The organism is Psychrobacillus vulpis, from assembly GCF_006861825.1.
Classification (GTDB): Bacteria; Bacillota; Bacilli; order Bacillales_A; family Planococcaceae; genus Psychrobacillus; species Psychrobacillus vulpis.
Map to the genome: position 1 here is coordinate 1 of NZ_VDGI01000006.1, position 57671 is coordinate 57671.

Consider the following 57671-nt stretch of genomic DNA (forward strand, 5'->3'; position numbering starts at 1 on the left):
AAAAAGGCAATTTTTCGTTCAAAATCGAACGAAAAATTGTCTTTTTTGATGGCGAGTATATAAAAAAATTAAAAGCTAAGGTTTTTCAGTGCCCTCCGGAAAGGGAGCCGTTTCAACGATTTTCTTATTAATTGGACTATTGGACAACCCTTCTGGCAACGTAGAATTATAGGAACTTTTTCAGTGCCCTTGAGCGAAGCGAAGGAGGAGGCTCGTCGCTCGCACGCGGAAAGCGAATGCCAAAGCGCTAAATTCTCGTAGCGGCTATTTGTAGAAAATTTATTGGAATGACACTCTTTCAGCGCCTTTACAAGTCTTTTCTAATCCTAGTAAAACACTATAAACACTGGGTTAATAGTACATCAATTTTATATACTTTCTTATCTTTCAAAAAAAGAATTGCTCTATAGTCTTATGACTTAGTAGCAACTTGCGCATTTCTTGTTAGGAAGACTATCAATTAGGTATAACTATCAATTCCTCTTTTAATATTTGTCAAGTAAAATGGGTGATAATAACAAATGGTATTTGACAATTTTGTGAACTCGGTGAATAATATATAGAAGAGAGGATGAGTGAAATGGAATCATACGTAAAGATGCTCACTGCTACACGATATGTAGGAGGCACAGTACTTACTATTGGAATTATTATTTTCATATATGGAGTTTTTGTAAGTGAGATGAACACTGTTACAGGTATTGGGATTGGAACAGTAATGGGGGCTGTTTTTATCTTTTTAATTGGTCTGTTTTTAGTAGTTTCTGAAGAAATGATAGTGAATTCTAGGAAGTGCAAAAAAGAGTGCGCCTAAATAGACGCACTCTTTATATTTGTATATTTACATATCCCAAATCAAAGTTAATAATGTACCGAAAATGGTGATTAACGCGATGAGTAATCCATAATATATGTTTGTATAGATAGATTTTTTGTCATTCGTTTCACCAGCATGCATGAATACAACTAACTGAAGACCAGCTTGTATAAATGCTGTAAGGAGAAGAACTGTCATACCTACAGAAAATGACATATCAGTAAAGTATACTAAAAGTGCCACCGCTGTAAGAATGAGTGAAAATACAAAGCCCATTACTTGTTTAAGAGGGAATAATTCTTTCATATTACATCATTCCTTTCAAGTAGATGAAGCTAAAGATAAAGATCCAAACAACATCTAAGAAATGCCAATAAAGAGAGAATATAAATGATTTATTAGCTGTTTCACGAGTCAGTCCACGCTTTTTAATTTGTAGGAGAATGAATAATCCCCAAAAGAATCCAAAGGTTACGTGCAAACCATGTGTTCCTAGTGTAGTCAACAAAATAGCTGTAAAAGCACTAGTTTGTAGTGTTGCCCCTACATGCACATAGTGAACGAATTCGAAAATTTCAAAACCTAAAAATCCTGCACCAAGAAGTAGCGTGATGAAAAAGAATGCCATCGTTGCTTTTTTGTTGCCGATTCGCATGGCATGAATTCCGAGACCAATAGTAAAACTACTTGTTAATAGTAAGATAGTTTCTATCAATACAGGTGTTATTTCAAAAATTTCTGCTCCGGTAGGACCATTGCCAGTACGATTAACTAACGTGAAATAGGATGCGAAAAGTGTTGCAAAAAGCATGATTTCTGCACCTAGGAAAATCCAAAAACCTAAAATTTTCAAGCTATTTTCTTCTGTACTGTATTCTAGTGGAAGCGAGTTATCTACCTTCATTGTTTAGCACCTCGCAATTTTGTTTCAGTCTCTTCAATTTCCTCAACAGAGATGTATCGTCCATGATCTTTCTCAAATGATCGGTAAGCAAGACAAGCTAAAATACCGATTAATCCAATAATGACTAGTGGCCACATGCTGAATACCATTGCAAATCCAAAGACGAAGAAGAAACAGCCCATAATAAACGGTAGACCGCTATTGTTTGGCATATGAATCTTTTCAATTTTTCCTTTGAATAATTGATGACCGTTCTTCTTAGAGTCCCAGAATGGTTGCGTTGTATTAACTTGTGGCGTAATCGCAAAATTATATTCTGGTACTGGAGTGTGAGTAGCCCATTCAAGAGAACGCGCATCCCATGGATCATTACTAATATCTCTTGAAGCATAACGAGTACTATAGTAAATATTGTATACGAGTAAAACAAAACCAACTGCCATAATAGCTGCACCGACAAATGAAACCATATTCAATAGCCCGAATCCAGTAGATTCTGAGTAAGTGTACATACGACGTGCTTGACCATCTAAACCAGTAATATACATAGGTATGAAGGCTAAGACAAAGCCGATTGAGAGTACCCACGCTGTCCATTTACCGAGTTTCTCATTCAACATAAAGCCGAATAATTTTGGCCAATAGTAAGTGAGTCCAGCAAGCATAGCGTAAACTACTCCAGGTATGATTACGTTGTGGAAGTGAGCAACTAAGAACATCGTATTATGATATTGATAGTCAGCCGCAGACATCGCAAGCATTACTCCTGTAACTCCACCTAATGTAAATAGTGGAATGAAAAGCATTGAATATAACATTGGCGTAGTAAATTCAATTTTTCCTTTCCACAGCGTGAACAGCCAGTTAAATATTTTAACCCCTGTCGGAACGGCAATAGCCATCGTTGTAATAGAGAAAATACTGTTCGTTAATGCACCTTGACCCATCGTAAAGAAGTGATGCGCCCATACAAAGAATGATAGTAAAGAAATTAATACCATTGATGCAACCATTGATTTATAACCATATAGGTTACGTTTTGCAAAGGTAGAAATTATCTCACTATAAAGACCGAACGCTGGTAATATTAGAATATATACTTCAGGATGTCCCCAAACCCAGAACAAGTTAGCCCAAAGCATATCCATACCGCCATTGACGGTTGTAAAAAAGTTTGTTCCAAATAATCGATCCATTGTCCCCATAGCCAGAGCTACTGTTAATACAGGGAAAGCAAAAACAATAATGACGTTGGCGATAAATGCAGACCATGTGAACATAGGCATTTTCATTAAAGTCATACCAGGTGCTCTCATTTTAAGGATCGTCGTCATAAAGTTTATTCCCGTCAATAATGTACCGATCCCGGCTATTTGAATAGCAATCATATAATAGTTCGTACCTACAGATGAACTAAATTCATTGCCTGCTAGTGGGAAATAAGAAGTCCATCCTGCATCAGGAGAACCACCTATTATGAATGAGAGGTTGAATAATCCCATACCCATGAAAAATAACCAGAAGCTGATTGCATTTAAGCGTGGAAATGCTACGTCGCGAGCTCCTATTTGTAATGGCACTATGAAGTTAAAGAAGAACATAATGAACGGCATTGCCATAAATAGAATCATGACAACTCCATGAGTCGTGAAAATTTCATTATAATGCTGAGAATCTAGTAAAGTGTTGTCAGGTAGTGCTAGCTGAGAACGCATCATAATAGCGTCTACACCACCGCGGAATAGCATTAGCAGAGCTGATAGCAAATACATAATACCGATTCGTTTATGGTCAACAGTTGTTAACCATTCGCTCCATAGGTACCCCCATTTTTTAAAATAGGTTATGCCTATGACTATTGCAATCATAGTTAGACCAATGCCGACCATTGATGCGTATATTAAAAAGCTTGGATGTGGTACCGCAAATCTTTCAAAGAAATCCATACTTTTGTAACTCCTTTCAGGAAATGTATTGCTTCACATAGAAAAAATTGTAAGTAAACTACGAATTAATGATTAGAATGATGATTCGATTCCTCATCAGTATGATTCGAATCATGATGTTGATGTTCTGATTCTTCCGTATTAGAATCTTGTGAACCATGGTTATGCTCTGGCGCCGGTGAAAATTCTAAATGGGTCCCAGTGTAAGTAGAACGCCCAAGATGTCCAGGTTCTAATAGCTTATCGAATGTCTCTTCTGTAATAGGTTTTGCTGTTTCATGTACTTCTTTTACCCAATCATCGAAATCAGCTTGGGACATTGACGTAACTTGAAACGTATTTTTGGCAAATCCTTCACCACTGAAATTTGCATTTCGTCCATCGAATTCACCTTCAACGTCAGCTGCTAAATGTAACGTAGTAACCATGTCAGACATTGCATATTTTTGTCCTCCAAGTTGTGGAATCCAGAAACTAGTGATTGGTCCAAATGAATATAGTTTAAATTCAATTGGACGATTTGCAGGAATATATAAGTAGTTAACCGTTTCGATATTTTCTTCTGGATAACTAAAATGCCACTTCCAATTGGAAGAAGAAGCGTAAATAACTAATGGTTCTTGATCCTCATATCCTGCTGGAGTTGCCTCTACTTCATAGTTACTTTTAACAGAAAGAATAGAAAGGAAAATTACGATTATAACTGGAATTCCGACACAAATTGCTTCCACAATTGCATTCCCCTCAATATGAGGAGGCTCGTAATCTTTACTTTGTTTTGATGCTCTGTATTTCATTAACATAAATATTAAAATCGCGAAAACAGCAATGACAATGGCAGACATGATCCAAATGGATAACATGATGTCATCAGCTTGAGTTTTTGCTTGTGGTCCTTTCGGATCTAAGACTAACAATGGTTCACAACCAGATAGCACAGATCCTAAAGCTAAAAGCATTGTGAATAAAGCCCATTTCATTTTCATAGCTGTACCCCTTTCAAATTTTTTCTTGAAGTTGTGAAAACTAGATAATCAAATAATTGATAGGACATTTACATCCGTCGTTTCTATGTTATTCCCGTATGTAAAAAAAACAATGGTAAGAAGTTACCTTCACAAAATGTTCAATTACATTTCTCTAAAAGTTCAATGTTTGTTAACGTAATTGTAAATAATGTTTGTATATCGACAATAAATTGGATAAACATATACCTCGTGGTAATATTTTCTTTCTAGTTTTTGAGTAGTATTTTTCTTCGATATGAAGATGAAAAGAGAGATAAACGCTATAAGTTTAAATACCTACTCTTTAGGAAATACTTAGCATAAGTATTTTATTGGAAGGTGACGATCTATGTGGAGAAAGCCGTGGATAATGACACAGGAATGGCATGATGTATTGTTTCTTCATTGGCCAGTTTCGCCGGAAGACTTGCGCAATTATATTCCTTCTGAGCTAGAGCTGGACCTCTATAGCAATTGTGCATGGATCGGGTTAGTAAGTTTCCGAATAAAAGGAAATCGACCAAGGTTTATTCCTCCAATCCCTGGAGTCAGCTCTTTTTTGCAACTAAACGTACGTACATATGTCACTTATAAAGGTATGTCCGGTGTCCATTTTTTCAGTTTAGATGTGAACAATCCCTTCGTTGTAAAAATGACGACTGTAGGAAATTTCTTACCATTCCGTCAAGGAGAAATAAGTTTGAAACGAAGTAACAATACATGGAGGTTTAATAGCTGTTTCCAACAACCAGGTATGTTTTCTGAAACGCTTTTATGTACATTTGAACCAATGTCTAATTCTATTAAGAGCAACCCATTTGAACGTTGGTTGACGGAACGTTATCATTTATGGACAATAACGAAAGAACATTTAGTTCGTGTAGATATTAGTCATTCACCTTGGGTCTTGCATGGTGTTGACGTTACGATTGATGAAAATACCATGGCCCCATTCATCAAATGCAATAATCCAATGAATCCCCCAACCGCTCACTTTTCCAAAATGAAAAAAGCAGTTTTTTTTCCACCAGTTCTGGAGAAGACGAAATAATAGGCTCCAGAACAATTAAGTGTTGTTCTGGAACCTATTTGTACCGCCTATTAGAACATATAAGGAAATTGCATAATAATTGCTCCTGATATCATATCTGCCATTTCTAAGGCCTGCTCCTCGATTTGATCGAATAATTGAACACTCTCTTTGTACTTTTTCTGGATCATACTAACCGCTTCATTTTTTGTTAAAGCCAAATGCGTATAAAACATTTTTTGCACTTCTTCTTTGCTTAAATACGGATTAATACTACTTAAAAACACTGCTATGTCATCTGCATTTCGATACCATTCTTTCTCTTTTTCCTTCGCTTTTTTCGCATCTCCTTTTACTGCCGCCGTTACCAATTCTGCTGCCAGTACGAGATGCTCCATAAGAAGTTCAGTATATCGATCTGCAGTTTGATCACCGTAAAAAGGACGGATACTATTGCCCATATCGGTTGCGTTCCTTAATAGGCGTTCTTGAACGACCTGTAAATCTGGCAAGTTAAATACGATGCTTGTAATCGTCATCCTTGTCCAATAGACATGCTATTCCCAAAGAAGCCTATTCATATTTTCAAAATCAACCTCGGACTTACTTATGCAACGATTATCGTAAAAGTCAGGCATTTGGTTCTGGAAGTGTCTAAATGGTAGAGAATATTGTGGGTACGGTGACCCGTAAACGGGCCATTGTGAATAAGAGGGAAATCCATAAGAATACAATTGATATTCACTCCTTTTATTTCTTACATTATACTGACATTTCCTGAAAAAAAGTCTGTAAACTAGGATACTCTTAATCATTCAATTGTGTTATTAATCTTCCTATTGGAAGTTGAACAATTAAGTTTTCCGGTTTATAATAAAGAGGGAAATTTTAGAATAATTAGAATTTTTTATTTGTAGTTAGAGAATGAAAAGATATGTGAAGAGGTATAGAATGATAGACTTTGAAATACTGGAAAAAGAATTGAAAAGGGAAAAGATTAATAGCTTCCTAATTAATCAAAATGGAAAAAGCATTTTCGAATGGAATAATATAAGACTACTTATATCATCATATTTGATAAAGAGGGGGAGATTAGGTATGGAAAGAAGGTACGAGGCCAGGCATATTTTTATGGCAATTGGAGCGTGTATAGCTTTGTTTTCACCAATTCTTTTGCTGATTGTTCCTCTATTGGTCGTAAATACTCTTTATTACAAGAGGGGAATATGGATAACATATGCGCCGGGGGAGAATTATATGGTGTTTGGTATAAGTGTATTTTTCTTAGTACTAGCGTGTGCAATGCTTTGGTATTTTGATGTTCAAAAATGGGCGATTGGTATCAGTTTAGGGTGTGTCATAGTTAGCTGTATAGTGTTTTATATTGCTTCGTTATCGTATGTAACTTTATCAGACGAAGAAATTTCTTATCGGACACTTTTATCAAATGAGAAGCGAACATACGCATGGGAAGAGCTTGAGCAACTAGTCTATTATGTGAAATTGCCTGAGGACGATGAAATGTCTCATTATGAATTTTATTTTAAAGATGGGGAAATGCTAACGATACGTCAAAATAGTTTAGTAACGGAAATACAAGGGAGTTTGAATTCGAAAGTGAGGGGAATGGGAATTCCTCTTAAATATGTAGAGCCAGTTTCTTGAGCAAAGATGAATGAAAAATTAGCCCAATAATTTCAAAGGATTATTGGGCTAATCAATCGTAGGGCAAATAACTTTTATTAATACCCGTTTATTCGTGATTTAGCTTCTGCGCGTATTTCATTTCGCAAATCTTCAATGCTTTCTTCCCGTCTTGCATTTTTCTCCTTAATCGCAACCAGTTCTTTCCCTTCAGCGAATTCCATTGCAAATTCTGCTGCTTCCATATTTTTAATTGTTTTCTTTAGTCTCTCTTTATTATCAGCTGAATCATTTGGTCCTGGTTTGTGTATGGACATTATTTTTCCTCCTTTATTTTAAAAGTCTTTCATGAGATATTATTCCCGAGATCATCAAAACTATTGGAGGATTATATTTCTAACTGTTAGATAATAAGGTAATCATAATTCTAGAAATGAATAAAAAAAGCGTTGGTTTGCCATAGTAAGGACGTATTAATATAAAAATCTAAGGGAGGACTTTACTGTGGAAGATCATACACAAATGAGTTGGAAAGAAGACAATGTTATTGGTCAATTACACAATTCGGTAGATAATGTAACATTAGCTGTGGGACAAGCTCTAACAAATCCAACGGAGCAGTCTATTCAAAATGCACAAAACATGATTGAACGTGCAGATCGGTCGGTCTTAATGGCTCTTAAAAGTAGAGGGAACTTGGAGCCGGTTAGTACACTTCAGGCGCAGTTAAATCAAGACAAAGAGAAACTAAACAGACTACATTAGATGAACACATATAATTCTTGTAATTACCTTCTTAAGAGCCTGGTTTTAGTGGAATCAGGCTCATTTATGCATTGGAAGTTTATCCCCATTAGACTACTTCCATGTCTTTTAGAGTAGTACATAAATCTGTTTCTTGTATTTTTTCTGTTGCCTCGTCTATTAAGTGTTGAAAAAACTCTTCTTCATCAAAATCTTCAGGATCAATCTCAAATCTTTCAAGCTCAATGAAAACATTTGCATTAACATCCGATTCTATCTCTACTAACTCTGAAAAAAAAAACCATGATATATTTTCTTCAAATAGTTTTCCGCTAATACGGAAAATTGCAGATGAAACCATAGAAGAAGGAACTGAATAATTACTTATTATACTAATAAATGTTTCCTCGTTATTTGCTGTGAAGGTAATCTCTTGATATCCAATATCGAAAAACTGTTTAAACTCTACTTTGTTCAGATTCATCCCTCCAAACTACTAAACTTATAATTAGTATATAAAGTGAGATGAGAGATTATTACCTATTAATAAAATGGGCTGTTGAAGACTCCTATTCTTTCAAAGAGGGCACTGAAAAACCAACGTTTTTATCATTTCAATCTTTATAAATGAAAAAATAAGGCACTTTTTGCTCGTTATTGAACAAAAAGTGCCTTATTATTTTACTTATTCTTGCTAGTTAATCGCCATGAATGGGCTTAAATTAAGGGTTTCTTGGTTAGAAATCATTTTGCACACCACCATTAGTTAGTCACTCTATTATAAACGAAGAAGGACTTAGAAGAATAGGTGGATGCTAGTTGATTGGAGAGGAAGGCGGCGACTCCAGCCGGAATAGCAATGTTTTCTGCACCGAAAGCGAAGCGGCAGGTGCATGAGCTGAAGACCCTGGACTGAGCGTAGCGAAATTAATTTTTGCGACGAGCTTGCGCAGGAGCAAGGGAAGTGGCTGAAGCCATGCCGGCGGAAAGCGTCCGCCTGGAACGGAAATCAACGATTTTCCAATAAAAAGAGAGTATGTGAACAACAACTTGTCATTCACCATACTCTCTATGAAATCTCTTGGAGGACTTTTTCAGTGCCCTCCTTTCAAATGCATGGAATCTTTTAGAAAGTATAAGTTACTAGAAGATGGTGGCGAAATAGCTGATTTCATAGTTAGCTACGTCTTATAAAAAATAAAAAGACCATATAAGGTAGACTTTTTTATTGTGTCTACGTTATACGGTACCTTTTATCTAACTGAATGTACTTTCGTATGTTTATATCGCTTTCTTAGTTGAAAACTGACTATTGTATAAATCAGCGTAGAAGCCATTTTCTTCTAAAAGTTCGATATGTGTTCCTTGTTCAATTACTTTTCCTTTATGCATAACTAAGATTAAATCTGCATCCCTAATTGTAGAAAGACGATGGGCAATTACAAAACTAGTTCGCCCTTCCATTAATCGGTTCATCGCTTGTTGAATAAGCAATTCTGTTCGTGTATCTACACTAGAAGTTGCTTCATCTAAAATCATAATAGGTGGATTGGCAAGAACTGCTCGAGCAATTGTTAAAAGTTGTTTTTGCCCTTGAGAGATATTGGACGCTTCTTCGTTTAAAATCGTATCATAGCCATCCGGCAATGTTCGGATAAAGTGGTCGGCACGCGCCGTTTTAGCAGCTGCGAAAATTTCCTCGTCTGTTGCTCCTGTTTTTCCAAAAGCAATATTATCTTTAATCGTCCCATTGAAGAGCCAAGTGTCTTGAAGTACCATTCCAAATGTTGTGCGTAAATCAGTACGTGATATTTTTCTAGTGTCATGTCCGTCTATTGAGATTTTTCCGCTATTTAGTTCATAAAATCTCATTAATAAATTTATCAATGTCGTTTTTCCAGCGCCAGTTGGCCCAACAATAGCAACCGTTTGACCTGGTAATACATCTATATTCATATTTTCTATTAATAGATCTTCTCCATAGCCAAAATCGACATTTTGAAATGACACTGCACCCTTAGCATTTTGAAGGCTTTCAAATGTAACTTCTTTTTCTTCCTCTTCTTCATCGAGCAATTCAAAGACACGTTCAGCTGCAGCAACAGTCGATTGTATAATATTGGCGATGTTTGCTGTTTGCATTACAGGCTGTGTAAACTGGCGTGTATACGTAATAAAGGCTTGAATATCACCGATTTTAATGGCTTGCTGTGCTACTAATATTCCTCCGACTACACTTATCAGGACATAGCTAATATTTCCGATAAAAGACATCATAGGCATAATAATACCAGAGATAAATTGTGCTTTACGTCCAGCGTCATACAGTTTCTCGTTTACCTCATCAAATTCAGCAATTGCCTTTTTCTCATAACCAAATACTTTAACGACTTGGTGCCCAGTATACATTTCTTCGATGTGACTATTCAATTGACCTAATGTGCGTTGTTGATCCGCAAAATGTTTTTGTGATCTTTTCAAAATAGGTTGGATTACAAACATAGAGAGCGGCAAACTAACGATAGAAATCAAAGTTAGTATTGGACTTATTGTGAGCATCATTATTATGATACCTACAATAGTAACAATAGAAGTAATAAACTGCGTCAAACTTTGCTGAAGCGTACTTCCTATTGTATCGATATCATTCGTCACACGACTCAATGTTTCACCGTTTGGTCGACCATCATAATATTTAAGTGGAAGATTCTCAAGTTTGTTGTTTACATCTTCTCGTAAGTCATATACCGTTTTTTGAGCAACACTCGACATAATATATTGTTGAATATAGCTAAATAAACTACTTATTACATACAATGCTACTAGTAGTAGAAGAAGTTTACCAATGGCATCAAAATCAATCTCAGCTCCAGGTACTCCTGTATACTTTCCATATGCACCTTCAAATAATTCTGTAATGGCATTACCCATAATTTTAGGTCCAACGATCATAAATACAGTACTTAGAATAGCTGCGAACAATACAGCTAATAAATGATTTCGACGAGGTTTTAAGTATGTTAAAAGGCGACGTAACGTCCCTTTGAAATTTTTCGCTTTCTGTCCACCCATCATCATCATGTTTCCGCCGCCAGGTCCCATTGGACTTCCGCCTTGAGGATGTGTCTTATTTTGCTTACTCATGCGATTTCCTCCTCTGAGAGCTGTGATTCAACGATTTCCCTGTAAACACTATTACTTTCTAGAAGTTCTTTATGTGAACCAATTCCTGCGATTGCACCTTTATCTAGCACGATAATTTGATCCGCATCGACTACTGTGCTAACACGTTGTGCGACAATGATTAATGTAGCATTTTTCGTTTCATCTTTAAGTGCTTCCCGTAAGTTAGCATCCGTTTTAAAATCTAACGCGGAAAAACTATCATCGAAAATGTAAATATCGGGTTTACGAACGAGAGCCCTTGCGATTGATATCCTTTGTTTTTGTCCACCAGAAACATTCGAGCCGCCTTGAGTAATAACAGAGTCGTATCCTTCATCCATTTCACTAATAAAGTCTTCTGCCTGTGCAATCCGAGCTGCATGTTCGATTTCTTCTTGTGTTGCATCTTTCTTCCCAAAACGAATATTTTCGTTAATCGTTCCAGAAAAGAGCAGTGCTTTTTGTGGAACAAAGCCAATTTTTGAACGCACTTCCTCTTGCGATGTATCACGAATATCGACTCCGTTTACGCGAATTGCCCCACTAGTCACATCGTAAAAACGTGGGATTAAGTTTACAAGTGTTGACTTACCAGCACCTGTTCCTCCAATGATCGCGGTAACTTCTCCTGACTTTGCTTGAAAATGAATATTCGATAATACTGGTTCCTCGGCACCCGGATAGCTGAAAGATACGTGATCAAACTCTAAAGTTCCACGTTCTCTATCTGCAGTTTTCTCTCCTTCATTTAAAGATGTTGGTTTTTTAGAAAGTACTTCGTTAATACGATTTGCAGATACTGCTGCACGAGGCACCATAACGAACATCATTGAAGCCATGACAAGGGCGAACATAATTTGCATAATGTATTGAATAAACGCCATTAAATCACCGATTTGCATGTTACCACCGTCAATTCGAATTCCACCAAACCAAATGACTAAAACAACTGTTATATTCATAACTAACATCATAACCGGCATTAAAAATGCCATTACTTTATTTACTTTAATCGAAACTTCTGTCAGTTCCCTATTTGCTTTTTGAAGTCTTAATTTTTCTTGTTTCTCACGATTAAAAGCTCGAATTACTCGAATACCGGTTAAGTTTTCACGTAATACAAGATTTAACTTATCTAACCGTTTCTGTACAGTTTTGAATAGGGGTACACCTTTATAGAGTATTAATAAAACAGATCCTATTAACACTGGCATAGTAAGAACAATTACAAGTGATAATTTTGCATCCTTGTATACGGCCATTATGATTCCACCAACAAACATAATCGGTGCACTAATTACCATACGAAGCATCATAATAACTACTTGCTGTACCTGTGTTATATCATTCGTTGTTCTTGTAATAAGAGACGCCGTTCCAAATTCATCAAAATCTTGAAGGGAAAATTGCTCCACATGTTTAAACACTTTACGACGGATATCTCTACCTAAACCCATTGCTGCTTTGGAAGAGTAGAAACTCGCTACTACTGATGCGATAGCTCCAAATGCCGCAACTAAAAGCATTAACCCACCAATTTTCCAAATATAAGCTGTATCACCGATAACTACACCTTTATCGATAATATCCGACATAAGGGTTGGTAAATAAAGGTCTGCCATCGATTGTATAAAAACTAATCCTAAGACTGCTAAAACAATCCATTTGTATACTGAAAGGTTTTTCATTAGTTTAATCATTCTGGCTGTTCTCCTTTATTATAGTTTCGTTTTCTAAAAACTCAGCAATATGGTGAAGTGTAGAAAGAAGATCTTCAAATTGTTTTTCACTAAGTGTATCTATAGCTGAATCTATTGTTTGATGAAAACTACCTTTTTGTAATTTTACTTTCTTAAACAAAACAGCTCCTTTTTCAGTAAGCATTAATTGCATTTCTCGTCGATTATCTTGAACTGGCTGTCTATGAAGCCAATCGGCCTGAACAAGACCGTCAATGGCTTGACTTAACGTGCTTTTTGGCATCTGTAATATCTCGCCTAGCTCCTTTTGAGTCATTTCTTTATGTGGTGCAATTGTCATTAGGGCAGAGTACTGTGGTATAGATAAATCATTTTCGGAAGCAGTTTTATGTACATACCGCATCAAACTCCTATTTACTTGCCAAAACGAATGCAAAAACTTGGATGATTTCATGTCAGATGGTGGAGTAGAGCTCATTTTCCTTTCCTCTCCGTTCCTTATTGGATAGTTCATTTACGAACAGTCCTTGATTAGTACAGTTTAATTTACGCCTACATGCACATAGAGTCAAGTAAAAAGATAGGGGGTTATTCACTTATTTTTACGATAGAAAAGAGTCAGCTATATCATTAAATAGCCGACTCTTTTTTCTTCTTATAACATTTTTAAGAGTGCTTCTTTGCCGATCATCCCATTTGTTATTCCAAGTTCCTCTGCTTCATACGTTATTGATTCCAATGGAGCATTAAGTAACTGATCGATTGTCTTTACACCTACAGCTCTACCTGCAATCACTTTGCGGTCTTTCAATTTTTCATTCAACAGTGCAACATCAAGCGCTCCGCACATAATGTAACCTTTATCGTTCGTTACAACAAGCAAATTTGTTTTTGGTAACTCTACAGAAATAGATAAAAATGTATGCCCGTCAATATTAATTGGCTGCAAATTAATCATTACTATACATCGCTCCTTTTCTTTTCCTTACACTTTATGTGATTGACAGAAAAAGAGTGTTTGTTTGAACTTAAAAGAAATCATTTCGATAAAAGTTTGGTAAGAGGGTTTCTTATTTTCGAAAAAGGGAAAGATAGGGAGGAATTCATTTATATAAGAGGTGATTCTGTTGAATAAATTCCTTGCCATTCTTGTTTACGTTGGTGTACCACTAGTTGTAGCTGGTGCATTTCTTCATTGGTCGGATATGATTATGTTCCTGCTTTGCTGTGCAAGTATTATTGGGCTATCGGGATATATAGGTAGGGCAACAGAAAGTCTTGCTATCGTCAGTGGACCAAGGATTGGTGGATTGCTAAACGCTACATTTGGAAACGCGGTCGAGCTAATTATTTCTATATTCACATTAAAAGCTGGAATGGTTGGGATTGTACTCGCTTCGCTTACTGGGTCAGTCCTCGGTAACTTACTGCTTGTACTTGGACTTTCCTTTTTTGCAGGAGGCATAAAATTTAAACGACAAAGATTCAGTGTACACGACTCTAGATATAATTCTGGATTGCTTATTTTTGCAATCATTGTAGCATTTGTAATCCCAGAAGTATTTTCGATGACGATGAATCCCCAAAAGACATTGAGCTTAAGCATTGGTATTTCAGCCGTGCTCATTGCTCTTTATCTCGCCGGTCTATTTTTTAAACTCGTTACGCATCGTGGTGTATTTGCGTCACCTGACGAACAAGAAACAGAAATAGAGGAACCGGAGTGGACGAAGAGAAAATCGATTTTGATTCTACTTTTGGCTACGGGTGTAGTCGCTTATGTGTCGGAGCAACTAGTTCATACGTTTGAAATGCTTGGTGAGAAGTTTGGTTGGACTGAATTGTTCATTGGAGTCATTATTGTGGCAATTGTTGGGAATGCGGCAGAGCATTCATCCGCAATTACGATGGCGGTTAAAAACAAAATGGATGTCTCCGTCGAAATTGCTGTCGGTTCTACTCTACAAGTTGCTATGTTTGTAACTCCTGTTCTAGTCATCATTTCTCTTTTCATGTCAGAGCCGATGACGCTTGTTTTTACGCTGCCTGAATTGGTAACTATGATTACTGCTGCACTCCTTGTTATTAACCTTTCTAATGATGGTGAATCCAATTGGTTTGAAGGACTGACACTTTTCGCTGCGTACTTAATTATGGGAATCGGATTTTATCTTCTTTAACTAATAAAGGGGCTGTCCATTAAGTAAGAAAATCGTTGAAACGGCTCCCTTTCCGCGGGCGTTGCCTCAGCCTCCTCGCTTTCGCTGTGGGGTCTTCGGCCAACGCTACTCTCGCAGGAGTGTCGCCTTTTTCAACGATTTTCTAGAAATGAAAAAGTATTTGTATTAAAAAATAGACTGTATTTCATAGATAATGAACGAACAATAAATCGTTGAATCCAATTTGAATATCAAATGAATCATCATATCCATCTCCTCGGTGTTATTAGTGATGATTGGAGCGGAGGGCGACGACTCCTGCGGGAATAGCGTGAGTCTTGAGACCCTGCAGGAAGCATAGCGACCGAAGAGGCTCAAGCTACGCAAGCGGAAAGCGTTCCCCCGCAGTGGAAATCAACAGTTTTCAATCAATATTTCATTTTAAATAAAAAAAGACTATAGGCAAATTCGATTTTATCGAATTTGTCTATAGTCTGCGTTATTATCAACGGTGATACCGTTTTTTTTTTTGCTATCTTTCACTATCGGATCCAAATAAATTAAATATTTTTTAATTTTTCTAGCTTGAAATGGTAAGATAGTAACTATATAAATATATTAGCAGAATATTCAGTACTATAACGACCGCTGCTAGGGAGGAATACAATTATGCATCAATCGAAACCAATCCAATTAAATGAGAGAATCTATTTGATCGACTGCTATGATTTAGGAGTGGCTGAACGAACTGGAACGTATGTTATCCAGGAAGAAGAATTGACGATAGTGGAAACTGGTCCAAGTCCATCTGTGAAGCATGTGAAAAAAGGATTGGAGTTACTAGGAATTTCGTTAGAACAAGTGAAGTACATAATTGTAACACATATTCACTTAGACCACGCTGGTGGTGCGGGATTGCTCTTGAAAGAATGTCCGAATGCTAAAGTTGTTGTTCATCCGAGAGGAGCTAGACATTTAGTAGAGCCTGAAAAATTAGTTGCTGGGGCTAAAGCTGTTTATAGAGAAAAATTTTCGCAGTTATTTGAACCGGTTATCCCTGTTTCCGAAGAAAGACTGATTATTAAAAATGAAGGAGACACATTGAATATTGGTCCTACATGTCAATTAAAGTTTTTAGATACACCGGGACATGCAAAGCATCATTTTAGCATTTATGATCCGGTTAGCAATGGTATATTTACTGGAGATACAGTCGGAGTTCGTTATGAGCAGCTGATTCCTGACGGTGTTCATTTATTTCTACCATCCACATCTCCTAATCAGTTCGATTCGGATGCGATGCACAGAGCTATTAATCGTATGCAAGAAATGAACCTTGATTTCATTTACTATGGGCATTATGGAATGACAAACATCCCAAATGAAGCACTACAGCAAGTTTCTGAATGGTTAGATATTTTTGTGAGGGAAGCAAAAGCAGTTCATGCCGAACAAAAAGGATATAATGAGCTTGCACAACGATTAGTAGGTATAGTAAAGAAGTACCTTCGAGAGCAAGGGATTTCTGACAATCATGAAGTATACCGTATTATTGAGTTAGATATGGAAGTGAGTGCAATGGGTATGATCGATTTTTTAACAAAATAATTATTTAGGAACGAATATAAAAGACCTGTTCTTCTAATAAACACAATGAAAGATCAATCGTGTTTATGGAGAATCAGGTCTTTTTTATGAAAACTCTGTTATACACATTGAAAAGATACGATACTATTTAAGTCCGTTCCCCATGCTATCCATGTATAACCATTCCACATAAATCCTTGAGTTTTTAAATAATCGAAGTAAGTTGGATGGAACCAAAAAGAAGAATGGTTTACGAGCTCAATATAGGTATCGCGATTTAAGCAACCTTTGAATAAACCTGATTCCATATTAACAAGTCCTTCTCCGTGACGTGGAATAGAAGATGGTGGGGTGGTTGGTTACACAAAAAACAAATTCCTAAACCTACACTAAGATATATTAGTATAACAACCATTTCAGGTGTGCGAGGAGCAGTTACACTAGCTGGTGCCTTTACCATTCCATATTTTTTTAGCAAATGGTGGACCATTTCCTGAACGTTCATTAATTATTTTCATTGCGGCAGGAGTGATATTAGTTACATTGATATTAGCAAGTATCTTCTTGCCTTTACTTGCAAAATCGGAAAAAGGAAACACGGAAGAACTGAAAGAGGAAATGGAAAGGTCTGCAATGATCCGTTCGGTTGATGCTGCTATTAGTACTATTCGTGAATTAATGAATGACGAAAACCATGCAGTTGCAGTATCAGTCATCACATCTTATAGTCAAATTTGAAACCGGCTGAAACATGCAAATGATGATGATACCGAACTTCTAAAACGAGCAGAAACCGAAATTCGTATGAAGGCTCTTGAAGAAGAAGCCAATTATTTAGAAAAAGTGAAAGAAGAAGGACAAATAAATCGAGAAATTATTTATTTGATGGATGAACACATTCATCGGATGAGAATAGCTGTTACAAACCGAATGCAATATAGAGGATTATTCATTTTGACGTTAGTAAAAAGAAGTGTATATAGTTTGAAAAAACTTGTTACATCTAAAAGCAAGCATAATCTAAAAAAACGAATGACAAAAAACAAAAACATAATTCAACTAAAAGTAGACATGTCTAAAGCTGCAATCGAGTATTTGAAAGCGCATATGACTCCTGAAAAAGAAGAAACTTACTTGCTAATTATTGGAGAATACAATGAAATGATCTTGAAATTTAAGCTTGCTAAAACAGGGGTAGATTCTGTTCATTACATGCAAGTAAAAAGGGAAATACAAGACAAAGCTTTCCAAGCAGAGCGGGATGAGATTCAGAACTTATTTGAAAATGGAGAAATAACCCTTGAAGTCACAAGGAAGATGCGCAAACAGATTAATATTAGAGAAGCGTATTGGATGGAAGAAAATAGTGTTCACTCACATTAAATGAATAATATATTTAAAGTCGTCTCTTCAAACAAAATGAAGGGGCGATTTTTATATTGGAATAATTTTTTAACATTATTATAATTATCAAAATTAATCATTTTTTAAAAAATAGGTATTGTCGGTGATAGAATAAGTCTGCTTAAAACATAGGAGGAATAATAAATGAAAAAGTCTTTATACATACTAGGAATCACAACTACTATGTTACTGGCAGGTTGTGGTGATACTGCAGAAGAGAATAATCGGGAAGTTACTACTCAACAAGATACTGCTAAAGAAGATAACAATAGTAGTAACGCAGAAAAAGCGGAACAGAAGCAGAAAGTAGAAGAAAAAGCAGTAGGTACTCGTTCAAATCCTTTACCATTCGGAGATACAATTACAGTAACTGATTATATTTATGATGACAATTCTAATTCATACAAATCATTACTCGAAATTACAGCTCTTGAAATGATTCGCGGGGAAGAAGCGTGGACAATCATTCATAAAGAAAATGAGTTTAATGAAGCTGCACCAGAAGGATATGAATATGCGTTAGTTAAAGTAAAAGGTTTACTAAAGGAATCTGAAACTGAAGACGATAGCTTGTATTTTTCAAGTATGAATTTTGATTTTGTTTCGAACGAAGGGGAAGTATACGACATGGTTTCTGTTGTAATTCCGAATGAATTAGATAAGGAATTGTACAGCGGTGGTTCTGGAGAGGGCTATATTACTGGTCTAGTAAGAGTTGGAGATGATTTTAAAATTTCTTATGAATCTAGTGAAGGATCTCCAGTGTTCTTTTTTGTTCAGTAAGTAATACAACTAATGAGTGGAGGAATTATTATGAAAAAGTTTTTAGTTTTGATAACAGCAATAATGTTATTTTTAGCTGCTTGTTCATCTGAAAAAGAGGAGAACAAAGTTGAAGGAAAGAAAGATACAGAAAAAGTTGAAGATAAGGCTGTAGAAGTTGATAAAGGTCTTTTTAATGTAGAGATTACATTACCGGCTTCTTTCTTTGAAGGACAAAATATAGAAGAAGTAATAGCTGATGCAAAAAAAGATGGTGTCTCTGAAGTAACAAAAAATGAAGATGGATCCCTTACTTATAAAATGTCTAAATCAAAACATAAAGAAATGATGGAAGAATTAGAAACAGGTTTAAAAGAATCTATGGACGAAATGAAAAATAGTGAAGATTTCGTTTCTGTTAAAGATGTACAATCTAATAAATCGTACTCGGAATTTACAATGGTCGTGGATAAAGAAGCTTATGAAAATAGTTTTGACGGATTTGCTAGTATTGGACTAGGAATGACAGGTATGTATTACCAATTGTTTAATGGAATAACTGCTGATAAAACCAAAGTTACAATTGATGTGAAGGATGAATCTACAGGAGAAGTATTCGATACTATTGTGTACCCAGATGATTTAGAAGACACTGAAGAATAGTAACTTAAAGTGTTTAATAAGTAGCATGTAACTAAAGCCTATAGCATAGATAATTTATATCTATGCTATAGGCTTTTTAAATTGAAATAAGAGTAGACTTATTTTTAATACAAATAATCCACTAAGTAAGACAAACACACATAGTCCAACCCGTACATAAAGTATATAAAGTGGAAGGGGGTTGTTCGATGGAGAAAAAGCAAGGGTCTGTCTTGAATAGTAAGGCATCACGATCTAAATGGCATCCTTTTGAAGTATTAGGGATAGGTTTAGTAATTGCTTCATTGATAATTCTTTTATTCAATCCTAATTCATTATCTAAATTTTTTCATACGGTTATTTCAGAAGTAAAACCGATTGTAGTGGATGTTTTTTTAACAAGTGAAATAGGAATTGCAATTATTATTAGTGTTATTTTCGGTCGCTTGATTGAGCGTTTAGGATTTACGGATGGTTTAATTCGTCTATTTATTCCAATGATGAAGTGGCTTAAGATTAATCCATCGGTTATCATTCCAAGTGTTTATAATATTCTCGGAGATATTAATGCGGCTGGAAAGATATCTGGACCAGTGTTAGTCAAAGCAAAAGCAACAAAAGCTGAACAAAAAATAGCGGTAGCAACAATGATTCAGTCTCCACAATCGTTTGCAACACTAGTGTTAGGTCTCATTGCACTCTCTGTATTCCATATTAATGCTTTTCCTCTCATTATTTTTTCTATTTTTCTACCGATCATCATTGTCCCATGGGTCTTATCGAGAACCATTTATCGGGATACTAAAAAGGTTGATTTAGAAGAATTACCAAGGTTTACCCCGAAAACAAAATTTCTCGAAACTATCTTTTCATCTGCTAAAGAAGGTGCCGAACTCCTCTTTTTAATTATTATTCCCGCAGTTGCTGCTGTTTTTTTCTTTATCGGAGCATTAAAATTTTTTGGAGTATGGAATGTAATAGAATCAAGTCTATCCACCGTTTTAACATTTTTAAGTATTGAACCCGCAACTGGAATTGTTTCCATTCTTGCTGCTCCTACGCTTGCAGTTGCACAACTTGCTGAACTCGCTGGAAGTGTAGATCCAAGGCTAATAGTTGGATCTTTTGTGTTGGCAAATTCAGGTTTACCTTTATCTGTTATTCTAGGCCAAATACCTGCCACTTGGGCAGAATCCTCAGGATTGAATGAGCGCGAGGCACTAGTAGCTGCAATAATCGGAATGGTTATTCGAGTTGCAACTGCTTGCATACTTGCGTATTTCTTAACTCCATTTTTGGTGGCTAAAGGATGACTGGTTATTTAGTTCGTGGAAAAAAGATAGTAACCGTAAGTCAAGTAGGAACGATAACTGATGGCGCTATGATAATTGAGAACGGAAAGATTACAGCTGTTGATAAATGGGAAAATCTTCGTGAACAATATTCTTACATTCCTGTGATAGATTATTCGCAATATGTTATTACACCTTCTTTGGTTGATTGTCATACGCACTTACTCGAATTTGCACCAACTTCGCTCTATCCTGTTACTTCCGAAACTCATTTCCTTGCTGGAAAGTCTATTATTTTTCTCGCTTTATCTTCTGGGATTACAGCACTTGGTGAACAGATTTGTGGACACCCGCTTTGTAATTTCTCTATAGAAGACTATCGAAAAGCTGTCCAAGATTTACCGATAGATATTTCATTTGCTCCAACAAGTATTTCGATTGGTTTTGATATTTTAGCTCATTTTACCTCTATAACAAAGTCACAAAGTGTAACAAAAAGAGAACTTATTGAAGCGAATTTAGTTGGTAAAATTGCACGGGAAAGTGATTATCCAGGTGAAAATATTTTCATAAATGCAACTCCGGCAAACTTTACACAAGAAGTAGTGCCGAGAGCTGGAGAAATTATTTATTCACTCAAAGAACTGAAACAAATTACAGAAGTCTATCATCAATTAGGAGCTCAAATAGGAGCACATGTAGCAGGCGAAGAAGGAATAGAAATGGCGTTGGAAGCGGGTATTGACGTGTTTCATCATGCACATGGAATCTCTAATGAGCAAATAGAAAAAGTGTCATCAAAAGGTGTGAAAATTGTAGCGACTCCAATGGGTGGCACACATTTGCGACCTAATTCACCTGAAGAAATACTCCAATTTGTTGAAAAGAATATTCTAGTATCTATCGCTACAGACGCTTACTTACCTCCTTATTTAGGTGCTTCGTGGCTTCCGTTCAATAATCAATCGTTAAAAGGACCTGATGTATTAATGTTAATTGCCCATCCAGCGATGCAACTTTTAAAAAAGCACAATTACGACGAAAATAAAATTTTAGCTTTACTTACAGCCAATCCTGCAAATGTTTTAGGTAAAGAACATCGATTTGGCCGATTAGAGCAAGGTTTGGACGCAAACTTTTTAGTAGCAGAAGGTATTCCAGGATTAGAAATAACGGAAGTAGAAAAAATAAAAAAAGTATTTTATTTAGGAAAAAAAGTGATTGATCGAAAAGGCTAAACGCGAAAAAGTCAGCCATGTATGCTTGGTTGATTTTTTTATTTTGTTAAAACAATTAAAATCTATCCAAAACATTACAATGAGATTTCGGATTATCCAATACAGTTGGGGAAATGATAATAGTGTGCAAAAAAAAAGGAGGTAATATGATTGATGACCATTGACAAAGAAATTCAAGCACTGAAAGAATTTAGCTGTAGCGATCGATGTGTGTTAAGTATTTATTTAGATACGAATCCAGCTGATCCAAGTCAACTAAAAGGAGCTTGGAAAATTCATTTGAAAAGTGGTCTAAAGCGATTAGGTGAGTATTTGGAAGCTTCGCATGATGAAAATGAAATAAAAGCATTTAATGAAGTAAAGAACAAAGTAATGCATGAAATTGAAGAGAATGGACACGTTTTGCGCAAAGGGATTGTTATTTTTGCTACTGCAAATGATGATCTATGGTCTGTTCATTATGTACAAGTCCCAGTTAAAACAAATTTTTATTGGGAAAATCACCCTGTAACTGAACAATTCGAGTATATGTATAAAGCATATCCAGAAGCGGGGATTATCATGCCAAGCTTCGGAGAAGTCCGTATATTGGACACTGCGATGGGTTTTGTCAGAGATGATCTAACTTTTAAATACGATCCGGTTTCAGAAGTATGGGGTGAAAAGAAAAAAGTAGATGCCAAAGGTAGACGTGCAGTTGCAGATAGTAAAAGCTCTGTTTTAGAGTCAGGCTATAAAGTAAATGTGAGTAGCTTCTTTAGAGGGATGAATACAACCATTGAGCAATTAAGGAAAAAAAGAGGTTGGCGAGAATTCCACGTAGCAGGGGAAGCAGAAATGGCGAACGCATTTACCGATAGTTTGAGGGATCTACCCGCAAGCTGTATTTACAAAAATCTAAATAACAGCAAATCAAGTGAAGTAGTGAATCAAGTATTAGAGAAATAAAAGATAAGCGATTGTTGCCAAGTTTGAATCACGTACTTGGCAACAATTTTGTTAATTTGTTCATTAAACAGTCTAAAATTTAAAAATATTGGTTACACTTATTTACAAAATTCACCTTCTTTTCTTTTTGCATAAATGATTAGAATCTGCACATTCTAATTTCACAAGGAGGTGAACAGACATGGCTAACAATAATTCAAATCAACTTCTCGTACCAGGAGTGAAACAAGCTCTTGACCAAATGAAATATGAAATTGCAACAGAATTCGGTGTTCAACTTGGACCTGATGCTACAGCGCGTGCTAACGGTTCCGTTGGCGGAGAAATTACGAAGCGTTTAGTAGCTCAAGCCCAATCACAAATGAGCGGATTCCAAAACAACCAATAATAACATATTAGGCCGGTGGCAATTTTGCTGCCGGTTTTTTGATGTTAATATCTTGGCTTGTACTGAGCGGTCCCTGAAAAAGTCGAGTTGCAGAAGAGGTTGTCCAATATTCCAATAAATAAGAAAATCGTTGAAACGTCTCCCTTTCCACGGGCGTAGCCTCAGTCTCCTCGCTTCGAGGGCACTGAAAAAGTGTCATTCAAATAAATTATCCACTAAATAGTCCTAAGAGAATTTAGCGCTTTGGCATTCCGCGGGCGAGCGACGAGCCTCCTCGGGCCAACACGATGTTGGTCATGAAGGCGTTGCCTCAGGAAGAGGCGCCCTTAGCCTTCCTTCCACTCGCTACGTGCGAGGTCTCGTCTGTCTCGCTTTCCCGCAGGAGTCTCATGCGTCGCTCTAAATTCTTTTAAATGGAATAGAGAAAATAGTTCCTATAAAAATAATAATTTTGAGTTTTTCAGTGGCCACCTCCCTTCGCTCCGGGGTCCTCGACTAACGCTATTCCCGCAGGAACGTCGCCTTTTTCAACGATTTTCTAGAAATGAAAAAGTAGCGCATACAGCGTGCTTATCCGGACTCAAAGTCATAATTCAAATTTATAAGAAAAAGACAAACTCGATTTTATCGAGTTTGTCTTTAGTCTGAGCCCAAGGATAATTCCTTGGCTTTTAATCTAAGATACAACTGCAATGATACCTTCTTCATCATCAAGTAGAAGTTCTATCCCAGCAGAAATAGGGTCAATTTGCAAAAATTCATCTATGGTTATTCGTAATGCTTCAATTAAATTTAAAGTAGTAAGAATTTCTTTCTCGTCATTTACAAAAGCTTCTGCAGTAAATCCAGACTCATCGTCGTACATTAGCTCCACTTCCACGTTTTCTGGTTCCACTTGTTTTTTACGGGAAATGTAAATGCAAACGGCATTAATAATATTTTGTTCTGGAATAATTAGCTTCTCCATGGATTTGCTTCCTCTTTTTTCTTTTTAGCTTTAAAGATGTCAAAGATTTTCTTAATAACAACTACGATTAAAATAATTGCTGCAGCGTTAATAGCAAATCCTAAAAGAGAACCTAACATCCCCATATTTGCAAACATACTACCAAATAATAATCCAGCAATTCCACCTACAAATAAGCCTTTCATAAGACCACCAGACATGAAACCGCCTTTTTTGTTTGTAGTTGTATTCGATTTATTAGTTGCAGTCGTAGAGTCCTCTTTTTTCTTTTGAACATTAGATTTGTTAATTGTACTATTATTATTATTGTTAAAGTTTTTCTTACCAGATTTATAAGATTTAGCCTCTGCAATTGTAGAATGATCGTTGAAAACAAAGCTTCCAACAGATGAAAATACGAGTGTTGCTGTAAGTAAAGCTACTACTAATTTTTTCAACGTATATACCCTCCAGTTATTTTATATGAGATTTTCAGTAAGTAAATTTTCTCTTACATCTATACTATATACGATTCAAAGGTGAGATAGTTTCACTTTGCATTCGTTTTTTCTCATATTCCATAACACATGTGTCTAAAATTAGTCTAACTCTGTTAAAAAATATCATTTAAGAATAAATATGACGAGAATGATTATTGGCGAATGAATTGTTCAATAACAAGTGAACGGCGGCAAATTTCAGTTTCTAACAAAGATATGAAATCTGGAGAAAGTTTTAGTTCTTTCGCTGCAACATAAGATTCAATCAACAATTCATCTGACATTTTACTCATAGATGATACACCTCCATTATTTAATATTAGTACCATAAGTTGTAACAAATGAGATTATATTAAAAGTTTTATTCGTTACTCTAAATTTATCAAATAGTTTTGTTTAGAACAACCGTTCGTTTATCCACAGTTGATAGTGGATAACTTGTGGTTAACTTGTTTATATATACGAAAACTCTATATAATACAATATGGATAATGTGAATAAAGTTATCCACAATAAGGAAGAAATGCGAATTTTGTCGAAACATTTTTTCGGAATACGGATTATTTAAGGCGAAATGATTGCATAAATGTAAAATACAAGTGTTTTGCATGTTAAAAACAACTATTTATCAAAATTTTCAAACTATTTAATAGAGTTTATTAACAATTATTTATTATTGTCCACAGCGATATGTGGATAATATGTTATTAACTTTATAAAAAATACATAAAAACCTTTACTAATAACTATATTCTTGTGTATAACTTTATCCACAAAAACATAAATGCAAAATTAGTCGAAATTCCTATTAAACAAATGACTATTATAAAGTAGCTTTTTACACATAAAAAATCGACCGCATCTGCGGACGATGAGTTAAAAAAATATTAAGATTCAAGTTTTATTTCTGAGCAGAATGTAAAATTTTGTAGGAACGAAAAATTGATACTAAGATGGTAGAAAGTAAAATTGTAAAGAAAGCTACTAACATTAGAGAACCCGGTAGGAAAACACATAATAGGATTAGAATCCCTCCTATAAACAGAGGATATGAAATAGGCCTAATTAATCTATTCCAAGTTTCTTCACTTATATTTGTAAGCGGGGAAGAAGATGTACTTAATTCTACTTTAAATCGAGGTAAAGTATTTGCTGTAATGATGAGTACAACGCCTATAATAATTGGTACTAGCAACAGTAAGTTTACTTCTCTCCCTATAGAAAGAAGAACTAGACCAATATGAAGAACAAAAAGCAATATGGAAAGTGATAAAAAAATAGTATTGAGACCCTTTTCAAAGCGAGGAAATCCTTTTATTTTCAATCTTAAAAGAAGGTATAAATTGCCGTTAAGTAAAAGCATTGTAAACGGTATAACAAAAAGTATTACTTCTGTTTCACCATACTGTGTACTATCTATACTCATAACTGTCACATAAGTATAAAAACTTAAACCAAAGGCAAATATCGTTAAGAAGCTGATCAATACTTTTTTAATCATTGTTTTCCCCCTTAGATTGGTTAAACTGAATCATCCATTTCATCACTTCTTGAAAAACAGTAGTATTCAAAGAATAATAAACATACTGTCCTTTTTTTGAAGCATGGACCAATTCTGCGTTTTTTAATACAGATAAATGTTGAGATATTCCAGGTTTACTCATGTCAAAATGTATAGCAATCTCACCAGCTGTTAAATCTCCAAAACGTAATAAATCAAGTATTTTTCTTCTTGTTTCATCCGATAAAGCTTTAAATAAATCATTAATTGCCAAACATGATCCACCTCATTTAAATGTTTAAGTAATTACTTAATTATTTAAATTATATCTAAAAGTGACTAAATGTCAACGATGAATAATTTGAAAATTTTAAAAAGTAAAATGCCATTCATAAAGATAAAATTATTGTGAATAGGACTACCATCAAAATGCATATCTTACATTAATCAAGTAAAGGAGAGATGAAAGAATGACTAAAAAGAAGTGTAAGATATGTGGGAAGACAACAAATTCTAGATGTTCCAACTGTGGAAAATAAAACACCTGTGACACCTGTTTCATAACGGGTGTCATTTCTATTAGTATCCGAATTTATGTCATCATTAAAAAAATTCTCTCTTAATTTACTAATTGTAAGAGAGAATTTTTATGATGCTCTTATTTAATAATTTTGTTCTGCAAAGGAACTTTCTTCTTGTTTTGGAGCATCTTTATTCTGAAATCGATTCCATTTTCTAAAAATTAACCAAATAGCGACGAAGATGAAAAATGCTACAAATTCAAGTGTGAAGATGTACCACGGATACGGGCCTAAAAAATCTAGTAAGCTTCCATTTATAGGTTTTGCACGCAAAAACATATAATTTCCTTGAACGAGAATATTAATAGCGAAGATGAATGGAAACAAAACGTTTAACGCGATCATTGTTTGAAGGACACCTCTAAAGGTAGGAACGTATCCTTTCATCCAAACAATGTAAAAAGCTGTTAATATAATTCCGATGTGAACATAAAAGAACTGAATAAATCTGAAGTCAGGAAAATTTACTACGATGGATGGAGTTAATACGGCTTGCAGAGCACCTCCAAAGCCTGCAAAAAAAACGAAATCATAAAAATATTTGTTTCCAGTCCATAAAAGTAGAATCGAAATGAATAGACTAAAACTGCATAAATGAAAAGGCATGGATTCCCTAATACTCCACTCGTTAGCATGGATAAGCACAAGATGATTAGAAACTTCCATTACTAATAAGGACAATGCAAAAATACGTTCTATTAGAATGGTATTCTTGAATAGAGTAGAACATTTGAATTTCAAAATAAATAAAATCAATAGACAAAATAACAATACGGATAATGCTAGTAGATGTTCAGTTGAAAACATAACAAACGTATTTTTATCCATGTCATTTCCCCGTTCTTATTTTTCTATTTGTATGTTAATTGTACCAAAATTATCCTAATGATTTGTTTCTTATAAATGTTAAGCCAGAGAATTTTTTTAAAGGATAGAGGAAAGATAGTTATAAACCCTGTGAAAAGGAGTGGTTCATATAATTGTTGTTACAACAGAAAGTATTGCAAACTATAAGGTAAAGGAAGTAATTGGTCCAGTTTTCGGTTTAACAGTTAGAGCGAGAGGGATAGGAAAAGATATTGTCGCTGCCTTGAAGGGACCCATAGGCGGCGAGATTACCCAGTATACAGAGATGCTTGAAGATGCTCGTAAACAGGCGATGGATCGCATGGTATCAAATGCAAGTATAATGGGGGCGAATGCGATTATCATGATGCGCTTTGATTCAGGTGAAATCGGTCAAAATATGAGTGAAATCGTAGCTTATGGGACAGCAGTAATAGTAGAAAGGGAATAGCATAGATGGGGTGGATTTTATACTTATATGCAATGTTATTTATTGTAATAGTAGTCTTAATCATTTGCTCGTGGTTCATCTGGGACCGCCGTTTCAAAACAAAACACGGACCAAACATACCGATAGGCTTCACTCGTACAAAAGAGGTTTCTTTAGATCCAACAACAAAAAAAAAGCTAGTTGTATACTTTAACTCTGAAACAGGTGAGCGTTTTTATAAGGAAGAATAACACCATTTGATGCAAAGAGTTATAATTTCATTTGTGGATATATACATTTGTACTAGTAGGTACTATAGATGAGAGTTCTAGAACGTCCTCGTTATGCATTCGGATACAACCTTGTGAAACCTTCTTTCCAATGGATGAAGGATCGTTGGTTCCATGAATGCCATAATGAGGCTTAGATAATCCCATCCATAGAGCTCCAAAAGGTCCTCCTGGGTTAAGCTCCTTGTTAATAATAATATAATTCCCCGTTGGAGTAGGGGTTAATACTTTCCCAACTGCTATCGGGTATGTCTTCAAAAGCACACTAGCATCGTACAGTTTAAGCTGTAATTTCTTAACTGATACGTCAATCCAAAGAGTCAAGATACCATCTCCTGATAAAAGTCTTACTTTATATATATGGGAAGTTATCCAGACGTGACAATTAGTAGATATAGTGTATAGAATTCTGCTATTTGTTTGATCGTTTTAGGAGAGTAATGGACAAATATTCAAAATAAGATTTCTAAATAAGTTTGGAGGGAAGTGACTCGGTCACTTCCCTCCAACTTAGTTTTTAGTACTAGTGTAAAGCTGCATAATGCGTAGAGTGTACACTAATGCACTTGCTTTTTTTATTCACTATTTTTATTTGGGTTCTTCAACTTCGGTATCTTCTATATTAGGAATATCCACATCTTGTTTAATGTCTTCGTCTATTTGATTATCATCCATATTTGGGTCTTTTTCATCGTCACCACAAGCTGCAAGGATACCTACTGAAAGAAACGCTGCTGCTCCGATTTTCCACCATTTATGTTCTGCGATTGAAATCGGCCTCATATTAATTTCCTCCATTTATAGGTTACTAAGTTACTCTCAATTATTCTCCGTCTTTATCCTCTTCTTCTAGTTCTTGTTCAATATCTTCTTCGATATTGTCATCGAGATCTGATTCATTTTTACCGTCCCCACATGCTGCCAATAAACCTACTGAAAGAAATGCTGCTGCTCCGATTTTCCACCATTTTTGTCCTGCGATTGAATTCGTCGTCATCTTAAATTCCTCCAATTCTAGTTTTTTGTTCAGATGTTCTATTTAGTATCTACCCCATATTTCCTGATGAATAAACATATTTCATGAATCGTTTACAATACGGAGAGAAATTAGCTGTAAGAATTATAGTTAAGCTGTAACTATATTTACACTTGTTCGTATGTAAGATAGGGGGGATTGAGATGTGGAAACAATTACAAGAACGACAAGCAATTTTGAAGTTTGAATTAAATAAAAGAGCAAAAGGACTAAGAAAGCAAGAGGAGTTAGAAAAGCAACTAGAAAATGCAATTCAGCGTAAGCAACGTTATATTAAAGAATTAAAATCAGAGCAAAAAGACGTCGACAATTTAGATCGTTTTTCTTTTTTAAATATGATTCGAACGTGGACAGGAAAACTGGACGAAATTCGAGAAAAAGAGTTATCAGAACTTGCTGCGGTAGAAGCGAAGTTTCGGGAAGTAGAAAAAATGGTCAACGATTTAGAAAAAGATGTCTCAAATAATGAAAAAGAATTACTTAAAGAGGATTGGCTAAATCTTGAGCGTAATTGGGAGCAGCTAATAATAGAAAAAGAGCAGTGGCTATTTCAAAATAACGAAGAAAGTGCAGCGAAACTAGAGAAACTATATGAAGAAAAGTCGTTAATTGCAACCTATATTCGAGAAGTGGACGAAGCCTTAAGAGCTGGAAATAATGCAAAAACAGCATTAGAAAGTGCTTTGACAATGCTTGATAGCGCAAAAGGCTATTCTACTTGGGATACTTTTTTTGGAGGAGGTCTTATAGCGACTGCTGTTAAACATAGTAAATTAAATGATTCTGAGGATGCCATACATGCAGCACAACTTGAATTACAGCGGTTTCAGACGGAACTTTTAGATGTCCAACAAATAGACGTAGGGACGTTGGTTGTGGAAAGAGATAGTTTTGTCACTTTCGCAGATTATGTGTTTGATGATATTTTTTCTGCATGGACAACGCATTCAAAAATTCATTCTTCCCTCGAGCGTGTTGAAAGGACAATAAGTGAATTAAATAGAATCTGCAATCAGTTGATAGTTATTCAAAATGAAAGTAAACAAAAGCAACAAAAGATTGAAAGTACAATCAATGAAATATTAGAATGGTAAGTTCATTAGTAGTTGGGTAGTACAAAAAAATATAATCTCTGTGGATAAACATTGTGACTTTGCTCCAATATAATAAGATGAATACTCATATTAAGAGCCATAAATGAATGAATCGATTCTACATCTTATGGCTCAATTTTAAAAGACAAGAAAGTATAAAAATACAATAAGTAATTTTGTTTTCTCAAGCTTACCGCTCGCTTTCCACGGGGCGAGGCGCTTCGTCGCTACGCTGTGGGAAATGAAAAACTGTCTATTTTTTAAGATTAATATTTTATTCATTTCTAGAAAATCGTTGAAAAGGCGACACTCCTGCGGGAATAGCGTTAGCCGAAGACCCCGCAGCGCAGCGAGGAGGCTAAGGCAACGCCCGCGGAAAGGGAGCTATTTCAACGATTTTCTTATCTATGGAGCTATTGAACAACTTCGTCTGGCAAAGCTTTCGGAAGACGGACAACCATTAATGCCTCTAGATAACTACCCATTTAGTAAAAAGTAAGACAAGTATGGTGTTTCATGGCAATTGAATTTAGCTAATTAACCCATAATCGGATAATAGATTGTGATAATCGGATAATAACTACAAATAATCGGATGACACCACTGAAAAATCGGATAATAACTAGTAAATATCGGATAATACCTCTACAAGTAAACCCGAGAAGCAATTAAGTTGCTCCTCGGGTTTCATTTTAAAAGATTAGAGGTTATAACTTTCACTACTCGGTAACTGTCCAAACTCCAGGGCTTTTCAACGCTCATAATAAAGCTTCATGCCACTTGAAAGGTGGCCATACATCCTTGAAATAAAAGTTACTTACGAAAATTAACGGGAGAATTAAGATCAAAAAACAGGTGTAATAGTCTGCTTTAGATTTTATCTAGCAGTCTTGTCTTTCAAATAAGTATTCAATTTCTCCACATCTACGCTAAAAATTCGATCTTCTGTTATAGATGGAATAAATACACGCATTTCATGCCACTTTTCTGAAAGTGATGGTGACATGAGGTGAGCTCCACGATATTCCACACCTTGCATGGCACAAAGCGCCTCTATTGCGAGAACGCGGCGTGCATTTTGGATAATCTGATTAGCATGTCTAGCGCCAATTGTTCCCATGCTTACGTGATCTTCTTGGTTTGCAGATGACGGAATAGAGTCAACAGATGCAGGATGTGCAAGTGTTTTGTTTTCAGATACTAAGCTTGCTGCTGCATATTGCAGAATCATTGCCCCCGATTGAAGTCCAGGTTGTGGACTTAAAAAAGGTGGTAAGCCTTCGTTCAATTGTGGATTCACTAATCGTTCGATCCGTCTTTCGGAAACATTGGCAAGCTCTGCAATACCGATTTTTAAGAAGTCCATTGCGAAAGCGATTGGCTGACCGTGGAAGTTTCCACCTGAAATTACGACTTCCCCATCTTCAACTATTAGTGGGTTATCCGTAGCAGCGTTCATCTCAATTTCTAGCTTTTCTTTTACGTATGCAAGCACTTGCCAGCTAGCTCCATGGATTTGTGGGATACAACGTAAAGAATAGGCATCTTGTACACGTTTCTCACCTTGTTTCGTAACGAGTTGACTTCCTTCTAGCCATTCTAGGATACGCTGTGCTACTGCCACTTGTTCTGGATAGCCTCGGGCTTCATGAATTGCAGGATGAAAGGCGTCTGTAATCCCATGTAAAGCTTCCATTGTCATAGCGGCAATCCACTCACTTTGATAAGCAAGTGTTTCAGATTCTAACCAATTTATTACACCTTGTGCTGTCATCGCTTGAGTACCGTTTATAAGTGCAAGACCTTCTTTTGCTTCTAGCACAATTGGCTCCAATTCGTGTTTTTCCCATATTTCATTTGAAGGAATATGATTTTCACCTTCCCATACAAAGCCTTCTCCAATGAGAACAAGTGCTAAATGAGAGAGGGGAGCTAAATCTCCCGATGCGCCTAAAGACCCTTGTTGTGGAATTACTGGGTGAATTCGATTATTTACCATATATGCTAGGCGCTCAAGTACTTCCAAACGAATTCCGGAAAAACCTTTTAATAATGCATTCAATCGTAGTACAACCATTGCACGTGATACTATCTCATCAAAAGGCTGTCCAACTCCACATGCATGGGATCGAATGAGATGAAGCTGAAGTGCATGAACATCTGCTTCCTCAATACTTACATCACTAAATTTTCCAAATCCTGTATTGATACCGTAAACTGTTCGGTTTTCTTTCACGATATTTTCCACTGCTTTACGACTTTTTATAACAGCTTCTATCGCTTTATGATCAAGTGTAACTTCTTCATTTTTAAATAATATGGCACGCATATCTTCAAGCGTTAGTCCATGTCCTTTTAAGCTAATCATTTATGTTCACGTTCTTTCTTTGTTGAAGTAATTGTCATTTAGTAGTCTATAAATATTCAGAGAGAGTAAGTGTCTTAACCGACAACCTTTACACCATTTTTCCAAACGGTTTTTATATGGTTTACTCCAAATAAATATTGTAATTCTTGATAATTTTTGACGTTCCAAAGTACAACATCTGCCTGCTTTCCAACTTCTAAAGAACCTACTTTGTCCTCCATTTGAATTGCACATGCCGCATTATATGTTGCTGCACATAGACTTTCGGCAGGTGTTAGTCGCATGGAAATACATGCTAAATTCATCACGAGTGGCATAGAGGTTGTAGGGGATGAACCAGGATTGCAATCTGTAGAAATTGCGACAGGTACCCCAGCATCTATCATTGTTCGTCCTTTAGCTGCTGTTTCTCTTAAATACAATGCAGTAGCAGGTAATAAACAAGCAATAACACTTTGCTTAGCCATTGCTTGTATACCTTCATCAGAGGCTTTTAGTAAATGCTCTGCGGAAATTGCACCTACTTCCGCTGCAAGCTCTGCGCCTTGGTAAGGCTCAATTTCGTCCGCATGTATTTTTGGTGTGAGTCCGAGCGATTTACCAGCATCTAAAATGCGCTTAGACTGTTCAGGAGTAAAGACTCCAACTTCACAAAAAACGTCATTAAACTTCGCAAGCTTTTCTTTTGCAACAACCGGCAGCATCTCATTAATAATAAGGTCAACGTATTCGTCTTCTCGACCTTTATATTCTGTTGGCACGGCATGTGCTCCCATAAATGTCGGAATAATATCGATTGGGTGTTCTTCTTGCAATCGTTTCATTACGCGAAGTTGCTTTAACTCGGTTTCCAAATCTAGTCCGTATCCACTTTTTCCTTCAACGGTTGTAACACCGTGTGTTAAAAATGAATCTAATCTTTTGGTAGTTTGCTGAACTAGTTCGTCTTCTGTTGCTTCACGAGTCATTCGTGTAGTTGCGTGAATTCCACCGCCAGCATTCATTATTTCCATATAGGTCGCGCCTTCTAGACGCATTTCAAACTCTCGTTCACGACTACCTCCATAGGCGATATGCGTATGTGGATCTACTAGACCAGGTGTCACGAGATGACCGGTTGCATCTATGATATCTGCATTTTCCGCTTGCACACTGTACCTCATTTCAAGCTCCTTAGTCGTGCCAATTGCTTGAATGATCCCATTTTCAAGCCAAACGCTTCCATCTTCAATAATTGCTAATTCGCTCATTGCTTCTTTTATACGCGGTCCTACCGTTTCATGAGCAAGTGTGACTAACTGTGATGCATGTTTGATCCAAACGGCTTTAACCATTGTTATTTATACCTCCTGTTTTATCATAGGTATGTGAACACCTTTTTCGATTGCTGTTTTTTCTGCAAGCTCGTAGCCGGCATCGACGTGGCGTACAATTCCCATTCCTGGGTCTGAAGTAAGGACACGTTCAAGTCTTGCCTCAGCTTCTTTTGTACCGTCCGCAACGATTACCATTCCAGCGTGGAGGGAATAACCCATTCCAACGCCACCACCATGATGTACAGAAACCCAAGTAGCTCCGCCAACAGCGTTAATCATTGCATTTAATATTGGCCAATCCGCTACTGCATCAGATCCATCTTTCATTGCTTCAGTTTCACGGTTTGGAGATGCAACAGATCCCGAATCAAGATGATCACGTCCGATAACAATTGGAGCTTTTAACTCGCCAGAAGCGACCATATCATTAATAATTTTTCCGAAACGTGCACGTTCACCATATCCTAGCCAGCAAATACGAGATGGAAGTCCTTGGAATTGAATTTTTTCACGTGCCATTTTAATCCAGTTACATAGATGGGTGTTATAGCTAAATTCTCTTAAGATTACTTCATCTGTTTTATAAATGTCTTCAGGATCACCAGATAATGCTACCCAACGGAAAGGTCCTTTTCCTTCACAAAACTGTGGACGGATATATGCTGGAACAAATCCTGGGAAGTCAAATGCTCGTTCAAATCCTTCGTCTTTTGCAACTTGTCGAATATTATTACCGTAGTCGAAAGTCACTGCACCTTTATCCATCATGTCCACCATCGCGCGAACATGCTGCTCCATCGAAGCTTTGGAACGTTTTACATATTCTACTGGGTCGCTATTTCGTAAAGATGTCGCTTCCTCCAAAGTCATATTAGATGGAATATAACCGTTTAATGGATCATGAGCAGATGTTTGGTCAGTTAACACATCTGGTATGAAACCACGTGTAATCATTTCTGGTAGAATATCTGAAGCGTTACCAACAAGACCAATAGACAGAGCCTTACCTTCTTGTTTTGCTTCTTTTGCAAGTTTAATCGCTTCATCTAATGAATGCGTTTTCACATCTGTGTATCGTGTTTCGATTCTACGGTCAATGCGTGTTTCATCTACATCGATACCGATACAAACTCCACCATTCATCGTAACTGCAAGTGGTTGAGCACCACCCATTCCTCCAAGTCCTGCAGTAAGTGTAATCGTATGCTTTAGAGTGCCGTTATAATGCTGCTTTGCTAACTCTGCAAATGTTTCATACGTACCTTGTACAATTCCTTGAGAGCCAATGTAAATCCAACTACCTGCTGTCATTTGTCCGTACATCATTAACCCTTTTTTATCTAGCTCATGGAAGTGTTCCCATGTAGCGAAGGCAGGGACTAAGTTAGAGTTTGCAATAAGTACTCGAGGTGCATCCAAATGAGATTTAAATACAGCAACTGGTTTCCCTGACTGCACCAGTAAAGTCTCATCGTTTTCAAGTTCTTTCAACGATCGAACAATAGCGTCAAAAGCTTCCCAGTTCCGTGCAGCTTTTCCAATTCCCCCATATACGACTAGATTATCTGGATGCTCTGCAACTTCCGCGTCTAAATTGTTCATTAGCATTCGGAGTGCTGCTTCTTGAAGCCAACCTTTCGTATTTAACTCTGTTCCACGATATCGGATAACTTTCTCACTTGCTTTTCCCATCATAAATCCCTCCTTCAATTTCTATCTCTATTCTATCGAAATTTTTCAATAATTTAAGTGTTTTTGAGAAAAAAGTAAAAATTTCTCATTTGCTAATTCGGTACTTCATTAGCATACTAGAGCGCTAGAAACTACATTCTGATGAATAAGTTGAATTTTCTTATTATATTGTAACTTTTAAAACTTAAAAACGTCTGTTTATTCAAAGACAGGGGGATATTGGAAATGAAAAAAGTGATTTATTACTTACTTCTTTCGAGCTTGTTTGTTTTACTTTCAGCTTGTAGTGATTCCGAGAGTATGTATACGGAAGAATCTAAAAAGGAAATGGCAAATGACTCCGCAGACTATTCGGACGAAGGGGTAATTGAGAGTGAGGAATTACCTAAAGAAGAAAGTGCTACTGCTTCCTCTGAAGTGAAAACAGAGCGTATGATCATACACCAGGCATTTATAAGGACAAATGTGAAAGAACTTACAAAAGCACAGAGTAATATAGAGCAAAAAGTAAAGAAATATGGTGGTTACATTGTGGAGTCAAATGTATACAAAGAGGATGATCAAACTAGTAGTGGCAATATGATCGTCCGAATTCCAGAGAAGCATTTTGAGACGTTTTTATCGGATGCAGAAGGAGAGGCATCTAAGGTACTAGAGCGTAAAGTAACTGGACAGGATGTTACAGAGCAATATGTAGATTTGACATCACGTGTGAAATCAAAAAGGGTGGTCGAGGAGAGACTGCTTAAATTTATGGGAGATGCTCAAAAAACGGAAGATCTGTTAAAAATATCAGAGGACTTAGCTAAAATTCAGGAAGAAATAGAAGTATTAGTTGGAAAGCTGCAATATCTTGAAAACCAAACCTCTTTTTCAACAATTGAGCTAACGATGATCGAAAGTCGTGTAATTGTCCCCGAAAAATTAGATAGCGATGAATTAAATACATGGGAGAAAACTAAAAAACAATTCATCACTAGTACCAATGGATTACTTGCAGCAGGCTCTGCAATAGTTGTTTTTTTCATTGGAAACTTACCGATACTTCTCCTGATAGCTGTTCCCGTATTTGTAGCGTATTGGATTATCAAAAAAAGAAAACAAAAAAGCCAACTTCAGTAGAAGTTGGCTTTTTCTATATGTAAATGATTGATCGATTGTTAGTAGAGATTGAGCGATTAACTGCGGGGATTGATCGATTATAAGTAGGGATTGAGCGATTATCTACAAAGATTGATCGATTTACTGTAATAGAATGCAAAACTAGAACCGGCCCCTGTAGTAAAAATAATTCCAGATAAATAATTTACTTCCCCGGATAAAATTATTTCTGTCCACATAGAAATCTTTATGACCGGTTAGCATTTTGATAATAGAGATTGATTGATTACCAGAAAAAGAATGCAACTCCACAATCCAGCGCCTACGTTTTTTCCTTTTCAATCTTCAAATACATAAAAATGTAAAAAATTACTTTGACAGACAGAGTAATTCGAAGTAATATTACTCTATCAGATAGAATAGTTATACAAGGATGTGGCAATTTGATCAGAAGTGATATTATTCGAGGACATTTGGATTCGATTATTTTGCGCTTGATTCTTGAAAAAGACAGATATGGTTATGAAATTTCAAAAGAAATCAGCTTGCGTACAGATAACCGATTTCAAATTAAAGAAGCAACATTATATGCAGTGTTCCAGCGACTCGAAAAAAAAGAGTTAATCGAATCTTATTTAGGTGGGGTCTCACAAGGTGGTAAGAGAAAATACTATAAAATCACAATGCTTGGAAAAGCATACTTAAACGAAATCGTTACGGAATGGAAAGAACTAAAAGAAATTATTGATTTGTTTTTGGAGGGATGAAAATGAAGAAGTTGAAAATTTACGTAGATGAGTTATTCAAGGATATTCCAGAAAGCGACCAAAAGATAGCTATTAAGGAGGAGGTTTTGGAGAACCTTGAAGAGAAAGTGTTGGATTTGATTGAACAAGGAAAAGAGGAGGAAGATGCTATTAATAAAGCAATTGTTGAGTTCGGTGATATAGAAGACTTGAAAAATGAATTCGGAGTCAAAAAACCTGTTAATAAAAATATGACAAAAATAAATTTAGCATATTCCATCTGGGGTAGTTTGTTAATAATATCGCTATTTATATTTATTAATTTTTATTATTCTCCTAGTGTTATATGGTTTGTTTATCCAACATTTGTAGTGTTGTGGTGGCCATTAACAATGTATTTTAAGTGGCAACGGTCAAAGTAAGGAGGAGTATTGATGAAGAAATTAGACGTTGGTTTTACAGCAGCTGGAGCAACGATGACAATCATTTTTTTACTGTTAGTCAATTATTTAACGAGTCCAAGTTATCCTTGGTTTCTTTATCCATTTTTCGTCTTATTATTAAGTGTAATTGGTTTGTATTGTGCAAAAAAAGGAAAACACAAATTACTTTCGGTATTATATAGTGCAATTATTATTGTTTTTCTTATAACGGAGAATGTACTTTATACACCTCAATATCCTTGGTTCTTATATGCTACTTTTCCGATTTTATGGTGGCCAATCTTAGTATTTCTAGGTACTCGTGCAAAAATGATGACAACTGCATGGATTGGAAGTATGAGTATTATTTTATACTATTTAATCTTAAATACATTCCTTTCACCAGGTTACCCTTGGGTAATTTACCCGGCATTTGTCGTGCTATGGTGGCCACTAGCGCTATATCATGCACAGAAAAAAACATACTTTAAATTTTCAATACATGCGAGCATCTTAATAATTGTCTTTTTTATTCTTGTAAATTTTATCTCCTCTCCACAAACCATTTGGGCAGTTTATCCAATCTTTTGTGTGCTATGGTGGCCACTTAGTATGTATTATTTTGTGTTTAAACGGAGAATGGAACATTGATGAATTACTGAGTTTTAACTCATATAGAAATGATAAAAAATATTGATTGTTCGACTTGAAAATATTATTATAAAATGAGCAAAAAATGGAAATATTATTTTGGGGTAATGAACAATTAATCCCATTTAAGGGAGGTTCGTATTTTGGGAGAAAATGTATCAAACAGTCAATCATCTGGGTTGTTTAGCAACCGTGTTTTTCAAGCAATTATTGTTTCAGGGATGTTTTTGCAGATTGGAATTTGGGTACGTAACTTTGCGGTTTTACTATTTGTTATGGATCAGACAAACGGTGATCCTTTTGCGGTATCCATGATTTCTGTAGCAGAATTCGCCCCAATTTTTATTTTTTCATTTATAGGAGGAACGTTTGCAGATCGTTGGCGTCCGAAAAGAACAATGGTCTGGTGTGACATTTTAAGTGCAATATCTGTATTTGCAGTGCTTTTCACACTATTTTTAGGAACTTGGCAAGTGGTGTTTTTTGCAACATTGATATCTGCGATCTTGTCTCAATTTTCTCAGCCTTCTGGTATGAAGTTATTTAAAATGCATTTGCCTGAACAACAAATACAAGCCGGAATGTCTGTTTATCAAACAATATTTGCAGTATTTATGGTTTTAGGTCCTATTTTAGGGACTTTCGCTTTTCAATCCTTTGGGATAAATACATCCATTGCTATAACCGGTATAGCATTTATACTTTCTGCAGTAGCTCTCGCTTTTCTTCCACCTGACAGAAAAACAGAAGAAGAGATTCGAACTACCTCATTATGGCAAGAAATGAAAAGTGGAGTTAAATATGTGTTAGGAAAGAAAGAACTAAGTTTGCTAGGTTTTTGCTTTATGGCTGCTGGACTAGGCTTAGGATTTATCCAACCCCTTTCCATCTTTCTTGTAACAGAACAACTGGGCTTACCAAAAGAAAATCTCCAATGGTTGTTTATGATTAATGGAATTGGAATGATTCTAGGTGGGGCAGGCGTGATGATGTTTGCCAAAACAGTACCTCCACAGAGGTTGCTTGTGTTTGGAATGCTTGTCAATGGAATAGGTTTAGCAGTGTTAGGATTGTCTACAAATCTTTGGTTAACGCTAACAGCTGAGTTTTTTAATGGACTTATGCTACCGTGCATTCAAATTGGTATTAATACTATGATTTTACAAAGGACAGAAGGTGCTTTTATAGGCAGGGTCAATGGCATTTTAAGCCCTTTGTTCACAGGTTCGATGGTTCTAACAATGAGTGCTGCTGGTATTTTGAAAGAGCAATTTTCTTTAACTTTCATTTTTGAAGGAGCGGCTATCGTATTCCTTATAGGAATGTTCTTTATTTTGCCATTGTATAACCAAAAAGTGGAATTACCTTCTAATGAACTAGCTTCAGAAAAATAGGAGCATTTTATGCGCATATTCGTTTCTAACATCTCTCGAAATTTCGAGGGGTGTTTTTTTGTAGGAGTGATATTCATATGAAGGTGAGTAAGTATTAAAGCTAAGGCAAGCTTGAAAAACACGGCGAAACATCTGAAGGAATTAATTCTGTTTTTTCAATAGGCAGTGGAACACTGAATTAGCCTGAATAAATGCAAAAAGATATCACAGTTTCATAAAAGTATTATGTATCATAAACTCTAACTTTTCATACTATGTATAAAACAGCGCCCTGAATGGAGGGAATAGATGGATATTTTGAATAAGGTGAAGAGCTACAGAGAAGAAGAGAATAAATTGAAGTGGGAAGGTACTTTCGAAGATTTTTTAGACATTTTGAAGGAAAGACCCGAAGTTGCCCAAACAGCTCATTCACGTGTTTATAGTATGATTAAAAGCTCAGGTCTAATAGAAAGAGATGGGCAAAAGCTGTACCATTTCTTTGGAAAAGAAATATTTGGACTTGAAACAGCAATAGAACGACTTGTAGAAGAATATTTTCATCCTGCTGCTAAAAGACTAGACGTTCGGAAACGAATTCTATTATTGATGGGACCTGTTAGTGGAGGTAAATCCTCCATTGTGACTTTACTAAAGCGTGGTTTAGAACAATACTCTAGAACAGACGAGGGCGCAGTATACGCTATAAAAGGTTGCCCGATGCATGAAGATCCTCTGCATCTAATTCCACATCATTTACGGGAAGATTTTACAGAGGAATATGGTATTCGAATTGAAGGAAGTTTATCACCACTCAATACGATGCGACTTGAAAAGGAATATGACGGACATATTGAAAATGTCATGATAGAGCGAATTTTTTTCTCAGAAGATAAACGAGTTGGAATTGGAACGTTTACTCCATCTGACCCGAAATCACAAGATATAGCTGACTTAACTGGAAGTATTGATTTTTCAACAATTGCTGAATTCGGTTCGGAGTCAGACCCTCGTGCTTACCGTTTTGATGGAGAGTTAAATAAAGCAAATAGAGGGATAATGGAATTCCAGGAAATGCTGAAATTAGATGAGAAGTTTCTATGGCATTTATTGTCTTTAACACAAGAAGGTAATTTTAAGGCAGGGAGATTTGCTTTAATTAGTGCTGATGAGCTAATTGTCGCTCATACGAACGAAACAGAGTACCGTTCCTTTATATCGAATAAAAAGAATGAAGCACTTCATTCAAGGATTATTGTTATGCCAATTCCATATAATTTAAGGGTAAGCCAGGAAGAAAGAATATATGAAAAGATGATCAAAGAAAGTGATATGACACATGTGCACATCGCTCCACATGCCCTAAGAGCAGCTGCTATTTTTTCCATTTTAACAAGATTGGCAGTTCCTAAAAAGCAAGGTATTGATATTGTAAAGAAAATGCGACTTTATGATGGGGAAAGCATTGAAGGTTTTAACGAAATTGACGTAGAGGAATTGAAGAAAGAGTCTCTTAACGAGGGGATGAGCGGTATTGATCCCCGTTATGTGATTAACAGAATCTCTTCTGCAATTATTCGTAAAGAAGTGCCGGCAATCAATGCTCTGGACGTTTTACGTGCGCTGAAAGAAGGACTGGACCAACACGCTTCTATTTCACAAGAAGACCGAGAAAAATATATGAATTATATTGCAATCGCTAGAAAAGAGTATGATGAAATTGCGAAAAAAGAAGTTCAAAAAGCATTTGTGTATTCATATGAAGAATCAGCAATTACATTAATGAATAATTATTTAGATAATGTGGAGGCTTTTTGTAATAAAAATAAATTGAGAGACCCGCTTACAGGGGAAGAAATGAACCCTGACGAGAAATTGATGCGTTCTATTGAAGAGCAAATTGGCATTTCAGAAAATGCTAAAAAAGCTTTTAGAGAGGAAATTCTTATTCGCCTCTCAGCCTACGCAAGAAAAGGAAAACGATTTGAATACAATTCCCATGAGCGGTTACGTGAAGCAATTCAGAAAAAATTGTTTGCGGATTTAAAAGATGTTGTTAAAATTACTACTTCCAGCAAAACGCCAGATGAAACGCATCTGAAAAAAGTGAATGAGGTAATCGCTAGACTCATTGATGAGTATGGCTACAATTCGACTTCAGCAAATGAATTATTGCGCTATGTTGGGAGCCTTCTTAATCGATAAGGAATTGGAAAAGGTTTTGGATTAAGCATTAGTACTTATAGAAAGTTACCACAAGTAGAAAATTTTATAGCTTACTTAGTAGCAAGATAAACAGGAAAAACAAGACTGATTAATTAACATTAGTCTTGTTTTTTTATATATATAAAGTCAATAACTTGGTCGTCTTCGCATATGATAAAAAAATTAGATAGGTGTTGATGGAAATGAACGAAAAACAAGATAATCAATATGTCATCTCACAGGAAAATTGGTCACTTCACCGTAAGGGTCACCAAGATCAACAACGTCATATGGATAAAGTAAAAGAAGCTATTAAAGCTAACCTACCCGATTTGATAAGTGAAGAAAGTATTATTATGTCGAATGGACGAGATGTGATTAAAATACCCATTCGTTCTTTGGATGAATATAAAATTCGATACAACTATGATAAGACAAAACATGTTGGTCAAGGAGATGGCGATAGCCAAGTAGGAGATGTGATTGCTCGAGGTTCAGATGAAGGAGAAAGTGGATCAGGGCAAGGGAAAAAAGCTGGGGATCAAGCGGGGAAAGATTATTACGAAGCAGAAGTGACGATTGAAGAGTTAGAAAATGTATTATTTAACGAAATGGAGTTACCGAATTTACAACAAAAAGAACAGGCTGATATTACAACAGATAAAGTAGAATTTAACGATATTCGAAAAAAGGGTCTTATGGGAAATATTGATAAAAAAAGAACTATTATTACGGCCATTAAACGAAATGCCATGAAAGGAAAGGCTGAAATTTCACCAATTCATAACGATGACTTACGTTTTAAAGTTTGGGATGAAGTGATAAAACCAGAATCCAAGGCAGTTGTTCTTGCAATGATGGATACAAGTGGATCGATGGGGGCTTTTGAAAAGTATTGTGCGAGAAGTTTCTTTTTCTGGATGGCAAGATTTTTACGCTCTAAATATGAAACAGTGGAAATTGAATTTATTGCACATCATACAGAAGCTAAAGTCGTATCAGAAGAAGCCTTTTTTTCAAAAGGTGAGAGCGGAGGGACGATTTGTTCATCTGCATATTATAAAGCATTAGAACTTATTCATGAAAAGTATAATCCAGCACGATTTAATATTTATCCGGTTCACTTTTCTGATGGTGAAAATATGACTAGTGATAATGAGAAATGTGTAAAGCTTGTAAATGATCTAATGGATGTTTCTAGTATGTTTGGTTATGGAGAAGTAAATGCACATAGCCGATATTCGACTCTAATGAATACGTATAAAACAATTGCTAATCCGAAGTTTCGTCATTATGTTTTGAAAGAAAAAAATGACGTATATGAAGCTTTGAAGAGTCTATTTAAATCCAATGTTTCAGTGTAAATCGGAAAGGAGTCATCTGATGGATACAAAGCTTCATCATGCGATCGCTGAGATTACGGAAATTGCATCTGGATTTGGACTTGATTATTTTCCGATGCGTTATGAAATTTGCCCTGCGGATATCATTTATACTTTTGGTGCGTATGGAATGCCGACACGTTTTACCCATTGGAGTTTTGGTAAGCAATTTCATAAGATGAAAGTGCAATACGATTTTGGTTTAAGTCAAATCTACGAACTTGTTATAAATTCGAATCCTTGTTATGCATTTTTACTCGATACGAACAGCCTCATTCAAAATAAGCTCATCATTGCACATGTGCTTGCCCATTGTGATTTCTTTAAAAATAATGTTCGTTTTTCGAATACAAGACGTGATATGGTGGAAAGTATGACAGCAACTGCTGAACGAATTGCTGGTTATGAAATGCTTTATGGTAAAGAAGAGGTAGAAAGTTTTTTAGATGCTGTATTAGCTATTCAAGAGCATATTGACCCCTCGATATTAAGGCCGAAGCAGCCAGATTTTAACTTAGAGGAAGAAGAGATAGAAGTTATAAGAAAGACACCATACGATGATTTATGGAATATAGATCAACCTTCTAAAGGAAAGTTTACATTAGTTCCAAAAAGAAAAAAATTTCCATTCAGTCCAGAGAAGGATTTACTGTTATTTATCCAAGAGCATAGTCGGGAATTGGAAGATTGGCAGCGGGATATTTTAACGATGATGCGGGAAGAGATGCTTTATTTTTGGCCACAATTAGAAACAAAAATTATGAATGAAGGATGGGCGTCCTATTGGCATCAGCGAATAATAAGAGAAATGGATTTAACTTCTGATGAGACGATAGAATTTGCAAAATTGAATGCAAACGTAGTCCAGCCTTCTAAAACAAGTATTAATCCATATTATTTAGGATTGAAAATCTTTGAAGATATTGAAATAAGATATGATAACCCTACAGAAGAAATGAAAAGATTAGGTGTAAAACCGAACTCGGGAAGAGAAAAAATGTTTGAAGTTAGAGAAATTGAATCGGATATTTCCTTTATACGAAACTATTTAACAAAAGAATTGGTGAAGAAGGAAGATTTGTATTTGTTTGAAAAGAAAAATGGAAACTACCAAATAACAGATAAAGACTATGAGCATGTTAGAGACCAACTAGTTTCTATGCGTGTCAATGGAAGTTTTCCATATATCGAAGTTGAAGATGGTGACTACTCGAGAAACGGAGAACTATATTTAAAACATGGGTATGAGGGAATTGAATTAGACCCTCACTATTTAGAAAATGTACTTCCATATATTTATCAGCTTTGGGGAAGATCAGTGTACATGGAAACGGTTGTTGAAAAGAAGCCAACTCTTTATGTATATGATGGTAAAAAAGTTTCTATACGTTCATTATAAGTAAATTTATAAAAATGAGGTTCCGAATTAAACGGATCCTCGTTTTTATTTTATTAATCTCCTGAAGAATGATTTTGGATGACATGGCCACATTTAAATCGTTATTTTGGTTAGTTTGGACAATCTTATTAATAAGTTGGACAAACACCAGTAAAGGTTGGATAATAAACGCCAAAAGTTGGACAATCATCAATAAAAGTTGGACAATGAAAAACCACTAAAATGAAGGAAATGATCCCTCACGCTGCGGTTGTTATTTAAGCTTGTCGTTTAAAATACTATCCTCCAGTACGGAAAACTTGTCTCCATATACTTTCGTAATATGCACTTCTCCCCAAGCACATAACGCATCTAAAATGCTGCCTAGACTTAAACCATATTCACTTAATTCATATTCAACTTTAGGTGGAACTTGATTGTATGCGATTCGATTAATAACACCATCTGCTTCTAGTTCCCTTAGCTGCTGCGTTAACATTTTCTGTGTAATGTCAGGCATAAGTCGTTTCAATTCACTTGTTCTTTTCTTACCATGAGTTAAATGGCATAAAATTACACATTTCCACTTTCCACCGATTACTTCTAATGTTGCTTCAACGGAAATATTATACTTCTTTTTTTTCATTTGAAATCTCCTTATTTATAGGAACTAAAAAGTACCTATATAACTTTTTAGTTCCTATATCACTTGAAAGTGCGTACTTTTATTTTTAATCCTTAGGATTCATAATAACATTTGCCGGTGGAATTACATTACATTTTCATTTTGTTCTCCGGAGATTAAATAATACAGCACTGTAAAGAAAGGATGGGGAAAAATGACTTTAGATAAAAAGCGAAGTATGTTCGCGCTACTTGCATTAGCGGTTAGTGCATTTGCAATTGGGACAACCGAATTTGTTAGTGTGGGCCTTCTTCCGCTTATTTCCAAAGATTTAGATATATCACTTACAACAGCAGGACTTACTGTTTCCTTATACGCATTAGGGGTAATGTTTGGAGCGCCTATTATAACATCTATTACTTCAAGAATGCCTCGTAAAACCTTATTATTATGGATCATGGTAGTCTTCATTATAGGTAACGGCATCGCTGCTAGTGCAACAAGCGTTACGTTTCTATTAATTGCTCGTGTTATTGCAGCATTCTCACATGGAGTTTTTATGTCGATTGGATCTACTATTGCTGCTGATTTAGTACCTGAAGATCGTAGAGCAAGCGCCATTTCCATAATGTTCACAGGCCTAACTGTTGCTACTATTACAGGAGTACCATTTGGTACATTTATTGGCCAACAGTTTGGCTGGCGTTTTGCTTTTGTATCCATTGTTATAATAGGAATTATAGGATTTATCGCAAATAGTATTCTTGTTCCATCCGATTTAAGAAAGGGTAACTCAACAACTATTCGGGACCAAGTAAAGCTCTTGACAAATAGCCGAATATTATTGATTTTAAGTATTACAGCACTTGGTTATGGGGGTACATTTGTCGTATTCACTTATTTATCCCCATTGCTTCAAACAATAACTGGTTTTGAACAAGGAACTGTTACGATTATTTTACTCGTTTATGGAATAGCAATTGCAATTGGCAACGTGATTGGAGGGAAACTTTCAAATAAAAATCCGATTGGTTCGTTGTTCTATATGTTTATTGCACAAGCAATAGTGCTTTTTGTTTTAACGTTTACAATTCCATTTAAAGTAGCCGGATTAGTGACTATCATCTTAATGGGTTTGTTTGCATTCATGAACGTCCCAGGGCTCCAAGTGTATGTCGTAATGTTAGCTGAACGTTTTGTTCCAAGAGCTGTTGACGTCGCATCTGCTATGAACATCGCTGCATTTAATGCAGGGATTGCAATAGGGTCTTATTTAGGTGGTGTTGTAGCAGACTCTATTGGACTTATCCATACTGCTTGGATTGGGGCATTAATGGTTGTATTAGCAGCAATATTTACTGGTATAAGTCGAGTGTTGGAAAGAAAAGACAAGCAAAGATTAAGCGTATCCAAAACACAATATTAATATAAATGGAGGAAAGAGAAATGATAAAAAATTTACAATCTAGAACAAAGTTGAATAACGGTGTTGAAATGCCTTGGTTTGGTCTTGGGGTATTTAAAGTAGAAGAAGGTCAAGAACTTGTAAATGCTGTAAAAACGGCTATTTTACATGGTTATCGCAGTATTGATACAGCTGCTATTTACGGCAATGAAGTCGGGGTCGGACAAGGTATCCGTAAAGCAATGAAAGAAGCAGATATTGCAAGAGAGGATCTTTTCATCACTTCGAAGGTTTGGAATTCAGAATTAGGATACGAAAAGACGATTGCAGCTTATGAAGAAAGCTTGACTAAACTAGGCTTGGATTACTTGGATTTATATCTTATCCATTGGCCAGTCGAAGGTAAATATAATGAAGCGTGGCGAGCATTAGAAACCCTTTATAAAGAAGGTAAAGTGAAAGCAATCGGTGTAAGTAACTTCCAAATTCATCACTTGGAGAATTTGATGAAGGACGCGGAAATTAAACCGATGGTGAATCAAGTAGAATATCATCCACGATTGACACAAAAAGAACTACAAATGTACTGTAAGGAACAAAGTATTCAACTAGAGGCATGGTCACCGCTTATGCAAGGACAATTACTCGATAACGTAGAGCTTCAGGAAATTGCCAATAAATATGGTAAATCTGTAGCTCAAATCATTCTACGTTGGGACTTACAAAATGGTGTTATAACAATTCCAAAATCAACAAAAGAACATCGAATTACAGAAAACGCAAATGTATTTGATTTTGTATTAACAGAGGAGGATATGAAGCAAATCGATAGTTTGAATCAGAATCATCGAGTGGGACCAGATCCTGACAACTTTGATTTTTAAATAATAGTGAAATTAGTTAGACAAAGAATTTGATCCACTGGGCACATAATACATTACTTAAAGTGTAATGTATTATGTGTTTTTATTTAGAAGTAAATTTATATGTAATTGACACTTACCTACTAGTAAGTTAGTATGAAAAAATGGAAAATAGAAAATCACAAATCATTGAGTTAGCACTTAGGAATATACGGGAAAAGGGTTATTTATCTTTTAGCTATGATGATTTGGCTAAAGAACTTAGAGTAACAAAAGCGAGCATTCATTATCACTTTGAGAAAAAGGAGGACTTAGGTCTTGCAATATGCGCAAAATTAAGAGAAGGGCTAGAAAATTCGTTTATTCAAATAAATGAAGTGCAGATGGATATTGAAGAAAAGCCATTGGAGTTTATTTTAAGTAGAGCAAATCAAATTAAAATAAATGAAGTATGTCCTATATCGTCTTTGCAGGCAGACTTTCATTTTCTACCAACCTCAATGCAGGAGAGTGTACGTCAATTGAGTCAGATGGAAATAGATTATCTCAAAGAATTACTTGATGAGTTAAAGAAAGATGGTAGGCTCCAACAAATACAAGATACTGAAGCATTAGCTGTCCTTCTTATCTCAAGCACGAAAGGTGCACTTCAATATAGACGTGTAGTAGGAGAAGGTTTATATTCAACAGTATTTGCTCAATTAAAACTGCTTGTAAATGGGAATATTGAAAATAGCTAAATATGAAGACATGACGAAATTATTGGAGGGATTAGATGGAACGTCGAGTTGTTGTAACAGGGTATGGAGTGGTATCACCGTTAGGAAATAATGTAGATACATTTTGGAATAGTATTAAAGAGGGTAAATCCGGTATCAAGAAAATTGAGTCTGATGAATTTAAAGAGATAAACACGCAAATCGCTGGTAGTGTAACTGACTTTCCCGCGGAAAAATACTTTGATAAAAAAGAATTAGGTAAATATGATTTGTTCACACAGTACGCCTATGCAGCAGCAAAGCAAGCGTTAGATCAATCGCAACTTGACCTGAATACGGTTAATAAAGAACGTATAGGTGTTTATGTAGGTTCGGGAATTGGGGGTATTAACACAACCCTTGAGAATCATAAACTGATGCTAGATAAGGGAGCAAGAAAAGTATCTCCATTTATGGTGCCCATGATGATTAGTAATATGGCGACTGGTATTATTGCGATTAAATTCGGTTTAAAAGGTCCAAGTTTTTCTCCTGTTTCTGCTTGCGCAACGGCGAATCATGCAATTGGTGAAGCCTATTTAAATATATTACATGGTTATTCGGATGCAATAGTGGCAGGAGGAGCAGAAGCATCTATAAATCCGTTATCTTTTGCTGCCTTTTCAAGAATGAGAGCGATGTCTACTTTAAATGATTCTCCAGAAAAAGCTAGTCGTCCATTTGACAAGAATCGTGATGGATTTGTTATGTCAGAAGGGGCAGGAATATTAGTATTGGAAGAGTATGAACATGCTAAAAAGCGGGGGGCAACAATTTTAGGTGAAATTGTAGGTTATGGTTCAACAACAGACGCCTATCATATTACGTCTCCTGATTTCGATGGGGCAGCAAGAGCTATGAAGTTGGCAATAAATATGGCGCAAATTCACCCGACAGAAATTGATTATATTAATGCGCATGGAACAAGTACACCAGAAGGAGATAAATCAGAAACGAGAGCTATTAAAGCTACTTTTGGTGCTCATGCATATGACTTGAAAGTAAGTTCTACAAAATCGATGACGGGTCACTTATTCGGAGCGGCTGGTGGCGTTGAAGCGATAATAACGCTTAAAAGTACAGTGGAAGGTATCGCACCTGCTACAATTAATTATGAAAATTCGGATGAAGAATGTGATTTGAATTATGTTCCAAACGAAGCCGTGAAAACAGAAATAAACTATGCACTTTCAAATGGTTTTGGTTTTGGTGGACATAATGCCGTGCTTGCTTTCAAAAAATTCATAGGTTGATTGGGAAAGCAATTGATTTGTAAAAGCGACAAATTCAACCTTGAACGCGATAAAACCACAAAAAAAGAAGCTTTTTGCTATGGCGAAAAGCTTCTTTTTCCTATTTATTTGTATTAGGATCCCACAAAGTCTCCACCATCGACGTGAATCGTTTGGCCGGTCATGTAGCTAGAGTCATTAGAAGCTAAAAACACAAAAGCAGGTGCATTTTCTGCAGGTTGACCACGTCTTCCTATAGGGGTGTCATCCCCGTGTTTTTCTACTTTCTCCTTATCAAAAGTAGCAGGGATGAGTGGTGTCCAAATAGGACCAGGAGCTACAGCATTAACGCGAATGCCTTTCTCTATCAAATTTAATGCAAGGGATCTGGTGAAGGAGGTTATTGCTCCTTTTGTTGCTGAGTAGTCAATAAGATCTGGTGATCCACGGTATGCCGTAACAGAAGACGTGTTTACAATTGTATCTCCATTGGACATATGGGGAAGGGCTGCTTGCGTCAAATAGAACATGGAGTAAATATTCGTAGAGAACGTTTCCTGTAACTGATCAGGTGTAATGGCCAAAAAATCAGTTGTAGGGAATTGTTTTCCTGCATTATTAACTAATATATTGAGTTGACCAAATTCTTGAATGACTTGATCCACTGCATGTTGACAGTTTTCATCATCGCTCAAATCTGTTTTGATTTTTAATGCTCTAACCCCATAATATTCTATATGTTTCACTGTTTTGTCAGCGTCTTCTTGTTCATCTTCATCCAAATAAACAATGGCGACATTCGCACCTTCTTTCGCGAAAGCAACAGATACTGCTCGACCAATTCCACTATCTCCGCCTGTAACAAGCGCAACTTTTCCCTTCATTTTTTCAGAACCTTTATAGTTAGTGTCATCGTAAATGGGAGCAGGTGTCATTTTTTCTTCAACACCTGGTTGATGATCTTGTGTTTGTCCTAAAACTTCCTTATGAATTTTTTCATAGTTTTCAGTTGTCATGGAAATCCTCCCCATCATTAATAGTGGTCAATTTCATTATTCCCTTTGTGTATGAAAAGAAACATATTGGACTAATATATCGGAATTGTAAGTTTCATTTTTTTTATATAAGAAAAGGGTATATTGTATCGAATATAATGCAGAATGGAGTATTTATATGAAACCAATCATTGGAGGAAATAAATTGGAATTATATAAATAGTGGATGAAGTAATTTTCATGTCTTTTGAATATGCTTATAATGCTATACTATTAAACAAATTGCAATTATTCAAAAAATGGACAGGAGTCAGACAAAATGAGTACAGCCAATTCACTATTAGAGGCATTTAAAAAAACTAAGTATCAAGTATCGGGACACGGGAAGAGAGATATTCAAATACTTAAAAGTGCATTGCAAGAGTTGGATGGTCAACAAGAAAGTGATGTGTATGGTAAAGGACAGATTATTGAAGACTTTCAAGTGAAGATGGCGAAGTACTTAGGAAAAGATACGGCAGTATTTTTCCCAAGCGGTACAATGGCACAGCAAATAGCGTTACGTATATGGTGTGATAAAAAAGGGTTGAAAAAAGTTGCTTACCATCCATTATGCCATTTAGAAATTCATGAAGAAGATGGATTAAAGGAATTGCATCACATCGAGACAGTTTTGTTAGCTAATCAAAGCAGATTAATAGAATTGGAAGATGTGTTGAGTATGGAAGAAGAAGTTGCTTGCATATTGCTTGAATTGCCTCAACGAGAAATAGGTGGTCAGTTACCAGATATCAAAACGATTGAAGAAATCTCCAAATATTGCCGTAAAAAAGGCATTAAGCTGCATTTAGATGGAGCAAGGCTATTTGAAATCCTTCCATATTACCAAAAATCAGCTGCAGAAATTTGTAGCCTTTTTGATAGTGTATATATTTCGTTTTACAAAGGAATTGGTGGGATTGCAGGAGCTATTCTTGCAGGTGATAAAGAATTCACTGAAGAATCCAAAGTTTGGAAAAGACGCCACGGAGGAGATTTAATCAGTTTGTATCCGTATATCGTAAGTGCTGATTTTTATTTTAATAAAAGATCATCCAAAATGGAGCAATACTACAAAGATGCAAAAGAGCTTGCTGAACTTTTTAATTCATGTCATTCTGTTTCGACTATGCCAATTAAACCTGTTTCAAATATGTTTCATGTTCATTTTCATGCACCAAAAGTGCAGATGGAACCTTTATTATTAGAAATATATGAGGTAACAGGTGTTGGCTTAACGGGTTATTTAAACGAAGTAACAGAAGAGTCTTGTTCTTACGAAGTAAGTATTGGTGACCAGTATGCAACTTTTCCAAAAGAAAGACTAAAAGAGGTAATGCAGTTGCTTGATATGAAAATAAAAGAAATGAAACACTTGAATAGTTAATAGTCGTCAAAAAAGACTTGCACGAGAGTACTATTCAAGTTAACTAAGAATAAAACCTTTCTATTTGCACAAATTATTTGGCATGGAGGTGAAAATTCATGCCAAGAGATAAAAATCCTAGGAAATCTTTAGACCGTGAAGAATACGGATTCGGATACGATGTTAGCCCAGATGATCTAGATGTAGTTGGACAGAATAATAAGGCAAAGCAAAAAAATGATAACGAAAATAAAGCTAAACCAAGTAATAAAAACAATCCTTCCAAATTAAATATTTAACATTACGGTGAGGGCACTTAGCCTTCACCGTAAAATTTTTCCTTCAGTTCTATTTCTTCTTCATTTTTCTTACATTGTAACAACGCCAAGAAAAAAGGAGAGATTCATATGTTAATCGACGGTGTTTTTTCTGGGGGGGGATTAAAGGGTTTTGCTTTAGTTGGAGCATATCAAGTTTTGGAAGAAAAGGGGTATCGATTCAAGCGAGTTGCTGGCACGAGTGCCGGAGCTATTCTTGCAGGTTTTATAGCTGCTGGTTTTTCAAGTAAGGAGATTGAAAGTATGTTGAATGAACTCGATGTACTTACCTTCCTTGATCCACGTAAACCAATGCTTCCTATTCCATTCATGAAATGGATTAATCTATATTGGAGACTTGGTTTATACCAAGGAAAATCATTAGAGAATTGGTTTTTAGAGAAGTTGGCGATAAAAGGTGTATATACATTTTCCGATTTACAGCCAGGTGTATTAAAACTTGTTGCTTCTGATTTAACAAATGGTAAGATGATGGTTCTCCCTGATGATTTGGAGAATTACGGAATATCAGCAAGTAGCTTTCCGGTTGCTCGAGCATTACGCATGAGCTGTGGAATTCCTTTTTTCTTTGAACCTGTCCGATTGAAAGTTGGTTCAGGTGATACGATAGTAGTAGACGGCGGTGTATTAAGCAATTTTCCAATGTGGATTTTTGATAATGGAAATAAAGAGCGTCCTGTTCTTGGAATAAAACTAAGTCGTAGCTCGGATGAGTTGTCAGGACATCAGATAGACAATGGCTTGCAATTATTCGAGGCACTTTTTTCCACGATGAAAAATGCACATGATGAGCGATATATTTCTAGAAAACATGAAAAGAACATAATATTCATACCAGTGGATGACTATAGTGCAACCCAATTTGATCTGACGGAAGAAATGAAAGACGATCTATTGGAAAAAGGGAAAAGTCGTACCATTCAATTTTTAAAAACTTGGGGAAAGTATTTTATATAATACTTATTTGAATAATTACAAATAATATAGCAAGAATAAAAGGAGATGATTAGAAGGAGACGATTATGAATGGTTAAAACAACAAAAGATATGGCACTTAAAATTTTGAACGATAGTATGATTGGTACAATGGCGACGATTCAAGATAATAAGCCACATTCTCGGTATATGACATTCTTTCACGATGACTTCATAATATACACAGCAACAAGTAAAAAGACTCACAAAGTGGAAGAAGTGCAAAAGAATCCAAACACCCATATTTTGTTAGGGTATGAGGGTAAAGGACTTGATGATGCTTTTTTAGAAATTGAAGGGACAGTTGAAGAATCACAAGAAGAGGGTATGAAAGAAAAAGTGTGGAACAAACATTTGAAGGGATGGTTTGAAGGTCCCGAAGATCCCGACCTTGTCATACTGAAAATTACTCCAACACAAATTCGTATTATGAATATAGGAGAGGCTCCTCAAATTGTGGAGTTTTAAGAAAGTAACAGTTATACAAGTATGACAATCCTAATAATTGACCCCAAAATTTATAGCATTTATACTAAAACTACAAAAGAATATTCAACTTCCGTTAAGGGGAGTAGCTATTCAACAAAGTCGTCAATACAGGAATCTAATCCTCGGCTTTGTTGGCAACAACAGTTGTTTGCGAGACCTTACCAATTATTTGGTAAGGTCTTTTTTTTAGAGACGATGTAGCCAAGAATTGGTTATAACGTCTCTTTTTATTTCTTATAATTAGTAGGAGGTCAAAAACTTTGGGAACTTATGAAACAGTTGCAAATACAGTAATTATAGATAAGAAAAATCGACTTATAAGTTATGATAATTCTTTAGAACTTATTGGAAAAGGTAGAAGCGCATTCGTTTTTAAAATAAAATCATCAAATAAAGCATTGAAAATATTTTTCTCACATTTAAAGTACATTGCGAAAGAAGAGGCAGAAATTTACACAATCGTCCAAGGTAACTCTTATTTCCCTACTATTTATGAGTCTGGATCGAATTACATTGTTATAGATTATATTAAAGGAGTAACACTTTTCGAATGTTTGACTAAAGGAATTATCATAACCAATACCCATATGAAGGAAATAGATTACGCATTAGCAATAGCTGCTAAAGGATTGAATCCTTCAGACATTCATTTAAAAAACATTTTTATCACATCTAAAGGTGATATAAAAATTATTGACGTTGCACGTTATAGACAAAAGAAAGAGTGTAAGCAGTGGCATAATTTAAGAAAGGCCTATTATCAGCATTACTGTAAACCCTATTTTATTAAGAAAGTCCCTGCTCTATTCTTAAATTTAGTTTCCTTCTTTTATAAAAAAGGACTTATCCCGTTCTATAGATTATGAAATCAACAGACTGCTCATTTTACATTAGCAGTCTTCAGCTTGTCGACAAATGCATTTTTATGAATCAAAATGTATTAAGAACATAGTGATTATTGTGCTTTTCCTTTAGGAATCGCTCCAGGCGGGCGCTTTCCGCGGGCTCGCGCCAAGCCTCGGGCCAACAGGATGTTGGTCATGAAGGCGTTGCCGCAGGACGCGGCGATCTTAGCCTTCCTACTTATGCCTGCGCTGTCTCGCTGTCCCGCAGGAGTCGCCGCCTTCCGCTTATTTTTAACTTCAATAAACAGAAAAGTGGACAATTAAAGCCTTTTCACTTGATGAGATGGGATAATCAATCCGTTATTTTTATCAGATATTTCGAGAAACATGGATTGATCACAGCATCTTCAGATTTCCACTTTCAACTTTTGAAAAATAGGCAGGGCCCGCCACGGAGACTCCTGTGGGAATAGCTTGAGCTGAAGACCCCGGAGGAACGGCAGTGAGGCCACTGAAAAACTCGAGTTAATATTTTTGTAGGAACTATTTGCTGTATTTATTTAAGAGAATTTAGCGCGACGCATGAGACTCCTGCGTGAAAGCGAGACAGACGAGACCCCGCACGAAGGAGGAGGCTCGTCGCTCACCCGCGGAAAGCGAATGCCAAAGCGATAAATTCTCTTAACGACTATTTGATAGAAAATTTATTAGAATAACACTTTTTCAGTGGCCTCAACGGCAGTGACGAGGAGGCTGAAGCCAAGCCCACGGAAAGCAAAGTGGCGGGCCCCGCTGATTCTCTTATACATCTCTATTCATTGTAAAACGAATTTGTCTAAAGTCTGAAGACTGCTTATGTTAGCAGTCTTTTTTTTATTTAATAGATAGCATTCTCCTATAAGGAATCGAATGCAAAAAATGAATATAATCGCTAACAAGTGGAAATGCTGAGTACATAGATTTTGAAAAGAAATGACCCAATTTCTCCAAACGTATGTAAGAAAGGCATGTGGTACTTGTGAAGTTCAATAAATTAAAACGTACCATAAAAATTAGCGATAACGAGGAAACCACACAAAGTAAGAGTTCTGATTCAAATGAGAGTTCACAAGCTGAATTGTTCGTCAATCATCCTGAAGCAGATAAGACAATTGAAAAGATTAAAAACCATACAGGTCGAATAAATGATTTAATTTTCAAGAAAATTCCTACAGACGAAGGTATTGTTACAGTGATTTATACGAGGTCACTTGTAGAAAAAATGGCTCTGCAAGTAATGATATTTGTCCCCTTGGCAAATCATATAAATCAAATTCACCAAGTTTCGGAAAAATTAGAGACAACTAATTTTCCTGAAATTCTAAATAGGCTTATCTCGGGACAAACACTGTTGTATTTTCATCATACAAACATGCTACTGTGCATTGACACATATAGCGCTCCAACAAGATCCATTACAAATACCGAAACTGAATCAACGGTTATTGGACCTCAAGATGCATTTACGGAATCGTTAGAAACAAATATTTCTTTAGTAAAGAGACGTATTCAAAATCCAAGTTTAAAAAATGAAGCACGTACAATAGGAACAGAAACGAATACAAAGATTTCTATATTATTTATAGAAGGCATTGTAAATAAAGATAATCTTGACAAAATAAATCAACGAATTGACAAACTGCATTACCCTGCGTTCTCTGATATTTCCATATTAAAACAACTAATTGAAGATAATCCTTTATCTCCTTTTCCGCAGTATTACATGACTGTGAGGCCAGACAGTGTTACTAATTATCTGCTAGATGGAAGAATTGCTATTTTTATGGATAATAGTCAAGCGGCAATTGTCTGTCCGACAACCTTTTTGGAAATGTTTATTTCTGTTGAAGATTATTATAATCGTTGGACAACGGCATCCTTACTTCGAATGCTTCGGTTTTTTGGGTTTTTCTTAACAATAATGATAACACCGATGTATGTTTCGGCATTAACATTCCATCCAGAAATATTACCTTATGAACTTTTGCTGAATTTACAGGAATCGAGAAGCAAGGTTCCTTTTCCTCCTCTAATTGAAGTATTGTTTTTAGAACTAATTATCGAAGTCTTAAGAGAAGCCGGATCACGAATGCCGGCAAAGGTAGGACAAACAATTGGTATCGTAGGAGGTATTGTAATCGGAACAGCAGCAGTTGAAGCAGGGCTTATTAGCAATATACTAGTTGTGTTAGTTGCTACTTCCGCATTACTTTCTTTTTTACCACCAATTTTCTTAATGAGTAATACGAGCAGATTTGTTAGATATATTTTCATTTTATCAGCAGGTTTGTTTGGACTATACGGACAGATGCTTGCATTTGCATGGCTCATTAGTCATTTACTAAACTTAAATTCTTTAGGAACTCCTTTTATGTCACCTGTAATTCCAAGAAAAGCAGCGGATTTAATGGATAGCATTATTCGATTTCCAATCGCATTTTTAAAAGGTAAAAAGGGGATTTCGAAT

General features: G+C 35.9%; 60 protein-coding genes and 1 pseudogene (1 of these 61 running past the window's edge). 35 read left to right on the forward strand and 26 right to left on the reverse strand.

What is annotated here, in order from left to right:
• The first annotated feature begins 580 nt into the window (after positions 1-580).
• A complete protein-coding gene (locus FG384_RS07480) occupies positions 581-814 on the forward strand; it encodes a hypothetical protein (protein ID WP_142641973.1) in 234 nt (77 codons plus the stop codon).
• 27 nt (positions 815-841) lie between these two features.
• On the opposite strand, the gene qoxD is transcribed toward FG384_RS07480, so the two are convergent.
• From qoxD to qoxA, 4 genes are all read right to left on the reverse strand, one after another.
• A complete protein-coding gene (qoxD, locus tag FG384_RS07485) occupies positions 842-1123 on the reverse strand; it encodes a cytochrome aa3 quinol oxidase subunit IV (protein ID WP_142641974.1) in 282 nt (93 codons plus the stop codon).
• A gap of 1 nt (position 1124) precedes the next feature.
• Entirely contained in the window at positions 1125-1721 is a 597-nt protein-coding gene (qoxC, locus tag FG384_RS07490; protein ID WP_142641975.1) for a cytochrome aa3 quinol oxidase subunit III, read from the reverse strand.
• On the reverse strand, positions 1718-3667 hold the full coding sequence (gene qoxB / locus FG384_RS07495) for a cytochrome aa3 quinol oxidase subunit I (protein ID WP_142641976.1): 1950 nt from the start codon (positions 3665-3667) through the stop codon (positions 1718-1720). Before qoxB ends, qoxC begins: the two co-directional genes overlap by 4 nt.
• A gap of 65 nt (positions 3668-3732) precedes the next feature.
• On the reverse strand, positions 3733-4653 hold the full coding sequence (gene qoxA / locus FG384_RS07500) for a cytochrome aa3 quinol oxidase subunit II (protein ID WP_142641977.1): 921 nt from the start codon (positions 4651-4653) through the stop codon (positions 3733-3735).
• Positions 4654-5044: 391 nt separating this feature from the next.
• On the opposite strand from qoxA, the gene FG384_RS07505 reads away from it, so the two are divergent.
• Positions 5045-5725 (forward strand): YqjF family protein, encoded by a 681-nt coding sequence (locus tag FG384_RS07505; RefSeq protein ID WP_166462403.1) that lies wholly within the window; start codon positions 5045-5047, stop codon positions 5723-5725.
• Between the two features lie 50 nt (positions 5726-5775).
• Here FG384_RS07505 and FG384_RS07510 read toward each other — a convergent pair.
• Positions 5776-6342 (reverse strand): annotated as a pseudogene (locus FG384_RS07510) (hypothetical protein).
• A 460-nt stretch (positions 6343-6802) separates the two neighbouring features.
• Here FG384_RS07510 and FG384_RS07515 point away from each other — a divergent pair.
• Positions 6803-7369, forward strand: a complete 567-nt coding sequence (locus FG384_RS07515; protein ID WP_142641979.1) for a hypothetical protein — start codon at positions 6803-6805, stop codon at positions 7367-7369.
• A 77-nt stretch (positions 7370-7446) separates the two neighbouring features.
• Here the strand turns inward: FG384_RS07515 and FG384_RS07520 are convergent, their stop codons facing one another.
• Positions 7447-7665 (reverse strand): small, acid-soluble spore protein tlp, encoded by a 219-nt coding sequence (locus FG384_RS07520; protein WP_142641980.1) that lies wholly within the window; start codon positions 7663-7665, stop codon positions 7447-7449.
• 187 nt (positions 7666-7852) lie between these two features.
• Between FG384_RS07520 and FG384_RS07525 the strand changes: the two genes are divergently transcribed.
• The gene (locus tag FG384_RS07525) at positions 7853-8113 is read left to right on the forward strand and encodes a hypothetical protein (protein WP_142641981.1); all 261 of its coding nucleotides are present in this window, start codon (positions 7853-7855) and stop codon (positions 8111-8113) included.
• Between the two features lie 88 nt (positions 8114-8201).
• Here FG384_RS07525 and FG384_RS07530 read toward each other — a convergent pair whose 3' ends face one another.
• From FG384_RS07530 to FG384_RS07550, 5 genes are all read right to left on the reverse strand, one after another.
• Positions 8202-8576: a hypothetical protein gene (locus FG384_RS07530; RefSeq protein WP_240793369.1), complete on the reverse strand. Its 375-nt coding sequence runs from the start codon at positions 8574-8576 to the stop codon at positions 8202-8204.
• A gap of 797 nt (positions 8577-9373) precedes the next feature.
• Positions 9374-11236, reverse strand: coding sequence for an ABC transporter ATP-binding protein (locus FG384_RS07535; RefSeq protein WP_142641982.1), 1863 nt, complete (start codon positions 11234-11236; stop codon positions 9374-9376).
• The gene (locus FG384_RS07540) at positions 11233-12957 is read right to left on the reverse strand and encodes an ABC transporter ATP-binding protein (RefSeq protein WP_142641983.1); all 1725 of its coding nucleotides are present in this window, start codon (positions 12955-12957) and stop codon (positions 11233-11235) included. The genes FG384_RS07535 and FG384_RS07540 overlap by 4 nt, the downstream gene beginning before the upstream one ends.
• Positions 12950-13435, reverse strand: a complete 486-nt coding sequence (locus FG384_RS07545; RefSeq protein ID WP_142641984.1) for a MarR family winged helix-turn-helix transcriptional regulator — start codon at positions 13433-13435, stop codon at positions 12950-12952. Before FG384_RS07545 ends, FG384_RS07540 begins: the two co-directional genes overlap by 8 nt.
• Positions 13436-13612: 177 nt before the next feature.
• Entirely contained in the window at positions 13613-13915 is a 303-nt protein-coding gene (locus FG384_RS07550) for a YunC family protein (protein WP_142641985.1), read from the reverse strand.
• A 166-nt stretch (positions 13916-14081) separates the two neighbouring features.
• Between FG384_RS07550 and cax the strand changes: the two genes are divergently transcribed.
• Both cax and FG384_RS07560 read left to right on the forward strand, forming a co-directional pair.
• On the forward strand, positions 14082-15137 hold the full coding sequence (gene cax, locus FG384_RS07555; RefSeq protein WP_420849952.1) for a calcium/proton exchanger: 1056 nt from the start codon (positions 14082-14084) through the stop codon (positions 15135-15137).
• A 648-nt stretch (positions 15138-15785) separates the two neighbouring features.
• On the forward strand, positions 15786-16724 hold the full coding sequence (locus FG384_RS07560; RefSeq protein ID WP_142641987.1) for an MBL fold metallo-hydrolase: 939 nt from the start codon (positions 15786-15788) through the stop codon (positions 16722-16724).
• Positions 16725-16822: 98 nt separating this feature from the next.
• Here FG384_RS07560 and FG384_RS07565 read toward each other — a convergent pair whose 3' ends face one another.
• Positions 16823-17011 (reverse strand): hypothetical protein, encoded by a 189-nt coding sequence (locus FG384_RS07565; protein ID WP_142641988.1) that lies wholly within the window; start codon positions 17009-17011, stop codon positions 16823-16825.
• A 139-nt stretch (positions 17012-17150) separates the two neighbouring features.
• On the opposite strand from FG384_RS07565, the gene FG384_RS07570 reads away from it, so the two are divergent.
• The 8 genes from FG384_RS07570 to FG384_RS07605 all read left to right on the forward strand — a co-directional run bounded on the left by FG384_RS07570 (position 17151) and on the right by FG384_RS07605 (position 23377).
• Entirely contained in the window at positions 17151-17441 is a 291-nt protein-coding gene (locus FG384_RS07570) for a hypothetical protein (protein WP_142641989.1), read from the forward strand.
• A 66-nt stretch (positions 17442-17507) separates the two neighbouring features.
• Positions 17508-18086, forward strand: coding sequence for a hypothetical protein (locus FG384_RS07575; protein WP_142641990.1), 579 nt, complete (start codon positions 17508-17510; stop codon positions 18084-18086).
• A gap of 165 nt (positions 18087-18251) precedes the next feature.
• Positions 18252-18890 carry a hypothetical protein gene (locus tag FG384_RS07580; protein WP_142641991.1) on the forward strand — a complete coding sequence of 213 codons (639 nt, stop codon included), beginning with the start codon at positions 18252-18254 and terminating at the stop codon, positions 18888-18890.
• Between the two features lie 30 nt (positions 18891-18920).
• Positions 18921-19532: a hypothetical protein gene (locus FG384_RS07585; protein WP_142641992.1), complete on the forward strand. Its 612-nt coding sequence runs from the start codon at positions 18921-18923 to the stop codon at positions 19530-19532.
• A gap of 188 nt (positions 19533-19720) precedes the next feature.
• A complete protein-coding gene (locus tag FG384_RS07590) occupies positions 19721-20824 on the forward strand; it encodes a hypothetical protein (RefSeq protein ID WP_142641993.1) in 1104 nt (367 codons plus the stop codon).
• A complete protein-coding gene (locus tag FG384_RS07595; protein ID WP_142641994.1) occupies positions 20821-22041 on the forward strand; it encodes an amidohydrolase family protein in 1221 nt (406 codons plus the stop codon). Before FG384_RS07590 ends, FG384_RS07595 begins: the two co-directional genes overlap by 4 nt.
• A gap of 153 nt (positions 22042-22194) precedes the next feature.
• Complete coding sequence (locus FG384_RS07600; protein ID WP_142641995.1) at positions 22195-22989, forward strand: VLRF1 family aeRF1-type release factor; 795 nt, start codon at positions 22195-22197, stop codon at positions 22987-22989.
• A gap of 181 nt (positions 22990-23170) precedes the next feature.
• Positions 23171-23377: an alpha/beta-type small acid-soluble spore protein gene (locus tag FG384_RS07605; protein WP_142641996.1), complete on the forward strand. Its 207-nt coding sequence runs from the start codon at positions 23171-23173 to the stop codon at positions 23375-23377.
• A gap of 676 nt (positions 23378-24053) precedes the next feature.
• On the opposite strand, the gene FG384_RS07610 is transcribed toward FG384_RS07605, so the two are convergent.
• The 6 genes from FG384_RS07610 to FG384_RS07635 form a co-directional block, all read right to left on the reverse strand.
• A complete protein-coding gene (locus FG384_RS07610; protein ID WP_142641997.1) occupies positions 24054-24344 on the reverse strand; it encodes a YxcD family protein in 291 nt (96 codons plus the stop codon).
• Positions 24332-24781: a hypothetical protein gene (locus FG384_RS07615; protein WP_142641998.1), complete on the reverse strand. Its 450-nt coding sequence runs from the start codon at positions 24779-24781 to the stop codon at positions 24332-24334. The genes FG384_RS07610 and FG384_RS07615 overlap by 13 nt, the downstream gene beginning before the upstream one ends.
• Before the next feature lie 194 nt (positions 24782-24975).
• The gene (locus FG384_RS07620) at positions 24976-25116 is read right to left on the reverse strand and encodes a sporulation histidine kinase inhibitor Sda (protein ID WP_142641999.1); all 141 of its coding nucleotides are present in this window, start codon (positions 25114-25116) and stop codon (positions 24976-24978) included.
• A gap of 608 nt (positions 25117-25724) precedes the next feature.
• On the reverse strand, positions 25725-26324 hold the full coding sequence (locus FG384_RS07625; RefSeq protein ID WP_142642000.1) for an SdpI family protein: 600 nt from the start codon (positions 26322-26324) through the stop codon (positions 25725-25727).
• On the reverse strand, positions 26317-26598 hold the full coding sequence (locus tag FG384_RS07630) for an autorepressor SdpR family transcription factor (protein ID WP_142642001.1): 282 nt from the start codon (positions 26596-26598) through the stop codon (positions 26317-26319). Before FG384_RS07630 ends, FG384_RS07625 begins: the two co-directional genes overlap by 8 nt.
• A gap of 388 nt (positions 26599-26986) precedes the next feature.
• Positions 26987-27733 carry a YwaF family protein gene (locus FG384_RS07635; protein ID WP_142642002.1) on the reverse strand — a complete coding sequence of 249 codons (747 nt, stop codon included), beginning with the start codon at positions 27731-27733 and terminating at the stop codon, positions 26987-26989.
• A gap of 148 nt (positions 27734-27881) precedes the next feature.
• On the opposite strand from FG384_RS07635, the gene FG384_RS07640 reads away from it, so the two are divergent.
• Positions 27882-28202 carry a YbjQ family protein gene (locus FG384_RS07640; RefSeq protein ID WP_142642109.1) on the forward strand — a complete coding sequence of 107 codons (321 nt, stop codon included), beginning with the start codon at positions 27882-27884 and terminating at the stop codon, positions 28200-28202.
• A 5-nt stretch (positions 28203-28207) separates the two neighbouring features.
• Entirely contained in the window at positions 28208-28432 is a 225-nt protein-coding gene (locus tag FG384_RS07645) for a hypothetical protein (RefSeq protein ID WP_142642003.1), read from the forward strand.
• Positions 28433-28459: 27 nt separating this feature from the next.
• Here the strand turns inward: FG384_RS07645 and FG384_RS07650 are convergent, their stop codons facing one another.
• The 3 genes from FG384_RS07650 to FG384_RS19775 all read right to left on the reverse strand — a co-directional run bounded on the left by FG384_RS07650 (position 28460) and on the right by FG384_RS19775 (position 29468).
• Positions 28460-28795 carry a L,D-transpeptidase gene (locus FG384_RS07650; RefSeq protein ID WP_142642004.1) on the reverse strand — a complete coding sequence of 112 codons (336 nt, stop codon included), beginning with the start codon at positions 28793-28795 and terminating at the stop codon, positions 28460-28462.
• Positions 28796-29059: 264 nt separating this feature from the next.
• Positions 29060-29254 (reverse strand): hypothetical protein, encoded by a 195-nt coding sequence (locus tag FG384_RS07655; protein ID WP_142642005.1) that lies wholly within the window; start codon positions 29252-29254, stop codon positions 29060-29062.
• A gap of 40 nt (positions 29255-29294) precedes the next feature.
• Positions 29295-29468 (reverse strand): hypothetical protein, encoded by a 174-nt coding sequence (locus FG384_RS19775; protein ID WP_166462404.1) that lies wholly within the window; start codon positions 29466-29468, stop codon positions 29295-29297.
• Positions 29469-29650: 182 nt separating this feature from the next.
• Here FG384_RS19775 and FG384_RS07660 point away from each other — a divergent pair, with 182 nt between their 5' ends.
• Positions 29651-30601 carry a hypothetical protein gene (locus FG384_RS07660; RefSeq protein WP_142642006.1) on the forward strand — a complete coding sequence of 317 codons (951 nt, stop codon included), beginning with the start codon at positions 29651-29653 and terminating at the stop codon, positions 30599-30601.
• Positions 30602-31478: 877 nt separating this feature from the next.
• Here the strand turns inward: FG384_RS07660 and hutH are convergent.
• From hutH to hutU, 3 genes are all read right to left on the reverse strand, one after another.
• Positions 31479-32969, reverse strand: a complete 1491-nt coding sequence (gene hutH / locus FG384_RS07665) for a histidine ammonia-lyase (protein WP_142642007.1) — start codon at positions 32967-32969, stop codon at positions 31479-31481.
• A gap of 74 nt (positions 32970-33043) precedes the next feature.
• Positions 33044-34303 carry an imidazolonepropionase gene (gene hutI, locus FG384_RS07670; protein ID WP_142642008.1) on the reverse strand — a complete coding sequence of 420 codons (1260 nt, stop codon included), beginning with the start codon at positions 34301-34303 and terminating at the stop codon, positions 33044-33046.
• 6 nt (positions 34304-34309) lie between these two features.
• On the reverse strand, positions 34310-35977 hold the full coding sequence (gene hutU, locus FG384_RS07675) for a urocanate hydratase (RefSeq protein WP_142642009.1): 1668 nt from the start codon (positions 35975-35977) through the stop codon (positions 34310-34312).
• Between the two features lie 225 nt (positions 35978-36202).
• Here hutU and FG384_RS07680 point away from each other — a divergent pair, with 225 nt between their 5' ends.
• The 8 genes from FG384_RS07680 to FG384_RS07715 all read left to right on the forward strand — a co-directional run bounded on the left by FG384_RS07680 (position 36203) and on the right by FG384_RS07715 (position 45256).
• Complete coding sequence (locus FG384_RS07680) at positions 36203-37099, forward strand: DUF4349 domain-containing protein (RefSeq protein WP_142642010.1); 897 nt, start codon at positions 36203-36205, stop codon at positions 37097-37099.
• A gap of 422 nt (positions 37100-37521) precedes the next feature.
• Positions 37522-37845 carry a PadR family transcriptional regulator gene (locus tag FG384_RS07685; protein WP_142642011.1) on the forward strand — a complete coding sequence of 108 codons (324 nt, stop codon included), beginning with the start codon at positions 37522-37524 and terminating at the stop codon, positions 37843-37845.
• A 2-nt stretch (positions 37846-37847) separates the two neighbouring features.
• Positions 37848-38246, forward strand: a complete 399-nt coding sequence (locus FG384_RS07690; RefSeq protein WP_142642012.1) for a permease prefix domain 1-containing protein — start codon at positions 37848-37850, stop codon at positions 38244-38246.
• A gap of 12 nt (positions 38247-38258) precedes the next feature.
• Positions 38259-38897, forward strand: coding sequence for a hypothetical protein (locus FG384_RS07695; RefSeq protein ID WP_142642013.1), 639 nt, complete (start codon positions 38259-38261; stop codon positions 38895-38897).
• A 143-nt stretch (positions 38898-39040) separates the two neighbouring features.
• Positions 39041-40291, forward strand: a complete 1251-nt coding sequence (locus FG384_RS07700) for an MFS transporter (protein WP_142642014.1) — start codon at positions 39041-39043, stop codon at positions 40289-40291.
• 288 nt (positions 40292-40579) lie between these two features.
• The gene (locus FG384_RS07705) at positions 40580-42475 is read left to right on the forward strand and encodes a PrkA family serine protein kinase (RefSeq protein ID WP_142642015.1); all 1896 of its coding nucleotides are present in this window, start codon (positions 40580-40582) and stop codon (positions 42473-42475) included.
• Positions 42476-42678: 203 nt separating this feature from the next.
• Positions 42679-43839, forward strand: a complete 1161-nt coding sequence (gene yhbH, locus FG384_RS07710; protein ID WP_142642016.1) for a sporulation protein YhbH — start codon at positions 42679-42681, stop codon at positions 43837-43839.
• A 19-nt stretch (positions 43840-43858) separates the two neighbouring features.
• Positions 43859-45256, forward strand: a complete 1398-nt coding sequence (locus FG384_RS07715; RefSeq protein ID WP_142642017.1) for a SpoVR family protein — start codon at positions 43859-43861, stop codon at positions 45254-45256.
• 253 nt (positions 45257-45509) lie between these two features.
• Here FG384_RS07715 and FG384_RS07720 read toward each other — a convergent pair whose 3' ends face one another.
• On the reverse strand, positions 45510-45881 hold the full coding sequence (locus tag FG384_RS07720) for a winged helix-turn-helix transcriptional regulator (protein WP_142642018.1): 372 nt from the start codon (positions 45879-45881) through the stop codon (positions 45510-45512).
• A gap of 193 nt (positions 45882-46074) precedes the next feature.
• Here FG384_RS07720 and FG384_RS07725 point away from each other — a divergent pair, with 193 nt between their 5' ends.
• The 4 genes from FG384_RS07725 (at position 46075) to fabF (ending at position 50139) form a co-directional block, all read left to right on the forward strand.
• On the forward strand, positions 46075-47286 hold the full coding sequence (locus FG384_RS07725) for an MFS transporter (protein ID WP_142642019.1): 1212 nt from the start codon (positions 46075-46077) through the stop codon (positions 47284-47286).
• Between the two features lie 20 nt (positions 47287-47306).
• Positions 47307-48149, forward strand: a complete 843-nt coding sequence (locus FG384_RS07730; RefSeq protein ID WP_142642020.1) for an aldo/keto reductase — start codon at positions 47307-47309, stop codon at positions 48147-48149.
• A 143-nt stretch (positions 48150-48292) separates the two neighbouring features.
• The gene (locus tag FG384_RS07735) at positions 48293-48868 is read left to right on the forward strand and encodes a TetR/AcrR family transcriptional regulator (protein WP_142642021.1); all 576 of its coding nucleotides are present in this window, start codon (positions 48293-48295) and stop codon (positions 48866-48868) included.
• Between the two features lie 35 nt (positions 48869-48903).
• Positions 48904-50139 (forward strand): beta-ketoacyl-ACP synthase II, encoded by a 1236-nt coding sequence (fabF, locus tag FG384_RS07740; RefSeq protein WP_142642022.1) that lies wholly within the window; start codon positions 48904-48906, stop codon positions 50137-50139.
• Between the two features lie 113 nt (positions 50140-50252).
• Here fabF and FG384_RS07745 read toward each other — a convergent pair whose 3' ends face one another.
• Positions 50253-51134, reverse strand: coding sequence for an SDR family oxidoreductase (locus tag FG384_RS07745; protein ID WP_142642023.1), 882 nt, complete (start codon positions 51132-51134; stop codon positions 50253-50255).
• 298 nt (positions 51135-51432) lie between these two features.
• Here FG384_RS07745 and FG384_RS07750 point away from each other — a divergent pair, with 298 nt between their 5' ends.
• The 6 genes from FG384_RS07750 to FG384_RS07775 form a co-directional block, all read left to right on the forward strand.
• The gene (locus FG384_RS07750) at positions 51433-52539 is read left to right on the forward strand and encodes a threonine aldolase family protein (RefSeq protein ID WP_142642024.1); all 1107 of its coding nucleotides are present in this window, start codon (positions 51433-51435) and stop codon (positions 52537-52539) included.
• A gap of 98 nt (positions 52540-52637) precedes the next feature.
• Positions 52638-52817 carry a hypothetical protein gene (locus FG384_RS07755; RefSeq protein WP_142642025.1) on the forward strand — a complete coding sequence of 60 codons (180 nt, stop codon included), beginning with the start codon at positions 52638-52640 and terminating at the stop codon, positions 52815-52817.
• A 108-nt stretch (positions 52818-52925) separates the two neighbouring features.
• Complete coding sequence (locus FG384_RS07760) at positions 52926-53813, forward strand: patatin-like phospholipase family protein (RefSeq protein WP_142642026.1); 888 nt, start codon at positions 52926-52928, stop codon at positions 53811-53813.
• Positions 53814-53882: 69 nt separating this feature from the next.
• Positions 53883-54299: a pyridoxamine 5'-phosphate oxidase family protein gene (locus FG384_RS07765; RefSeq protein WP_142642027.1), complete on the forward strand. Its 417-nt coding sequence runs from the start codon at positions 53883-53885 to the stop codon at positions 54297-54299.
• 281 nt (positions 54300-54580) lie between these two features.
• Positions 54581-55186: a protein kinase family protein gene (locus tag FG384_RS07770; protein WP_142642028.1), complete on the forward strand. Its 606-nt coding sequence runs from the start codon at positions 54581-54583 to the stop codon at positions 55184-55186.
• Between the two features lie 997 nt (positions 55187-56183).
• Positions 56184-57671, forward strand: the 5' portion of a protein-coding gene (locus tag FG384_RS07775; protein ID WP_240793370.1) for a spore germination protein. It continues 15 nt past the right edge of the window; 1488 of the gene's 1503 nt are visible here — the first part of the coding sequence; it begins with the start codon at positions 56184-56186; its stop codon lies beyond the right edge, outside the window.

Coding starts and splice junctions, on each gene's coding strand:
- FG384_RS07480 (WP_142641973.1), top strand. CDS start 581: ATGGAATCATACGTAAAGATGCTCACTGCTACACGATATGTAGGAGGC.
- qoxD (WP_142641974.1), bottom strand. CDS start 1,123: ATGAAAGAATTATTCCCTCTTAAACAAGTAATGGGCTTTGTATTTTCA.
- qoxC (WP_142641975.1), bottom strand. CDS start 1,721: ATGAAGGTAGATAACTCGCTTCCACTAGAATACAGTACAGAAGAAAAT.
- qoxB (WP_142641976.1), bottom strand. CDS start 3,667: ATGGATTTCTTTGAAAGATTTGCGGTACCACATCCAAGCTTTTTAATA.
- qoxA (WP_142641977.1), bottom strand. CDS start 4,653: ATGAAAATGAAATGGGCTTTATTCACAATGCTTTTAGCTTTAGGATCT.
- FG384_RS07505 (WP_166462403.1), top strand. CDS start 5,045: ATGACACAGGAATGGCATGATGTATTGTTTCTTCATTGGCCAGTTTCG.
- FG384_RS07515 (WP_142641979.1), top strand. CDS start 6,803: ATGGAAAGAAGGTACGAGGCCAGGCATATTTTTATGGCAATTGGAGCG.
- FG384_RS07520 (WP_142641980.1), bottom strand. CDS start 7,665: ATGTCCATACACAAACCAGGACCAAATGATTCAGCTGATAATAAAGAG.
- FG384_RS07530 (WP_240793369.1), bottom strand. CDS start 8,576: ATGAATCTGAACAAAGTAGAGTTTAAACAGTTTTTCGATATTGGATAT.
- FG384_RS07535 (WP_142641982.1), bottom strand. CDS start 11,236: ATGAGTAAGCAAAATAAGACACATCCTCAAGGCGGAAGTCCAATGGGA.
- FG384_RS07540 (WP_142641983.1), bottom strand. CDS start 12,957: ATGATTAAACTAATGAAAAACCTTTCAGTATACAAATGGATTGTTTTA.
- FG384_RS07545 (WP_142641984.1), bottom strand. CDS start 13,435: ATGAGCTCTACTCCACCATCTGACATGAAATCATCCAAGTTTTTGCAT.
- FG384_RS07550 (WP_142641985.1), bottom strand. CDS start 13,915: ATGATTAATTTGCAGCCAATTAATATTGACGGGCATACATTTTTATCT.
- FG384_RS07560 (WP_142641987.1), top strand. CDS start 15,786: ATGCATCAATCGAAACCAATCCAATTAAATGAGAGAATCTATTTGATC.
- FG384_RS07565 (WP_142641988.1), bottom strand. CDS start 17,011: ATGGAATCAGGTTTATTCAAAGGTTGCTTAAATCGCGATACCTATATT.
- FG384_RS07575 (WP_142641990.1), top strand. CDS start 17,508: ATGAAGGCTCTTGAAGAAGAAGCCAATTATTTAGAAAAAGTGAAAGAA.
- FG384_RS07580 (WP_142641991.1), top strand. CDS start 18,252: ATGAAAAAGTCTTTATACATACTAGGAATCACAACTACTATGTTACTG.
- FG384_RS07585 (WP_142641992.1), top strand. CDS start 18,921: ATGAAAAAGTTTTTAGTTTTGATAACAGCAATAATGTTATTTTTAGCT.
- FG384_RS07590 (WP_142641993.1), top strand. CDS start 19,721: ATGGAGAAAAAGCAAGGGTCTGTCTTGAATAGTAAGGCATCACGATCT.
- FG384_RS07595 (WP_142641994.1), top strand. CDS start 20,821: ATGACTGGTTATTTAGTTCGTGGAAAAAAGATAGTAACCGTAAGTCAA.
- FG384_RS07600 (WP_142641995.1), top strand. CDS start 22,195: ATGACCATTGACAAAGAAATTCAAGCACTGAAAGAATTTAGCTGTAGC.
- FG384_RS07605 (WP_142641996.1), top strand. CDS start 23,171: ATGGCTAACAATAATTCAAATCAACTTCTCGTACCAGGAGTGAAACAA.
- FG384_RS07610 (WP_142641997.1), bottom strand. CDS start 24,344: ATGGAGAAGCTAATTATTCCAGAACAAAATATTATTAATGCCGTTTGC.
- FG384_RS07620 (WP_142641999.1), bottom strand. CDS start 25,116: ATGAGTAAAATGTCAGATGAATTGTTGATTGAATCTTATGTTGCAGCG.
- FG384_RS07625 (WP_142642000.1), bottom strand. CDS start 26,324: ATGATTAAAAAAGTATTGATCAGCTTCTTAACGATATTTGCCTTTGGT.
- FG384_RS07635 (WP_142642002.1), bottom strand. CDS start 27,733: ATGGATAAAAATACGTTTGTTATGTTTTCAACTGAACATCTACTAGCA.
- FG384_RS07645 (WP_142642003.1), top strand. CDS start 28,208: ATGGGGTGGATTTTATACTTATATGCAATGTTATTTATTGTAATAGTA.
- FG384_RS07655 (WP_142642005.1), bottom strand. CDS start 29,254: ATGAGGCCGATTTCAATCGCAGAACATAAATGGTGGAAAATCGGAGCA.
- FG384_RS19775 (WP_166462404.1), bottom strand. CDS start 29,468: ATGACGACGAATTCAATCGCAGGACAAAAATGGTGGAAAATCGGAGCA.
- FG384_RS07660 (WP_142642006.1), top strand. CDS start 29,651: ATGTGGAAACAATTACAAGAACGACAAGCAATTTTGAAGTTTGAATTA.
- hutH (WP_142642007.1), bottom strand. CDS start 32,969: ATGATTAGCTTAAAAGGACATGGACTAACGCTTGAAGATATGCGTGCC.
- hutI (WP_142642008.1), bottom strand. CDS start 34,303: ATGGTTAAAGCCGTTTGGATCAAACATGCATCACAGTTAGTCACACTT.
- hutU (WP_142642009.1), bottom strand. CDS start 35,977: ATGGGAAAAGCAAGTGAGAAAGTTATCCGATATCGTGGAACAGAGTTA.
- FG384_RS07680 (WP_142642010.1), top strand. CDS start 36,203: ATGAAAAAAGTGATTTATTACTTACTTCTTTCGAGCTTGTTTGTTTTA.
- FG384_RS07690 (WP_142642012.1), top strand. CDS start 37,848: ATGAAGAAGTTGAAAATTTACGTAGATGAGTTATTCAAGGATATTCCA.
- FG384_RS07695 (WP_142642013.1), top strand. CDS start 38,259: ATGAAGAAATTAGACGTTGGTTTTACAGCAGCTGGAGCAACGATGACA.
- FG384_RS07705 (WP_142642015.1), top strand. CDS start 40,580: ATGGATATTTTGAATAAGGTGAAGAGCTACAGAGAAGAAGAGAATAAA.
- yhbH (WP_142642016.1), top strand. CDS start 42,679: ATGAACGAAAAACAAGATAATCAATATGTCATCTCACAGGAAAATTGG.
- FG384_RS07715 (WP_142642017.1), top strand. CDS start 43,859: ATGGATACAAAGCTTCATCATGCGATCGCTGAGATTACGGAAATTGCA.
- FG384_RS07720 (WP_142642018.1), bottom strand. CDS start 45,881: ATGAAAAAAAAGAAGTATAATATTTCCGTTGAAGCAACATTAGAAGTA.
- FG384_RS07725 (WP_142642019.1), top strand. CDS start 46,075: ATGACTTTAGATAAAAAGCGAAGTATGTTCGCGCTACTTGCATTAGCG.
- FG384_RS07730 (WP_142642020.1), top strand. CDS start 47,307: ATGATAAAAAATTTACAATCTAGAACAAAGTTGAATAACGGTGTTGAA.
- FG384_RS07735 (WP_142642021.1), top strand. CDS start 48,293: ATGGAAAATAGAAAATCACAAATCATTGAGTTAGCACTTAGGAATATA.
- fabF (WP_142642022.1), top strand. CDS start 48,904: ATGGAACGTCGAGTTGTTGTAACAGGGTATGGAGTGGTATCACCGTTA.
- FG384_RS07745 (WP_142642023.1), bottom strand. CDS start 51,134: ATGACAACTGAAAACTATGAAAAAATTCATAAGGAAGTTTTAGGACAA.
- FG384_RS07750 (WP_142642024.1), top strand. CDS start 51,433: ATGAGTACAGCCAATTCACTATTAGAGGCATTTAAAAAAACTAAGTAT.
- FG384_RS07755 (WP_142642025.1), top strand. CDS start 52,638: ATGCCAAGAGATAAAAATCCTAGGAAATCTTTAGACCGTGAAGAATAC.
- FG384_RS07760 (WP_142642026.1), top strand. CDS start 52,926: ATGTTAATCGACGGTGTTTTTTCTGGGGGGGGATTAAAGGGTTTTGCT.
- FG384_RS07765 (WP_142642027.1), top strand. CDS start 53,883: ATGGTTAAAACAACAAAAGATATGGCACTTAAAATTTTGAACGATAGT.